General features: G+C 39.5%; 56 protein-coding genes and 2 pseudogenes (1 of these 58 running past the window's edge). 6 read left to right on the forward strand and 52 right to left on the reverse strand.

What is annotated here, in order from left to right:
- Positions 1-116 precede the first annotated feature (116 nt).
- Positions 117-719, reverse strand: a complete 603-nt coding sequence (locus DWZ44_RS15760) for a Type 1 glutamine amidotransferase-like domain-containing protein (protein ID WP_117805294.1) — start codon at positions 717-719, stop codon at positions 117-119.
- Between the two features lie 189 nt (positions 720-908).
- Here DWZ44_RS15760 and DWZ44_RS15765 point away from each other — a divergent pair, with 189 nt between their 5' ends.
- From DWZ44_RS15765 to DWZ44_RS15780, 4 genes and pseudogenes are all read left to right on the forward strand, one after another.
- Complete coding sequence (locus DWZ44_RS15765) at positions 909-1,076, forward strand: hypothetical protein (protein ID WP_242998373.1); 168 nt, start codon at positions 909-911, stop codon at positions 1,074-1,076.
- Positions 1,077-1,105: 29 nt separating this feature from the next.
- Positions 1,106-1,432: a hypothetical protein gene (locus DWZ44_RS15770; RefSeq protein WP_029471619.1), complete on the forward strand. Its 327-nt coding sequence runs from the start codon at positions 1,106-1,108 to the stop codon at positions 1,430-1,432.
- Between the two features lie 8 nt (positions 1,433-1,440).
- Positions 1,441-1,614: pseudogene (locus DWZ44_RS15775) on the forward strand (dUTP diphosphatase); the annotation flags it as partial.
- Between the two features lie 4 nt (positions 1,615-1,618).
- Entirely contained in the window at positions 1,619-1,897 is a 279-nt protein-coding gene (locus DWZ44_RS15780; RefSeq protein ID WP_092072478.1) for a helix-turn-helix domain-containing protein, read from the forward strand.
- A gap of 45 nt (positions 1,898-1,942) precedes the next feature.
- Here the strand turns inward: DWZ44_RS15780 and DWZ44_RS18500 are convergent, their stop codons facing one another.
- The 28 genes and pseudogenes from DWZ44_RS18500 to xerA all read right to left on the reverse strand — a co-directional run bounded on the left by DWZ44_RS18500 (position 1,943) and on the right by xerA (position 31,336).
- Positions 1,943-2,227, reverse strand: coding sequence for a hypothetical protein (locus DWZ44_RS18500; protein WP_199608707.1), 285 nt, complete (start codon positions 2,225-2,227; stop codon positions 1,943-1,945).
- Positions 2,228-2,904: 677 nt separating this feature from the next.
- Positions 2,905-9,015, reverse strand: a complete 6,111-nt coding sequence (locus DWZ44_RS15790) for a SpaA isopeptide-forming pilin-related protein (protein WP_243002122.1) — start codon at positions 9,013-9,015, stop codon at positions 2,905-2,907.
- Between the two features lie 33 nt (positions 9,016-9,048).
- Positions 9,049-10,497: an Rrf2 family transcriptional regulator gene (locus DWZ44_RS15795; protein WP_117805296.1), complete on the reverse strand. Its 1,449-nt coding sequence runs from the start codon at positions 10,495-10,497 to the stop codon at positions 9,049-9,051.
- 84 nt (positions 10,498-10,581) lie between these two features.
- A complete protein-coding gene (locus DWZ44_RS15800; protein WP_117805297.1) occupies positions 10,582-11,262 on the reverse strand; it encodes an FctA domain-containing protein in 681 nt (226 codons plus the stop codon).
- Entirely contained in the window at positions 11,259-12,179 is a 921-nt protein-coding gene (gene srtB, locus DWZ44_RS15805) for a class B sortase (protein ID WP_117805298.1), read from the reverse strand. The genes DWZ44_RS15800 and srtB (DWZ44_RS15805) overlap by 4 nt, the downstream gene beginning before the upstream one ends.
- A gap of 142 nt (positions 12,180-12,321) precedes the next feature.
- Entirely contained in the window at positions 12,322-13,467 is a 1,146-nt protein-coding gene (locus DWZ44_RS15810) for a DUF7601 domain-containing protein (RefSeq protein WP_117805299.1), read from the reverse strand.
- A gap of 59 nt (positions 13,468-13,526) precedes the next feature.
- Entirely contained in the window at positions 13,527-14,078 is a 552-nt protein-coding gene (lepB, locus tag DWZ44_RS15815; RefSeq protein WP_055169112.1) for a signal peptidase I, read from the reverse strand.
- A 195-nt stretch (positions 14,079-14,273) separates the two neighbouring features.
- Positions 14,274-15,926: a PucR family transcriptional regulator gene (locus DWZ44_RS15820; protein WP_117805300.1), complete on the reverse strand. Its 1,653-nt coding sequence runs from the start codon at positions 15,924-15,926 to the stop codon at positions 14,274-14,276.
- A gap of 202 nt (positions 15,927-16,128) precedes the next feature.
- Positions 16,129-16,518, reverse strand: a complete 390-nt coding sequence (locus DWZ44_RS19010; RefSeq protein ID WP_004842237.1) for a helix-turn-helix domain-containing protein — start codon at positions 16,516-16,518, stop codon at positions 16,129-16,131.
- A 364-nt stretch (positions 16,519-16,882) separates the two neighbouring features.
- Positions 16,883-17,767, reverse strand: coding sequence for a MerR family transcriptional regulator (locus DWZ44_RS15835; RefSeq protein ID WP_117714600.1), 885 nt, complete (start codon positions 17,765-17,767; stop codon positions 16,883-16,885).
- Positions 17,768-18,030: 263 nt separating this feature from the next.
- A pseudogene (locus tag DWZ44_RS15840) lies at positions 18,031-18,507 on the reverse strand (lysine--tRNA ligase); the annotation flags it as partial.
- A 322-nt stretch (positions 18,508-18,829) separates the two neighbouring features.
- Positions 18,830-20,059 (reverse strand): tyrosine-type recombinase/integrase, encoded by a 1,230-nt coding sequence (locus tag DWZ44_RS15845; protein ID WP_117805303.1) that lies wholly within the window; start codon positions 20,057-20,059, stop codon positions 18,830-18,832.
- 9 nt (positions 20,060-20,068) lie between these two features.
- Positions 20,069-20,350, reverse strand: a complete 282-nt coding sequence (locus DWZ44_RS15850) for an excisionase (protein ID WP_117805304.1) — start codon at positions 20,348-20,350, stop codon at positions 20,069-20,071.
- Positions 20,316-20,543: an excisionase gene (locus DWZ44_RS15855; RefSeq protein ID WP_002594705.1), complete on the reverse strand. Its 228-nt coding sequence runs from the start codon at positions 20,541-20,543 to the stop codon at positions 20,316-20,318. Before DWZ44_RS15855 ends, DWZ44_RS15850 begins: the two co-directional genes overlap by 35 nt.
- A gap of 99 nt (positions 20,544-20,642) precedes the next feature.
- Positions 20,643-20,849 (reverse strand): excisionase, encoded by a 207-nt coding sequence (locus DWZ44_RS15860; RefSeq protein ID WP_002594704.1) that lies wholly within the window; start codon positions 20,847-20,849, stop codon positions 20,643-20,645.
- Positions 20,836-21,402: a type II toxin-antitoxin system PemK/MazF family toxin gene (locus DWZ44_RS15865; protein WP_015530049.1), complete on the reverse strand. Its 567-nt coding sequence runs from the start codon at positions 21,400-21,402 to the stop codon at positions 20,836-20,838. The genes DWZ44_RS15860 and DWZ44_RS15865 overlap by 14 nt, the downstream gene beginning before the upstream one ends.
- Positions 21,403-21,507: 105 nt before the next feature.
- Complete coding sequence (locus DWZ44_RS15870) at positions 21,508-22,095, reverse strand: sigma-70 family RNA polymerase sigma factor (protein ID WP_117805305.1); 588 nt, start codon at positions 22,093-22,095, stop codon at positions 21,508-21,510.
- A 556-nt stretch (positions 22,096-22,651) separates the two neighbouring features.
- Positions 22,652-23,377, reverse strand: a complete 726-nt coding sequence (locus DWZ44_RS15880; protein ID WP_008789352.1) for an ImmA/IrrE family metallo-endopeptidase — start codon at positions 23,375-23,377, stop codon at positions 22,652-22,654.
- Between the two features lie 130 nt (positions 23,378-23,507).
- Entirely contained in the window at positions 23,508-24,083 is a 576-nt protein-coding gene (gene lexA / locus DWZ44_RS15885; protein ID WP_015530046.1) for a transcriptional repressor LexA, read from the reverse strand.
- A gap of 185 nt (positions 24,084-24,268) precedes the next feature.
- Positions 24,269-24,685, reverse strand: a complete 417-nt coding sequence (locus DWZ44_RS15890) for a YjdF family protein (RefSeq protein WP_117805306.1) — start codon at positions 24,683-24,685, stop codon at positions 24,269-24,271.
- Between the two features lie 187 nt (positions 24,686-24,872).
- Entirely contained in the window at positions 24,873-25,082 is a 210-nt protein-coding gene (locus tag DWZ44_RS15895) for a hypothetical protein (protein WP_117805307.1), read from the reverse strand.
- 1 nt (position 25,083) lies between these two features.
- Positions 25,084-26,184, reverse strand: coding sequence for a PDDEXK nuclease domain-containing protein (locus DWZ44_RS15900; protein WP_243002124.1), 1,101 nt, complete (start codon positions 26,182-26,184; stop codon positions 25,084-25,086).
- Between the two features lie 31 nt (positions 26,185-26,215).
- Positions 26,216-27,199, reverse strand: coding sequence for a helix-turn-helix transcriptional regulator (locus tag DWZ44_RS15905; RefSeq protein ID WP_117805309.1), 984 nt, complete (start codon positions 27,197-27,199; stop codon positions 26,216-26,218).
- A 38-nt stretch (positions 27,200-27,237) separates the two neighbouring features.
- Positions 27,238-27,558, reverse strand: coding sequence for a TfoX/Sxy family protein (locus DWZ44_RS15910; protein ID WP_117805310.1), 321 nt, complete (start codon positions 27,556-27,558; stop codon positions 27,238-27,240).
- 35 nt (positions 27,559-27,593) lie between these two features.
- Complete coding sequence (locus DWZ44_RS15915) at positions 27,594-28,226, reverse strand: GyrI-like domain-containing protein (protein ID WP_117805311.1); 633 nt, start codon at positions 28,224-28,226, stop codon at positions 27,594-27,596.
- Positions 28,227-28,268: 42 nt separating this feature from the next.
- A complete protein-coding gene (locus tag DWZ44_RS15920; protein ID WP_199608709.1) occupies positions 28,269-29,063 on the reverse strand; it encodes a hypothetical protein in 795 nt (264 codons plus the stop codon).
- Between the two features lie 38 nt (positions 29,064-29,101).
- Positions 29,102-30,340: a restriction endonuclease subunit S gene (locus DWZ44_RS15925; RefSeq protein WP_117805312.1), complete on the reverse strand. Its 1,239-nt coding sequence runs from the start codon at positions 30,338-30,340 to the stop codon at positions 29,102-29,104.
- Positions 30,341-30,352: 12 nt separating this feature from the next.
- Positions 30,353-31,336: a site-specific tyrosine recombinase/integron integrase gene (xerA, locus tag DWZ44_RS15930; protein ID WP_117805313.1), complete on the reverse strand. Its 984-nt coding sequence runs from the start codon at positions 31,334-31,336 to the stop codon at positions 30,353-30,355.
- A 93-nt stretch (positions 31,337-31,429) separates the two neighbouring features.
- On the opposite strand from xerA, the gene DWZ44_RS15935 reads away from it, so the two are divergent.
- Complete coding sequence (locus tag DWZ44_RS15935) at positions 31,430-32,017, forward strand: restriction endonuclease subunit S (protein ID WP_199608711.1); 588 nt, start codon at positions 31,430-31,432, stop codon at positions 32,015-32,017.
- Here the strand turns inward: DWZ44_RS15935 and DWZ44_RS15940 are convergent.
- The 6 genes from DWZ44_RS15940 to DWZ44_RS15965 form a co-directional block, all read right to left on the reverse strand.
- The gene (locus tag DWZ44_RS15940) at positions 31,996-32,568 is read right to left on the reverse strand and encodes a restriction endonuclease subunit S (protein ID WP_117805315.1); all 573 of its coding nucleotides are present in this window, start codon (positions 32,566-32,568) and stop codon (positions 31,996-31,998) included. The two genes, DWZ44_RS15935 and DWZ44_RS15940, sit on opposite strands and share 22 nt — an antisense overlap.
- Positions 32,561-34,195 carry an HsdM family class I SAM-dependent methyltransferase gene (locus tag DWZ44_RS15945; protein ID WP_199608713.1) on the reverse strand — a complete coding sequence of 545 codons (1,635 nt, stop codon included), beginning with the start codon at positions 34,193-34,195 and terminating at the stop codon, positions 32,561-32,563. Before DWZ44_RS15945 ends, DWZ44_RS15940 begins: the two co-directional genes overlap by 8 nt.
- 11 nt (positions 34,196-34,206) lie before the next feature.
- Entirely contained in the window at positions 34,207-37,392 is a 3,186-nt protein-coding gene (locus tag DWZ44_RS15950; protein WP_199608715.1) for a type I restriction endonuclease subunit R, read from the reverse strand.
- 17 nt (positions 37,393-37,409) lie between these two features.
- Positions 37,410-37,616 (reverse strand): helix-turn-helix domain-containing protein, encoded by a 207-nt coding sequence (locus DWZ44_RS15955; RefSeq protein ID WP_008789334.1) that lies wholly within the window; start codon positions 37,614-37,616, stop codon positions 37,410-37,412.
- Positions 37,617-37,803: 187 nt separating this feature from the next.
- A complete protein-coding gene (locus DWZ44_RS15960; protein ID WP_002594687.1) occupies positions 37,804-38,019 on the reverse strand; it encodes a hypothetical protein in 216 nt (71 codons plus the stop codon).
- Positions 38,020-38,174: 155 nt separating this feature from the next.
- Positions 38,175-38,510 (reverse strand): helix-turn-helix domain-containing protein, encoded by a 336-nt coding sequence (locus tag DWZ44_RS15965; RefSeq protein ID WP_002594686.1) that lies wholly within the window; start codon positions 38,508-38,510, stop codon positions 38,175-38,177.
- Positions 38,511-38,736: 226 nt separating this feature from the next.
- Between DWZ44_RS15965 and DWZ44_RS15970 the strand changes: the two genes are divergently transcribed.
- Complete coding sequence (locus tag DWZ44_RS15970) at positions 38,737-39,189, forward strand: hypothetical protein (protein ID WP_008118497.1); 453 nt, start codon at positions 38,737-38,739, stop codon at positions 39,187-39,189.
- 64 nt (positions 39,190-39,253) lie between these two features.
- Here DWZ44_RS15970 and DWZ44_RS15975 read toward each other — a convergent pair whose 3' ends face one another.
- The 17 genes from DWZ44_RS15975 to DWZ44_RS16055 form a co-directional block, all read right to left on the reverse strand.
- Positions 39,254-40,957 (reverse strand): lysozyme family protein, encoded by a 1,704-nt coding sequence (locus tag DWZ44_RS15975; RefSeq protein ID WP_117805316.1) that lies wholly within the window; start codon positions 40,955-40,957, stop codon positions 39,254-39,256.
- A 39-nt stretch (positions 40,958-40,996) separates the two neighbouring features.
- Entirely contained in the window at positions 40,997-41,764 is a 768-nt protein-coding gene (gene srtB, locus DWZ44_RS15980; RefSeq protein ID WP_117805317.1) for a class B sortase, read from the reverse strand.
- A gap of 6 nt (positions 41,765-41,770) precedes the next feature.
- On the reverse strand, positions 41,771-42,172 hold the full coding sequence (locus DWZ44_RS15985; RefSeq protein WP_002594682.1) for a DUF6075 family protein: 402 nt from the start codon (positions 42,170-42,172) through the stop codon (positions 41,771-41,773).
- A gap of 13 nt (positions 42,173-42,185) precedes the next feature.
- Positions 42,186-44,516 (reverse strand): VirB4-like conjugal transfer ATPase, CD1110 family, encoded by a 2,331-nt coding sequence (locus DWZ44_RS15990; RefSeq protein WP_002594681.1) that lies wholly within the window; start codon positions 44,514-44,516, stop codon positions 42,186-42,188.
- The gene (locus tag DWZ44_RS15995) at positions 44,509-44,874 is read right to left on the reverse strand and encodes a PrgI family protein (RefSeq protein ID WP_015530025.1); all 366 of its coding nucleotides are present in this window, start codon (positions 44,872-44,874) and stop codon (positions 44,509-44,511) included. The genes DWZ44_RS15990 and DWZ44_RS15995 overlap by 8 nt, the downstream gene beginning before the upstream one ends.
- Before the next feature lie 135 nt (positions 44,875-45,009).
- Positions 45,010-45,846, reverse strand: a complete 837-nt coding sequence (locus DWZ44_RS16000) for a hypothetical protein (RefSeq protein WP_002594677.1) — start codon at positions 45,844-45,846, stop codon at positions 45,010-45,012.
- A 73-nt stretch (positions 45,847-45,919) separates the two neighbouring features.
- Entirely contained in the window at positions 45,920-46,282 is a 363-nt protein-coding gene (locus DWZ44_RS16005; RefSeq protein ID WP_015512775.1) for a hypothetical protein, read from the reverse strand.
- A 19-nt stretch (positions 46,283-46,301) separates the two neighbouring features.
- Entirely contained in the window at positions 46,302-48,110 is a 1,809-nt protein-coding gene (locus DWZ44_RS16010; protein ID WP_117805318.1) for a VirD4-like conjugal transfer protein, CD1115 family, read from the reverse strand.
- The gene (locus DWZ44_RS16015) at positions 48,097-48,300 is read right to left on the reverse strand and encodes a hypothetical protein (protein ID WP_008789327.1); all 204 of its coding nucleotides are present in this window, start codon (positions 48,298-48,300) and stop codon (positions 48,097-48,099) included. Before DWZ44_RS16015 ends, DWZ44_RS16010 begins: the two co-directional genes overlap by 14 nt.
- A 12-nt stretch (positions 48,301-48,312) precedes the next feature.
- Positions 48,313-49,197, reverse strand: coding sequence for an LtrC-like protein (locus DWZ44_RS16020; RefSeq protein WP_117805319.1), 885 nt, complete (start codon positions 49,195-49,197; stop codon positions 48,313-48,315).
- Between the two features lie 6 nt (positions 49,198-49,203).
- The gene (locus DWZ44_RS16025; RefSeq protein ID WP_066517854.1) at positions 49,204-49,998 is read right to left on the reverse strand and encodes a PcfB family protein; all 795 of its coding nucleotides are present in this window, start codon (positions 49,996-49,998) and stop codon (positions 49,204-49,206) included.
- Positions 49,982-51,367 (reverse strand): relaxase/mobilization nuclease domain-containing protein, encoded by a 1,386-nt coding sequence (locus DWZ44_RS16030; protein ID WP_117805320.1) that lies wholly within the window; start codon positions 51,365-51,367, stop codon positions 49,982-49,984. Before DWZ44_RS16030 ends, DWZ44_RS16025 begins: the two co-directional genes overlap by 17 nt.
- Positions 51,358-51,699 carry a plasmid mobilization protein gene (locus tag DWZ44_RS16035; protein ID WP_002594670.1) on the reverse strand — a complete coding sequence of 114 codons (342 nt, stop codon included), beginning with the start codon at positions 51,697-51,699 and terminating at the stop codon, positions 51,358-51,360. The genes DWZ44_RS16030 and DWZ44_RS16035 overlap by 10 nt, the downstream gene beginning before the upstream one ends.
- Positions 51,662-51,820: a DUF3789 domain-containing protein gene (locus DWZ44_RS16040; protein ID WP_087203228.1), complete on the reverse strand. Its 159-nt coding sequence runs from the start codon at positions 51,818-51,820 to the stop codon at positions 51,662-51,664. The genes DWZ44_RS16035 and DWZ44_RS16040 overlap by 38 nt, the downstream gene beginning before the upstream one ends.
- Before the next feature lie 135 nt (positions 51,821-51,955).
- Positions 51,956-52,375, reverse strand: coding sequence for a DUF3846 domain-containing protein (locus DWZ44_RS16045; RefSeq protein WP_087203227.1), 420 nt, complete (start codon positions 52,373-52,375; stop codon positions 51,956-51,958).
- Positions 52,372-53,334, reverse strand: a complete 963-nt coding sequence (locus tag DWZ44_RS16050; RefSeq protein WP_055056983.1) for a DUF3991 and toprim domain-containing protein — start codon at positions 53,332-53,334, stop codon at positions 52,372-52,374. Before DWZ44_RS16050 ends, DWZ44_RS16045 begins: the two co-directional genes overlap by 4 nt.
- A 20-nt stretch (positions 53,335-53,354) precedes the next feature.
- Positions 53,355-57,671, reverse strand: partial view of a DEAD/DEAH box helicase family protein gene (locus DWZ44_RS16055; protein WP_117805321.1) — the 3' portion only. 2,946 nt of this gene lie beyond the right edge of the window; 4,317 of the gene's 7,263 nt are visible here — the last part of the coding sequence; its start codon lies beyond the right edge, outside the window; its stop codon occupies positions 53,355-53,357.

The raw sequence follows: 57,671 nt of genomic DNA on the forward strand, positions 1-57,671 counted from the left end.
GCTCCTATATAGTAGTTTATTAAAAACATACTATATAGGAGCTTTATTGTCAACAGTTTATATATCTTAATAGGTAAATTCCGTTTTTTTCAATTCTCCAAACTTGAATTTTCAAATTAGTCTTTGCAAATAACCTTTGAACCGTCACCGTCAATTACAATTCCCTGACAGTTGTTAATTGGGCATAGATTCAAATCCGAAAACTCAGTCATTATTTTCTCGGTAACTTTCTTAAATGGTGCTGTAAGATAATGCGGAAGAACATAGAAATCAATCAAATCAAGCCCTGCATCATCTTCTTGTGAGTAGTCCTCCGGCTTTTCATCCATTTGCTGGATATATTGGATGCTTGGAGCGCATATAATTGCGCCTGCCGACTCGCCGATCATCAATTTTCCATTTGCCAATTCCTTTTTCAGCAGCCCATCAGTTCCCGTTTTACGGAGCCGGTCCATAAGAAAAAAAGAATTTCCGCCGGTAAAATATATCACATCTGCATCTTCAAAAACAGACTGTATCGTTGAATAAGCCTCCGTTGAAATATCAATTTCAGTTACGATTGCTCCCAACTTTTTGAATAATTTTCGAGCCGAGCCGACATAACCGGTGTAGCCTTCACGCAGCGAAGCTGTTGGAATAAATGCGACTTTCTTATTTTCAATTTCTTCCTTTATCAGACTTCCTACACTTGAAAAATGCGAACATAAAAATAGTTTCATCAATATTCTCCTTTATAAATTCAGATTTTCTCAATTCTCCAAACTTCGATTTGCACTTCAAATCGTTTTCTTCATTCTATCACAGCATCTATTATTCTGTCATCAATCTTTCGAACCAAGTATCCATGACAATAATAAACTGGCTTGCCCCTTTCCACTCTTGCAGCATTTCATCCAGAGTTTTGTGTTTTGCAAAAAGAAAAACTGCAACAGCAGATAGCTTCCGAAGAAGAAGCAATAAGCAGCTTGAAAGAAAAATTAAAAGATCTGGATACTGCCGATCAGAATGTTGATGCCATTCTTCAGATGCAGATTCCAGAAGCAGCGAGATCAAAAACCAAAGATCTCGAACGATAACTATCACAAAACGAAGGAGGAACTATTACATGACACAAGAAGAATTTAATGTTGTATTTGAACTTCAAATGAGGAAATGTGCTGATATCCTAGCACATAAAAAGAAAGAATATACCGGTGACAATATTGACCGCCTCAGTGCATTCAAGATTGCTGCCGCTTTACAAAACTGCGATCCAAAAGCAGCACTGGCCGGTATGATGTCGAAACATGTCGTATCCCTTTACGATATGTGTTATTCCACTCTGTTACATTTTGACATGGAACAGTGGGATGAAAAGATCACAGACTGCATCAATTATCTGATTCTTTTAAAAGCTCTGGTAAAGGAGGAACAGGCCTATGGATCACATTGAAACAGCTATCTTACCGTGGTGAGATCCATGCCATTATCAGTAACGTGAGCACATCTTCTCAGACCATTCATAAAGACACACGCGTCGGTCAGCTGGTAATCACACCAGTCGTGATCGCAGACTTTGTCCTGGACCTTGGTGAAGGACGAGGAACTGGGGCATTTGGAAGTACAGGAGAATAATACTATGATTACATTTGGAAGAAAATTAAAACACTTAAGACAGAAAAATCATCTTACTCAGAAAGAACTTGGCATGGCTGTTGGCTTTCCCGACAGCTGTGCCGATGTCCGGATTGCTCAGTACGAAAGCGATGTCCGAACACCGAAAGAGGATCTTATGAAACTCTTCGCATCAACACTCGGTGTTCCGGTTGAACTCTTTACCGTACCGGTACTCTCAGAACCCAGAGAGTATGAGGCCGCGGAGTATTGGAGGTATGAACTTGGGGCAGAGTTGGGTTGATTTTTCCCCGCTAGCTAAAAAACGTCTGCGTAAAACGAATTTGTTTTATGCAGACATTTTCTCTAACTTTGATTTAGAAAATTTATACAGCAATGATTGCCGGAATGACAAGACAGAACCACGTCCTAATATTTCCTGAATATCCGTGGAAATAATATACTCTTCATTTAAAAGAGCTAATCTGAATTTATCTAAAATCATTTCCCGATTCTGGGAGTCACCAACATGATACACCTTCATTTTTTTGCAACTTGTTACTAAAAATTGCATCAGAAAATTTCTATTACCCTTATACATAATAATATTAGTTATATCTTCTTCCGGATTCATTGCTTCTTCTGTTAAAGCGACTGATCAGAGAATAGCTCAAATCACCAGTGAGCTGAGTACACAGAAAGTCATTCAAAAACACTGCGATTCTTACCGGCTCTGCCGTAAAGTGATTGAAGATTGCAAATCTGCAAAAAATCCAAAAGCTTACCGTACCAAGCATCAGGCAGAATACCAGCTCCACGATTCACTAAAAAAAGAGCTGCAAGATCAATGTCATTAAGTTAATCTAAAAATTAAAAAAAGCAGAATGCAAGTAGGTAAAATCTCACTTGTATTTTGCTTTTTTCATTTTGTTATCTGTTTTTTTGCACGGCAAACAGACAGATGGATTGTACATCTGTCTAGCCTCATATGTGATTTCTGTCCGTCGGACCAAGAGTTTGCTTACAGCTTCCTTCAGATTCTACCTTACGATAGACACCCTTGCTGTTCAGCTATACACTTCCTTGTCGCCTAGGCGTGTTCGGGACTTTCACCCGTTAGAGCGCGCCCATGGCGCACAAACTAAAATATCGCCAGCCATAGCATGGCTGACGATACAAAAATTTATTATTTTTTATTGTCCTCTTGACGGGGAGCATACCATTATTATAGTGGTTTATTTTTTTTATTCCAATGCAACAAACATGTAAAATGTCTGATGTATTTTTGCAAGTTTTGTTCCATAGCAGTGTTTATCTTATTTTCCGTCTTCTTCTGAAAAACAGAATCATGATAATACTTATGGCAAATAGTAACCATACATGCCTGCTTGTTTCCAGACGAACCCCTGTTTCCGGTATTAATTGTGTGTTTTCGTTTGTGATTTTTAACTCAATCACGTCTCCTCGTGCAGCCTCAATCCGCTGCTTCATGACAGCTGTATTTCCATTCGATGTTGCCTGCACTGGATTTGAATACTTATCATTCTCTTCTTTTTTAGAAATCGAAACAGCGTATTTTGATGTATCAACAGTTTCTGTTATTATGATATCCGAAGATATATCTACATTTTTTAATGTAACTTTATCTCCATGTTTCAAAGAAGTTCTAATTGTCTTGCTACGCAGCTTTTGACCATCTTCCCAATAGAGAATTTCCATATCAAATGGCTTCTTGCGGTTTCCAAGTGGACCAGTGACTTCCTTTGTAATCTCAACCGTCACCCCGCCTTTTTGCGGATGATTAACGATATGTCTGTCCGAAACAGCTCTCCAGGTATTTGTCATCGATGATTTCTCATATAGGAATAAAATATCGGATTCTACATCGACCATATATAAATTAAAGTTATCCTGATACTGTGTTTTGGTTTTATCTGCTTTGTCCTTTTTGTTTGGAGTAACAGATTCTACCATCCAGTATCGTCCGTTCTCAAAGTCCTCCGGTAATTGAAGCATTCCATTTTCATCTGTTTCTAAGGAACGATACGTCGTACACGTTTTTCCATCCTTTTTCAGAACGATATCGTCCTTGCTCTGTGTATTGTCATAATCTACTGTATATCCTGTATCATCTGCATATTCTTTCGTAACATCATCATACGGTACTTTATAGAACAGAAAACCTGCACCAGCAAGTCGGTTTCTTAGAAGATCATCCGTCTTTAAGAAACTTCGTTCAGCAAGATTGAAATGCAGATTCTGCACTTCCAGTTCCATCTTGGAAACATCCTTGAACTCATTCTCATCCTTCGGGAATAATTGTTGCCCATTTGAATCGAAATACTGAATCTCTGGATAAATAACTTCATAATATAGGAAACCATCACCGTATTCCGAAGAATAATGTGTCTTTCCTATCTCGATTTCTTCCACCTTATATTCCACCGGAATTCTGTCCTGGAATAGTGGAACATTGTCGACTGTGTGTTCCCATCCGTTCTCTTCATTCAGCAAGAATTCCTGTCCTGTAGAAATTCCATTCTGATACAATCTGATTTTCACCTGTTTTTCCGTCAGTGCATCATTTGGATTTTCCCATGTCTTTTTGATATGCAGAGTGCCTGTTTTAGCAAAATTTCGGATATTAAGACTGGTATCTCCCCGCTGAAGCAGAACAGATTTTCCGTCTATCTTACCATCAACTGGTGCCTTAACAGCCTCCTGATTTTCGTTAGCCTTCCTATCCACCAGTTTTGCATCAGTGATTTTGAATGCTCCATTGGCAATCTCAACTGTGATCTGTATATCTCCTGTGTCTACATATCCCGTCGGTAAGTTTGTCTCTCGCAACAAATACGTCTCAGTTGCTGTTCGATTCTGTTTGTTCTCATCTTGTAACGGAATATGAAGTTGTGCGATTCCGTATTTATCAGTTGTTACCGCTTCCTCCTCAACACCGTTCTTACTAACAGCAAAATTGATCTTCTCCATTCCTTGTCCGGTAGACTCATCAAATTTGTTCAGTGTGAGTATTCCCTCTTTCTGATAACGGTTCTCCAATTCAATAGTAAGAGTTTCACCACCGCGTCCAATTCCACGTCCTGTGAATTTAATTCCACTTTCTGGATATGCTTCCCATGAATTTACATTATCTCCTTCTTCATGAGAATTGCGAACATTGTACCAACCTGAAAATTTCACATTCGAATCTTTTGGCTTATAGTTGTACTCTTTTAATGTGTATTTCCAGAATGAGTCCGCCTTAACGATCCACGTACAGCTTGTATGTGTTTCATCTGTCCATGTACCTACAACTTCTATTGGAGCATCCTCCGCTTGCGGAGCTTCTGCATCCGGTTTCTGGCTATCTTCTGAAGGAAGCACAAGTTTCATATGCTCATGAAATGCAGGTGGCTGCGGTTTTCCATCTAAAAGCTTTTCATCCATATCTACCTGGATATAATAATCTTTCTTGACTTCCTCTATTGCTTCCGGCATTCCGACAAAATCTTTCTTTACTGTCAGGTAACCATTTTTTGCTACAATACGTCCGTCAATATGCCACCCATCGGACATTTCACTTTTGAAAGAATACCAATAAATGGTGAAGAATTCGGTATCTAATTTCGATGGCGGAATCTCCCTGTCTCCGATACGAATCATACGTCCGCTTTCACGAATTGTCTGGAATACCTCTTCATCGGAAGGAATTCTATCTATCTTGTAGATATAGTCTCCATTTCCAATATATCCCTCATCTGGTTTAGTTCCCTGCAAAAGTTCTTGCACTCTCTTATTTCCATCCGCATACTGTTCCCACGTAGATGGATTCTTATTTCCAAGAACTGGAACATCATGCAATATACTTGCCTTCACATTACAGTTTGCCACGGCAACCGCACTTGTATAATCGTCTACATTCGTGGTTGGTAATGCTACTGAACCATCTTCCGGCATCGCTGACTTACAGATATAAAACTGTACCTGTTTTCGATTTTGGTTACTCACCTTACGCCACGCTGCATAGAGGGTGATTGGCTGTCTTGCATTATTATTTATAAGATCAGAAATAGAATCCCCTGCACCGCATTCCTGCCACTTTCCGTCTTTGTTTCTGTAATCCCAATGATCGAATTCATACTGTTCCAACTCTTTGCTGTCATTATCTTCATGATCATAAACCAGAGGATATGGTGACTTAACGTTATGTTTTCCAGCTTCTATTTCATTCTCATAATCATCTGTGTGTCTTGTCTTATTCTCAACCTGAGGGGTCAACTTAGCTTCCTTAGGAAGTTTCTTCATATAACGAGTTGTATTATAGATAACCCTGACTGCCCCAGACTCCAGCGGTTTGTCTGCGATCACCTCATAAGATGAGTTAACATTCGGAATTTCAAATTTTACCTTATCATCTCCGGACGGTTCCGGAAGAACCTCATTTTCGTCCCTGTCATTAGATGTACAACTCCAGACAATCTCCTTGCCATAATACTCACCTTCTAAACTTGCCCTCTTTGGTACTTCCACAGTATATGCTTCCCCATGGCCTACATACTGTCTCTTAATCGCCTCTCTTTTGGTCAGGTTCAGTGGATCCAACACTTCAATCAGATGAAAACTTCCCTCTACACTGAAATGTCTTCCTGCCAGCCCAACCTGAGAAGAAAGTCCTGTCAAACGATCAAAATAATTTTCGATTCTGTCTGGATTCAGTGGGTTTGGCTGTGAGAAATAATAGACAGATACATCTTTCCCGTTTTTCAGGACAGGAATATACCATGTACCATCGTTGTCCTTATAAGGGTGCTGTACAAACACACGGCTGTCTGTCGCATAACCAAACAGAATCTTCTCTTTCTGATCTGCGCCGGGCTCCAGCTTGCTCGGAGTGAAACCAAACTCACTGTAAATTTTAGAAATCGTATCATCTGGTGTAGCTCGCAAATAATAACGACTGGCTCGGCCACTGTTTGCTTTGATTATGTAATGCTGCTCAGCATTAATATTTTTTATCAGCTTATAATGTCCATCGATAAATACATAAAAACTAATATTTGCTTCTTTTGTTGCTGCCGGTTTTTCTGTATTATCAGGAACAATCACATATGGACGTACTGCATCATCTGGCTTAATAGTAAAGCTCATGGTATGCTTTGCTTCATTTTTACTCCATGTAACTTCTGAAAGAGTACCATCTTCCTTTCTGCATTCCCAGTTTATATCCTGCGTTTGTTCTTCTACACGCGGCTTTGTACTAACTGTTCTTGTAAGTGTTGACTTTCTTGCAACAAAATCAATTGCCGGAAGATCACGCAAAGCTGTTTCGCTGTAAACCTGTCCATCTTCATCCTGTACTGTCACACTGTAAAAACCGTTATAGCTATCATTGTCGTGTTCGAATAAGGTCTTTGCACTCATGGTATCAATTTTTTCTCCATTTGGCAGGTAATACACATCCATCGGCTCTCCGGACTTTCCTATATAAATACATTCATGACCTTCTATCGTGTATTTCCCTGCATTATGGATTGTATCGTAATCTCTCTTGGAATAATAAAAACGCTCTTTTGCTTCATTTTGAATAGAACCATCGTAATGAAATTTTTCAAAATGCTTTTTTAACTCATCATTAGAAATATAATAATAAACTGTTCCCGGCTTTGTTGTAGTATCTTTTATAACAGGAATTTCTTCGTTTAGAACATTATATCTCTCATTATTTACAAAAGTATAGAATTTAATGTTCAAGGTTACTGGTGCAAAAGTGTTGCATGCAACCGTATATGGTTGCTCTATCTTTCCAATAGAAAAGGTTAGTTTATCGCCCTGTTTCACCGGAGAAATTGTTTTATTTTCATCCTCACTGGCACAAAGCCAGTCGCTTTCCTTCGTATCTCCAGGATCAACGGAAATTGTGACCGCAGAATCTTTCTTATAGTAACTCACAGTTCGATTTCCATCCGGATTGATCACTGTAACCGAATAGAAACTGTTCTTATTCTGCTTAATCTGGTCTGAATTATTATCCGGAATTTTTTCGCCATCAGATGCTCCTTTTGGCATATAATAAACGTCTGTTGGTACAGTTGCTTCCTGCTTGTCCAGGTTATAAGATACATATTGCTGTCCTTTATAAGTTACCACTGTCGCCTGTGCTAATGTCTTCTCACCACGGACTGTATATGGAAAATAATTTCCGGACTGTGTTTCCTCTGCATTCAAGCCGAACTCTCTATAAATCTCAGCAAGATCACTGACAGATAAATAGCATCTGCCCTGACGGTTCCATTTATACACCTTTTTCAGTGAATCAGCCGGCAGCTTTCGAACCTCATTGTCTGCATATATATAAAACTGAATGTCAAAGGCTGTCTGATCCGCTCTCTGGATCACATAAGACTGTGTGATCTTTCCGATTGTGAACCTCGTCTGGTTCCCTGATTCCCGTATACCATCTATCACCTTATCATCTGTTCCCATACAGGTCCATTCGATCTGGTCTGTCTGGTCCGACAATTGGGGATTAAAATCAGCCACAGCTTCTTCCACTACAGTTCCTGTTAATGCATAACGAATCCGATCCTGCCCTTCTCCCTTTACCTCTACGGAATAAAACGAGTTGTCCTTTTTTACAGAATCTTTTAAATTTAATGCAAGGCCTTTTCCATTTGGAAGGTAGTAAACATCTATCGCTTCCCCTTGTTTATTCTGTCCATAATTGTAAGAAACATATGTCTTTCCGGATTCTGTGTCTGTATAAACTTTTCCGTATTCTATCCCGCTTTTTCCCCGGTATGCAGATACAAACTTATTATTTGCATCCGGATTCTGATTCTCACCATTTTTCACAAATCCAAATTCTTCATATATCAGGAGCAGGTCCTCGATGGAAACACCATAGTAGGTAGTTCTTCCGTCTTTCCATGTTGCAATGCCGGTAATGTCATTATGCTGAAGCTTTACCTTGTTTCCATCAATAATGACATAAAAATCAATATCAAATCCTTCGGAAATCTCCTGAAGTTTCGGTGATTCCTCTTGTGCAATCTGCTCCTCGAAGGCTTTTTCTTCTTCTGAAAGCTCTCCCTGGGATGGAGTAATTTCTTCCTCCGGAATCTCTTCTAATGGCGGGGTGATTTCCTCTCCAGGAGTCTCTTCTAATGGCGGGGTGATTTCCTCTCCAGGAGTCTCTTCTGATGGCGAAGTATTTTCTTCTTTCGACGTCTCTTCCGACAATGATGTACTTTCCTCCGGAATAAAATCTTCTGTGCGCATTTCACCCTCTTGAGTACTATTTATATTTGGAATATTCTCTTCTTCCACTGAAACTGCCAAAACTGTCGTTCCTGCGCTATTCATGCACAAAACCAATAAAAGTGTCCAGGCTATCCATCTTAGCCATCTCTTTTTCCTCTTCACACAAATTCCTCCTAAAAACATATTTTCCTTTTCTCAACTATCTGCCTTTTTTATCCATTCCTTCTGCATTGCCGCTGCTATAAAGCACTGCAATAGTTTTTTTGAAAATACACCACATTCACCGTTGGCAATCATTCTTATGGCTTCTTCATGCTTTAATTTTCTTTTATAGGGGCGTACACTGACCAATGCATCATAAGCATCCACAAGGCCTACTACCTGAGCACAAAGTGGTATTTCATCACCTTTTAGTCCATCCGGGTAACCAGAACCATCATATCTTTCATGGTGATATCTGCATATTTCATAGCTATACTTATTAAGTTTTTCTGTCGTAGCTCCTCGTGGAAACCGCAATGTCATCTCTGCCCCTGTAAGAGGATGCTGCTTTACAATTTCCATCTCATCAGCTGTTAATTTACCGTTTTTGTTCAATATCTCTATCGGCACACGGATTTTTCCAATATCATGAATCGGAGACAGATGAGAGACATTTTCTATTTCTTCCTCTGTAATCCCATACTCCGGATAGTTTTTCTGTAGTTGAAGATACACTTGTTTTGTATAAAAACAGATATCATCCTGATGTTCTGTTTCTATAAGATTATTGTGATTCAACACTGCAGCCAGAAGCGAAACCATTTTCCAATACTGTTTTGTCTCATCCTGTGCTTTTTGTCTTAATTCCCGTTCCATATTTACAATTGTGTTAGGAATAACTTTTGCATTATGGAATGTAATAACAGCAGTTTTCTCATTTTCATCCACAAATCTTTTTACTTCCATCCAAACATAAGTCTCTGAGTTTTTCTCGCTTCTTCTTTGATAAACGATATCTTCTTCTGAACAGCCCTTTTTCAAATGCTCTGTCAACGAATCGCTTTTCAAAAATTCCTGCAGTTTTTCACAATCCTTTTCACATACATATTTTTCACAATATACTTTCAGAAAATCATCATATGTTCCTGCAGTTTTTACATCATCATAAATCCCCCTGTTATGAGAATAGATACATTCATAACTGTTTTCCGCTAAATTAACTTTCAGAATGATATAAAATCGCCCAAAATATTCATCTTTCCCAGGTCTGATAATATCAGAGATTTTCACATTTTCTAATCGGTTATTGTAAGTGTTCTGTAAGTCCAATAAGACTTGATGTACTTTACAGCAATCCGTATAGTTTCTGGAGCAAAATCCATCCTTTTCAAGACAGCGACTGATTGCCATTGTTGATTCCATACATGATATGACATCAAATAAAGAAATCTTTTCTGAATTTTTGGCAAGGGCATATCCTCCACTGATACCTTCAGAAGCTGAAATAATCTTCTCTTTTTTTAACTGCTTTGTGATTTTGGGAATATAGCTCTCCGGAATCTTTAATTCAGAAGCTAATTTTGCCGTTGTAACCCTGCGCTTTTTTATTGCCAAATAACAGACAATCCTGATTGCATAATCCGTTGTATTTGTAAGCTGCATAAGTGCTCACCTCTCTCTTTTTTCTTTGTCCCGTACATAAACTCATTGATTGAAACAGGAAGATTCAAATATGTTTTCCAATTCTTATGCCTCATTTTTCGCATCTTCCTTCCTGTTCTTCTGCTTCTCCATGAGTAATCCGCAAAGGCAGATAACTGAGCCAAAGAATAAGAACAAATAGCCTGCAACCGGACTATCATCACCTGTCTTTACCGGCGAACCATTATGAATAATATCCTTTGATCTTGGGGAAGATGGAACCGGGTTTTGATTTTTACCAGTTTGACCGGTATACGAGTTTTTGAATGAAACCTTCGATACTTTATCTCCATTTTCATTTTTGACCACTGTTACCGCCATCAGTTCATTATTGGAATCAAAGAATCCTTCAATCGTTACATCATAGGTTTTTGAATCATATGTATAATTTTCTTTATTCTCTGTTGCCTGGTACAGCTTGTAATGATATTCTCCTGCCTGTCCGACATTCATAATCAGCTCTGTAGAAGAATTGCCACTCATATTCCAGGTAAATGTTCTTCCATTGCTTCCCTCCGGCATTGGATTTTGTATCTGATCTGCTATTAAAACATAAGAGCCTGTTTTGTCAGCATCTACAGAATTGTTCGCTTCAAATATCTGTTCCACTGGTATTTTCACTGTTGTGTTTTTGCCAGCTGCCAGTACTGGTTTTTGAACACCCAGAAAGAATATCATGGACAGGAATATAACCATGGCTATTTTTGTCAAACGTGTTGTTCTCATGCTTCTCCCTCTCCTTCTTTCTTCTTGTTTCTTTTCTTTTCTATCTGTCTTGCTATCAGCATCAGTACAAGGACAATCAGGATAAACCATACAATAACTGGCACTTTTCCTACTGCATTTTTCAGTTCATCAATTCCTGTACCTACGTTTTTGGCTTTTTCTTTTTCCGGATATATCTGATCTGTTAAGCGTCCCATCAGGATATTTCTTCCATTTGTCATATCCGATGTACAGGTGGTCAGCAAAACCAGATGATCATCTTCCGTTATATTCATATCTCTTTTATATAAAACATTGTTCTCGATTTCCTGCAGATACTCCTGTTTCGCTTCTGGTGTGTCCAGACACACATTGAAAATCGTCTCATTATAAGCATCTACCTGTAACAATGCGTAGAATTCAATTCCATGATTTTTTCCATCAAAGAACAGATTTCCATATGGATGTTCGTTGAAATACTGTTCATTTGTAAATTCACCGATATCTCCAAACATCATGTGCTTTTCCATATGGTGACCATATATAATATTATCAAAATCCGAAAAATCCGGCTTATTTGCACAATGTAAAAAGATTGCTCCGCTTAAGGAATAGTTTCCTTCCGCATCTGTATTCATATAAGTATCATCATTGTCCGTCTGCACCAGTGGATAATTGATATTTGTGTCATTCACTCGTATCCATCCAATCACATCCGGATTGATTTTCTGTAATTCTTCAAAAGATTTTGTATTCTTTTCTGTCGGAATATATGCTTCATAGTTCTTTGCATCTGCTGTCTGGTATACCTGGTGGGAGTCCCACAGCATATAACCTGAGAGAAACATGGCTGCAAGAATCAGCGATAAGGCTGTGAAGTTTACAATATGGTCTAATCCTCTGATAATTCCTTTCAGCACTTTCTTCATCCGAAGCATATGTACAAGTTCCTTTCACCATTTCTGTTTCTTTTATATTTATCAAAACTGGTTCATCTGACCAATTTGCTCGCAAAATTAGCAAAAAGGGATGCGGCGGAGCAACGCCGCACACATCCCCTTTCCTGGTTGCTATATTTTATTATTTCTGTAATCTTCTGCGTTTGAATCCTACAAAAGCAATCAGTGCTACACCGCAAAGTGCAATCATCAGAACGTATGGAAGAGTGTTCATGATGATACCAGTTACAGGTACATCGTTGTATGTATTGGTTACATCAACGGTATTCTGTTTCCGACCTAATTTTTCCTTATTTACCACTGTAAGTTCTGTACTATATTTTGTAGCACTAACAGGAGTCAACTGAGTACCATTGATAGTAATCACTGCACTACCTTTATAGTTTTTAGCTGCAGACTCTTTTACAGTAATTATTGTTCCTACTGGAACACCAGTGAACTTCATGTTTTCATTTGCTTTCAACTTGAATGTGTATGTTCCGCCCTCAACAGATGTAACAGTATCTCCATTAGCAGCCTTGATTCCGCCAAGTGTGTTTGCATCTGTTCCATCCGGGAATGCAAATGTTGCTGTGAAAGCGAACTCATCGTCAGGAGTTGTTGTTGTACCATTTGCATTAACAATCTTTTTAGACACATTCAAAGAGCCAAACTTATTATAAGTCGGATCTGGATCTGTAGGATTTGTACCTGTACCAGCTTCCTGTACATAAGTGTTAGTAAAGTTGAAAGTATTAGTATCGGTATTTCCAATATCTACTTTACCAGTATCTGTCTGACCTTCATCATCTCTCACTTTATTTACAACGATATTAGAAATTTCTGTACCAGTTGCACCATCTGTAACATATACATCCATTGTATACTCAGCCCCTGACATGATCATTTTTTCATGATCACCGTTGACTACTGCTGGATCTGCTGTCTGTATCTCTTTTACAGTATACTCATACTTTCCTGCTTCTTGATATATCGGAAATGTAATCTGACCTCTCCTAGAAATTATTCCTGTTTCAGTATCGGTAAATGATATCTCCGGCATAGTAACCGCTGCATCTGTTGTAATTATACCAGTTCCTGTCTTGACCTGCTCTGCTGTAAAGCTAAACTTCTCAGCCTTTCCGGCCTCTGTCTTGTAGGTCTTAGTAATCCATGCCTCCGTTGTCTTGCCCGGATCAGCCGCAAATGTTGGCATTGCCATTCCCATCGTCATGGCACCAGCAGCAACAACTGCGAGCACTTTTTTGAACATTTTATTCATGCCCATAGTGATTCCTCCCTTGTAAATAATATTGTTTGTTTTTATTTGATTAACGAAGGAGGGGATTAGAGTCCTCTGGTTCGAATAACCGCAATCGCTTTTCCTTTGACGTCTTTAATATTGATGCAGCCATAGATTCTGCTGTCTGACGCCTCCGGTCTGTTATCACCCAGTACAAATATCTGACCTTCGCCAACAGTGATTGGAAAGTCAACTCCATTTTGAAACTGTGTGGTGTCAAAATAAATATCCTGTGAAATCTGCGTAGCGCCGTTAATCATCAAACCGTCTTTTGTTATATCTACGGTATCACCTGCGACTGCTACGACCCTGCCTGTGGTTGTTCTGCCATCTTTCTTAAATACTGCAATATCACCGGACACAAAACGCTTGTCCAGTCGATAATACATGACCAGATCACCATCTTTTATTGCTGGTTTCATAGATACGTCATTGATTCTCGCCATCCCGTACATAAATGTAAAAACAAGGATGACCGCCAAAATGATAAGAACAATCTTCAATAACAGCTGAAAGATATCTTCTCCCAGTGTCGTTTCCTGTCTGGGAAGCTGTTTCTCATTATTCTGTTCTTTCTCAACCTGTTTCTTTTTCATGATTCATTCCTGCTTCATATCAACTTAGATAATCAAGGTATCCTTTTATGTACTGGTTAAAGTATAGCACTTGTTTTTTGCAAAAATAATACAGAGAATAGGAAGATATTTTCACGTTTTGCTACAAAAAATTTGTAGTTATCGGTTTTTCGCAAAAAAAGAAACCATACCATAGAGATATAGTTTCTCTTTGAATTACAGTGTTTCTGCCATTTTGAATAAAACGATTCCATTTCTAACAGCCAGCATCTCAGCAGAATTCTTGAAATCAATGCCGGAAATATCTTTTATTTTTTTCAATCGCCCTGAAAGAGTACGATAATTTACATAGAGTTTTTCAGCTGCTTTATTCGCACTCTTATCACAGTCCAGATACGCCTGCAACGTTTCAATCAGTTCTCCATCATGTTCTTTATCATACCAATATAATTTCACAAGTGACTCTGGCACATATTCCATCAGTTCATCACGATTTTTGATTTTTTCAAAAATCTGGAAAAAACCGAGCTTAGAAAAATCGGCTACCGATATATTCTTATCACCATAGAGATATCTGAGCATATCCATATAGTCTATGATTTTCTTTGAATCCTTAAAAGATTTTTTCAAATCTCCATATCCATTAACAATACTTCCAATGCCAATCTGAAAATCCGTTGTCTTATTTCTGTGAAAAATCTGCTTCTGTACTGTCTGATATAATTTTTCCATTTCTTCCCGGAACCCTGCTTGTGTTTCCCCAGGCTTAATTTCATGAATACACACAATCTGATTCAGATTCCGGTAAATATGTTCATCCGGAAGTAATCTCTGAATCTCGCCTTCTATCACTCCGATTTCTTCTAATTCTTCTTTTGTATAATAATCTTCGCTATTGCTTGAAATCGTATGAAAACTTACCACACAATATTGATCTGTATCTTCCAATTTTAGCATTCTTGCAGCTTTACTCAATTCATCGCCCGTTAATAAACCATTAAGCAAGCTATATTCAATATCTCGTTGATATTTTTTTTCTATCTCATTTCGAGCATATGTTTCCATAAAACTATACTGTAAAGTAAAAACAGCATTTTCCAATGCCATATAGTCCAGTATTGTTAATGGCATATTCACTTCCGTGACTACCAAATAAACTTCTACCCGACCTAACACATGTATTTTTGTAATATATTGCGTATGCTCTTTTCTCTGTTTTTTGTATTCAAATCTGGTAACAATATCCGGTTTATATTTCTCAACATTTTTCTCAAATACAAAATCAGACAGATCCTGCGTTGTGGACGCACAGCAAGTTAAGTTACTATAATATAACGCTACCGGATTGCCAATCATAGAAGACAATAGAAACAAAATATTTTTAGTTGGATCTTCAAAATTCTCTCCATCCAATAACATGTTAGAAATATTGTCGTGTGTCAATTTGAAATAAATCAACCGTGCGATATTTTCATCATAGATCTGCAGAATAACATATTTTATAATACCCCAATAATACTCATCTTCCGAAATTTCTATCACTGGAATATTACGTTCCGAACAAAACTTTAATAAAATATCATAATAATTGACTTTCTGTACCATGTCCAGATGCTGCTTTATAATAAATCCACTGACCTGTTTCTTCTCCAGTTCATTCAAATGTTTCCGAAACTCTCTGTCCGTTTCTCCGAAATACACTTTCATATTTGTAAGAAGAAGCTCTCCTCCAGTCAGATATCTTTCCATATCTTCTATTTCGATAATTCGTATACCTTTAATTTCCTGATTCAGATTTTCTTTACATGTCACTAATCTCATATCAGGAAATTGTTTCGATTCTAATAATTGTTTTACCGTATAAGCCATTCAGCACCTCGTCAAATTCGTCTTTTGTTGTCTACTTTGGTTGTACCAGCATCTGATGTTGTGTTTTCAAAAGTGGCATAAGTATACAGTATAATTATACCCCCCCCCCAAAATTTTCTGTCAATTTCTTCATGCGTATAAAATGCATATTTTATATAGATTCAAATAAAAAAGACAGCTCGCATCTTTGTCGAACTGTCCATTACTTCTTCAGGCTGCGGATAAAAGTCATAAAAATTTCTCTTTCCTTCTCATCCAAGCCATCCCAAATCTCAAGTATTTCTTTTTGCTCTTTTGTCAGATCCAATCTGCTTTCATCATCTGAAAAAAATTGTGCGATTGTAATTTCAAAAGCATCACATATTTTTTCCAGATTAGCCATCGTCGGCATACTCTTCTGATTCAGCATATTTCCCAGAGCCGTCTGCGTTATTCCTGTAAGCTGAGCTAACCTATATTTTGTATATCCTCGCTTCCGGCATAGTTCCGCAATTCTTAACGGAATATACTCTTCCACACACAAGTATATACACCTCTCTTCTAGTCTATGATACCAATATTGTACCTGTTGACCAGAAGATTTATTAGACATTTATTTATTGATTATATACTCTTGTACGCAAGACTATTCAAGTAAAAAAATATAGCTGGACAGTCCACGATATTCAGTTGTTGCATATATTTATGATACTTTCTACGAGGAAATCTGTCAAATACATGTTGTTAAAAAATGATATTATAACTCAAAAAATCCTGATAGATAACTTTATCTATGCAGTTACCTATCAGGATGGGAATTTTATCTTACACCACGATCAGCTCCTCTCTCCGGCTTCTGTTGATATTGTCAGTATATATGAAGTTTTGGCTTTATCTTGTAGTTTGCGAATATCCGTATAAATAGAAAAAGCCCTTTGAGAAAAGGATTTCTCCTCTCCCAAAGGGTAGTTTAACTTTTACTTAGAATTATCTTTTTTAATAACTAAGTTATAATTGCTATCATAATACAGTCCAAGTTCTCTACACATTCTATCGTTCACATTATCTAACGCTTTCTTATATTCTGCATACGTTGGAGACAGAACCATTAAATTAGGAATGAATATATCGTTATATCCTTTATTTTGTAACTCTTTCTGCATTTTTCTCTGTGCAATAAATGCTGGATGGTATTTCATTATACCGTTTTTCATTTTAGCACCTTTCCATACTTTTTCTTTTAGTCTTTCATATTCACTTTCACTCATATCACGATAATAGGCTATCATCTCATCTGCGGTTCTGGTTTCTTGTGCAATCCCACCTATCATCTTCGCACCTATTCCCATAATAAAAGGAACTTTCAATGTCGTTTCATCGCAATATTCTAATATATTATGTAGTGCCTGCTTCTGTTCCAGAGTCTTCAACCTTACATTAAGAAATGGTTTGAAATGACTTTTAAAATAATCTCCCCATTCTTTTCCCGGTAGCAAAGACTCAATTGCATTTTCAACGGTTTGATAATCAAGTGCCTCATTTGCTTTGTCTGCGTCACCATCATCTATAAATTGCTTCAAAGCTTCAAGTTCTGAGTCTTTTAAAACTTTTTCCTGCACTTTTTCTTGATAAATACGAAGAAGAATACTTTTGTCGCCAGTTTCCAAAAGGCTCTGTATGTCTTTAATACTAATACCGAGTTTTCTATATACTGAAATCTTTTTTAAAGTTTCAACATCTTGTGCAGTATAGTTACGATAACCATTGTTATCTTTATCCACTGACAGCAATCCTTTTTCTTCATAATACTTAACTGCACGCTTTGTCATTCCAACCTCATTTATAATTTCATTTAATAACATCCGATGCACCTCCTTATGATTTATGTTGATAGTATAAGCGTATACGCTGCGTGCAGGTCAAGAGTTTTTCGTCTTTCTTCTAAAAATGGGCAATCCCGATTTCAGGACTGCCCATTCATTCTGCCAATTATGCGATTTTTTCTTGCTTGCACCGATTTCTGCATCAATTGATGTAAGTTTGATGTAAATCGCTGTTTTTTTAGTTTTTTATCAAATGAAGTACGTCCCGTCTATTCGGTAAAACGGTACATCTTTACATCATCTTAATAGAGCTTTGCACCTGCTGGAATATGGTCATCAACCATCAGAAGATGGAGCTTTTCTTCGCCTTCTTCTTCGTGGATAGCACTGAGGAGCATACCGCAAGAGTCAATGCCCATCATCGCTCTCGGTGGAAGATTTGTGATAGCGATAAGCGTCTTTCCAACCAGTTCTTCAGGCTCATAAAAGCTATGAATACCGCTTAAAATGGTTCTGTCTGTGCCTGTTCCGTCATCAAGAGTAAACTGTAACAGTTTCTTTGACTTCGGTACTGCAACACACTCTTTAACCTTTACTGCACGGAAATCTGACTTACTGAATGTATCAAAATCAACAAATTCCTCAAATAAAGGCTCTACCTTTACCTTAGAAAAATCAATCTTTTCAGACTCAGTTTTTACATTTTTTTCAGGTGCTTCAGAAGCTGTATTATTTACATCATTTTTCTTATTTACACCATCTAAGGACTTCATTGTCGGGAGCTTTTTTGTGGTTCTTTCATACTCGACCAAGCTGGTGTTAATACTATTAAATTCTCCATATTCCAATTATCCCCCATACTTCATATTTTTGCTCTACTTTGAGTCACTTTGCGGGCAAATGATGTAAAATATGATGTAAATGATGTAGGACGATAGTAGTATATGCAAGAGCATAGTCATATACAAGAAATTATAACTTCTCTTATTTACAATGTCAATCCACATCAAAGTAACGCAGCCTTATCTTTTCCTGCTTCAGAACAAGAAAAAAGAACACACAACACTCTGTATGTTCTCTCTCCGTATGTAAAGTCCAATATTATACTATGAAGTAGCTATCCAATCCTTTGAACTCTGCCGCTTTCATTTCCTTTGTAACATCAGCATAGATGTTCAGTGTGGTTGAAATGTCTGAATGTCCAAGTGCGTCTTGAATAACCTTTATATTTACTCCAGCTTCACACATTCTTGTTGTAAATGTATGTCTAAGCGAGTGACAGCTAAAATGAGGAAGTAACACATCAGGTTCATCACTGTGCAAGAACTGCTCATCATTGCAATCACGGATAATTCTTCGGATTGCTTTGTTGAGTGTGGCTTGGTGCTGTGCCTGACCAAAACGATTGATGAAAATAAAATCTGTATATCCGTCAATCGTGACCTCGCAATGAAGTCCTAAATCTTCCTGCTTCTGTTTCTCCTGTTCAAATGCTTCTCTCACAAAACCGAGCATTGGAACCTGCCTCATACTCGCCAGAGTCTTCGTTGTATTTACATTGAAATAACAGCCGCTTTTACTTCCCTCAGTCCTATGGTCATAATATACAAGAGTATGATTAACATCAATCATTCCACTTTCCATATCAATATCACACCATCTCAATCCAGTCACTTCTCCCACACGAAGTCCAGTTCCTATCATTACTGCAAAGACCGGATACCAGTGTTCATATACAGGGTGGGTTTTCAGGAAATTCAGAAATAGCTCCTGCTCCGGTTTCGTCAACGCTCTACGCTTTTCCGACTGAAAACAATGTGCTTTTTTCAATTCTCTCAACACATTATCTGACGGGTTATTTCTGATAAAGTCATCATCGACAGCAATCTGTAAAACCTGATGAAGAACCGTATGTATATTATCAATCGTTGAAGGCTTCAAATTTCTTTCATCAACAAGATAATTGTAGTATTTCTTAATATCCGATTTCTTCAGCGTTGATATTCTTTTACTTCCAATCACTGGTCGCACAAAAGTATTGTACATATATTTGTAATTTTCAAAGGTATTATTCTTCAGCCCTCTTTTCATATTTGCCCAAAGGTCAAATAATTCATCAATGGTTGTGTATCGTGCTTCGGTCTTAATACCATCACATTTATCTTTCTGAATACGCTTCTCTTTTTCTCTCAGGTCATCTAAAGTTCTTGCGTAAACAAATCTTCTTTTCATCTGGCTGTCCTGCCAGCTAAATTGATAAGTACCGTCTTTTCTCTGAACCTCTCCGGTTTTCAGAACAACCCTTGATTTATCTTTTCTTTTTGTCGCCATTGTATCCTCCTAAATTCTAAACTGCTTATCTATATATTTGTCCAGTCGTTCCCTCACAATATGGATTTTATTGCCTATCCATATTGCAAAGGGACAATCTGCTTGATTAGATAACTCACGCAACTTCGTTCTTCCTATACCGGAATATGCTGCGGCTTCTTCGATTGTCAGCCACTTTCTTTCCCATATCGGTTCTTCAGCATTGCTTATGAGTTTTTCCTGATATGTTCTTACTTCGGCAAGTAAGCGTTCATCATCATTCAAGGAAAGTAAGTTTTTCAATGTATTCATCAAAAATCCTCCTCTTAATCATTCGACGATTTCCTATATGAAGAACAAATGGGCATTCTTCTTGGCTTGTCAGTTTTCTCAGTCTTTCTCTACCTATACCAGAATATTCAACTGCTTCATCAATCGTCAAATTAGACTTATGCCATATCGGCACATCATATTTTTTTCGGATAATCTTTTCTGTATCTGCCATTACGGAAGCACCTCCTTGTTTTTTTCTGCCCTTATGATAATTAAAAAATGGCGATGAGCCTATTATGCGAACCGACCCATCGCACATTTTACAAATCAGCTATATCGAATACGCATTATCAAGATATTCGTCCAGTTTTCTTCTTTTAATCAGTCGCTTACTTCCATTCCAAAGAACAAAAGGGCAAAACTCCGAGTCGGACATTTCTCTTAATTTTCTTGAACCAATCCCACAATAAGCTGCGGCTTCTTCTACTGTAAGATTGGACTTCTTCCAGATAGGAATAATGATTTTATTTTCTGTCATTGCTCCCCCTCTTTTCTTTCTTTGACGAATATCTGTCGGTAACAACATAATCCCAACCATCCCCATCACATTTATCACATCTGTCTTTTCGCTTTGCAAATGGGTCAAGTCGCCTTACAATATAATCTGGATTGTGAATGTAATCATTCAGGCACTTCGGGCATAGGCAGCGAATATTTTCTTTTCCCTCCGGCTTGTAAACCCAAAGTCCAAAAGTCTTTTTCAAAGTTGCATTTATCTGTCTGAAAAGTTTATCGTCATCTACCGTACCTATGTATTCACGCAAATCCTCTCTATTAACTGTCCGTATCTGCTCCAGAAGAACCATTGACGGTTTCTTCAGTCCAAACTCCTCGCCGAGAATAATGTGCGATGGCAAATATCTTTTCTTGATTACACTTGTAACCGCTGCAACAATAATCGTCGGAGCATTCTGGTTATAATCGTCCGCCTGAACGACAAGCACCGGACGCTCTCCGCTTTGTACTGAACCACTGTTATCTCCAAAGTCATAGTAGAATAAATCCCCACGACAAATCATTTTTTCTTTCATATACATAACCTCACAAGAATCTAATTTTTAAAGTGTCATTCGTATCCGGAATGAAATAACCCCTTCACTCATTTGGACAAAGGGGTATGAAATGCACACCCAAAATCAGAGATTTTCATAAAATTTGATAAAGTTTTTCTTTGCCGCTGCAATAGACTTATCTACGGAGCTGTAATATACGCCCTCCTGCTTTGCAATCGCTCTGGAACTCAGACCGCAGCACACATTCTTCATAAGACGTTCCCTTTGAAGTGGCTGCAACATTGAAAGTGCTATTCTTGCTTTCCTGATTTCACACTGACGCAATTCTTCTCTTTCCAGTTCAAGCCTTTCTTCCTCTGCTTTTTCAAACGGGTCGTCAAACATAATGGCAAGTTCTTTATGGAACTGTGAGGACATTTCATCGTCATATCCATAGCAGTCAAGTGTGCGACTGCTTCTCTTTGCATACTTGTCCTCATTTCGGTTTGCATCGTCAATTACCTCTCCCTGTGCAATGGAAAGATGTACAAACGGAGAATATCTTTCTATAACAAGGGGATACTTCTCCCAAAGCTCTTTTACAGATAATTCCGTAATAATCGCCCATCTTTCATCTCCGGTATAACCGTTATATTCGTATTTAAGGTTTATCAGTTTACAATCCTTTGCAAATAATTCTTCTTGTTCTGTTAATGTAAGTTTGTTTGTCATTTTCGTAATCTCCTTTGAATTTTGAAAAATTGATAAGTTTCAAAATTCGGAGATTACGGGTACTCAGCTATCTGGCACTGCCATACGTTATAAAACATAAAAGTCCTTTCCCAAGTAAGGGAAAAGACCTAATACTGCACGAAGCATAATCGAATAAAACAGCAACAAAAAAAGCACCGTCGAATCTGGACAGCAAAGAATATTTCTATTCTTCACTTATCCGGCTTCGTACGGTGCTTGGTAGTTTAGCAAATAAATTGCTTATCTCCGCTTACTCGATTAGAAATCGTTTCGATATTTACTTATAATCTTCATCGCCTGCAATTCCTGCCATATCCATTCCTACGGATTCTTCGGAAGTAAGCGAGATTTAAGATGTGGACATTCTTGCATTTCTGACACTTCACACTCAAATGTCCGGTTGCGTCTGAAAAAACTCTCTGTATCCTAAACCCGCAAGTCGGGCAGAGAATATCACGCTCTTTCAGGCTTTCTGCTTCTACTCTTGACAGAAGCAACCTCTTTTGTATTTCAGGTGCTACCTGAGTCTGTAATCTCATTGCGAAACACCTCCCAGATTTAACTCATTGGAAATGTACTCAAGGATATTGTGATACTCAAATAGTCCCATATCTCTCAATCTGATAACCAAGGCTGTATAAGATACTCCGATATAAGCTGCCATTCTACGGATAACTGCTTTATCCTTTGACGTAATGGTATTATCGCCATAAACCTTTATCGGATTTGACTGATTATATTTCGCCAAGGCATTTTCAATAATTCTTCTCGGCATAAGAAGCGAAGCTCCCATTGTATCTGCCTGCCACTCAACAGACGCAAACATCTGAGCCAGTTCCTCTTTGGAATAACTACGCTCACTGTCATACTCTGCATGAAAGCGTCCTTCACTCGGCATTGCATACATCTTACTCAAGATATGATGTGACGCTTCGTGTGCCATTGTAAACCTGCGACGTCCCTGCTCCTTTTCGGCAAGAAGAAATTTATCAAGTACGATGGTATCTTTCGGGAAAACAAAGGGAATAATTTTTCCGTCCTGATGTACCAGCAGTGGTGTTGCTCCATCTGCCAGAAAACCAATCCTGCCTGCATCATCTTCTGCGAAAGAAGCGTATTCAATTCGTAACATAAGAAATTCTGTAATGAAATGTTCTATGTCGATGGATTGAATCACTCGATTGCTAAACTTATTAGCATAAGCTGTTATCAAGCCTTCGCTGATTTCTTCCAACTCGGCTCTTGACATATAAATACTCAAGTTGTGTCCACCTCCGACTCCACCTTGTCCGGCGGTGCAACTCCTCCGGCAAAGTTCTGTTGTATTTCCGCACTATCCAAATTGATTAGATAGCGAATTCCTTCAAGTGTTCTCATTCGTCTGTCCTCTGTTATAGTTCTTTGATGATGTGACAAGCCACACCCTGAATGCAGCACTCATCTACAATGATGTCTTTCATCTTCTTATTTTCCGGATGGAGGATGATTTTCTTATTCTCATCATCTCGGAAGTAGCGTTTCAATGTATTCTGATTATCCACAAGGGCAACTACTATGTCGCCCTCATTGGCTTCTACCTGCTTTTTGACAACCACAAGGTCGCCGTCATCAATCCCTGCTTCAATCATAGACTGACCACTTGCTCTTAATATGAAGAAATCTCCTTTGCCGAAAATAGCAGTAGGAAGTGATACATATTCTTCAATATTTTCTTCCTCATACTGAGGACTGCCACAAGGAATAGAACCCACAATCGGTGTCTGTGTCTGTTCGCCACTGTACTTACGGGTCACATTGGTACGAATCTCCTGCCCGTCGTACTCAATCATATTCTTCTCAGCCATCTCTACCAAGTATTTGTATGCTGTACCTCTGGCAATACCAACCGCTTCAGCAATCTTTGTAGTCGATGGGGATTGTCTGTTTTGCAGGTAATAATCCTCGATATACTTTTTTATCTCACTCATAAGTTCAGGACTCTTGCTTCTCATACCTGCACCTCGCTTTCTTTTCTATCGGAAGCACTCTGCTTTCGATAGTTTTATTATACCTGATACGAAAAATTTTTCAAGTAGGTTTTTCGCAAAAGAAAAGAGGTGTCGCAATTTGCTAACACCTCAATCATTTGCTACTTCCAAAAGAGATAGGGGCATTATCTGCCCCTATGCTTTTCCTTTCGTTTCTGTTGTTTCAAGTCATATCTGCGTTGCTTTTCTGCTTCTCGTTTCTCTTTACTGATTGTTTTCCTCATCAGTTTATGTTCTTCTCGTTGCAGTTGCAAGGCTTGTTGCGACTTTGTTCCAATACCACACTCAACGGTCTGCTTTCGTGCTTCCCTTTGTATTCGTTTTGGATTTGTCGTTTCCTTTCTGACCGTCACATCAACAGCCGGACTGAATTTGAGCTGACTGTAATATTTCAGAACAAATTCCAATATTTCATAATCTTTTGGTTCTGCTCCAAATGTAATCTTGCATACAGATAATTTTTCATCTTCTATATGCTCAAATACACCAACCCAAAATGGGTCATCAAAATACACTGTCAGTTTTCCGATACTTTCGTCCATAACGAAACCCTCCTAAAATGTATTTTGCAAGAACGGACAACCCGGAGGGCAGGTTACTTACCTGAATGTTTTTCAGACGGCTGGGCTACCTACCAGCTCTAACACATCATACGATGTGCATTGCGTTTTTATCCTGCAATTATATAAAGTGCATTACCACACAATATATCTATTTATTATTTTGTAGTTATAAATCAATCTTATTAAAGATAACAGTTTGTCCTTTCATAGATATTTTCTCGACCTTATACCCATATTCCGTAAGCTCCTTTTTATACTTCAAAAAAGAATGGTCGATTGGTATTCCTGCAATCTGTTTAATTTGCTCAAATGTCATCTTTAAAGATGAATTACCATTATCTCTCACATATTCCCATAGCGAATTATATTTGCTCATTCTATTCGTTTTCCTTTTCTTCATTGTCCTGCTGCTGAAGATAGAACATTGCCTTTTGAGTTTCAATCTCCGCTTTCAGTTCTTCTTTTGTCGGCAGGTATAATTTGTACTTGGAAGCAAATAATTGTTCATTGCCGTGCATAACAGAATAACGGGCAATATCATCATCCGTATCGGAACAAAGAACAATACCGATTGTTGGGTTATCGCCTTCACTGCGTTTCAGTTCGTCATACATACGGATATACATGTCCATCTGTCCTACATCTTGATGTGTTATCTTCTCTGTTTTCAGGTCGATAAGGACAAAGCATTTCAATATGTAATTGTAAAACACAAGGTCAATATAATAGTCCTGCTTCTCCGTATGAATATGCTGCTGTCTTGCCACAAAAGCATATCCCTTTCCAAGCTCCATCAAGAATTTCTGCAAATTGGAAAGAATACTTTTCTCAAGGTCACTCTCTGTAAAATCTGTATTCTGCGAAAATCCTAAGAACTCCGCAACTACCGGATTTTTGATAAACTCCAACTTATCATTTTGATACGATGCAGTCAGTTCCTTCATTTCACTTTCTACAAGCTCTTTTTTCTGAGTTTTGAGCATACGGTAATAATACTGAGAAGAAATATTCCTTTGCAAAGTACGGACACTCCAAGTCTGTTCTGCGGCTTCTTTCTCATACCAATCACGAGCTTCCTTATCTTCTACCTGAAGCAAAATACGATAATGAGTCCACGAAAGTATTGCTCCAGATTGTTGCCTCACTGAGGCAACAATCTCTGGAAACATCTTGTAAAACTTTAAGCAACGATAAAGAGTACCTTTGTCATATCCCTTGCCATAACGATTTGTCAATTCTTTTGACAGTTTCTTTATAATCTGAAGTCCATATTCAGAACGTTCCTGTCCGCCAAGTTCTTCTTCCGCAATTCGGTATCCTAAAAGCCAGTTCCTTTGAACAAGTGCAATATTGACCGCCTGATATGCAGCTTTTTGTGAGGACTCAATAATCCCACACATATCATTTAAGATGTCATCGGTTTTAACAAAATTATCCATAAAACTATTTTGACCGGTTTTTTCTAATTTATTCTCCATAGCCATCGCTCCTTTGGATTCCATTTTTTAATTATTCGCTTTCCTGCATATCCTCATCGGCTTTTGCAATCATCTGTCCGTACTGTTCTTTCACACTCTCCGGTGCAAGTATCTGTACCTTGCCATTAAAGCCAAACACCCAACCGAAAAAGGTAGGACTGGCTGATACTTCGGTCTGTACTCTGAAAGAAGTCATATCATACGCAAGGGTTGTCACATCTTCTCCGAAACGGTCAACCATTGTTTTCATCAGGCTGTTATCACACCGTAAATCCACAAGAACTTTTTCGCCTGAGAACATAAAGAACACTTCTTTTGTGAAATTTTCAATATCAAAATCATCAGGCATTGGGATAATGTCCTTATCCAATATCTCAGGTTTTAAAGCAATACGGTCTACCCTGAAATTGATAACCTTGCTTTTCTTCTCAGAATATCCGATAACATAATAATAGTCCCCACACCAGAGAAGTTTATACGGACTGAGCTTATACACTTCGCCCTTGTTCTTCAGAACCTTTTTCTTTAATCCGGTATAATCGTAATACTGGAAAGAAATCTGTTTACATGCGTTGATGGCATCGTTTATAGCGTCAATGATATAATATATCTGCTCATTATCCGGCTTAATGCGATTGACCACATAGTTATTACGCTTCAGCTTTGCCACCTGCCCCGGACTGGTCATCGTATGTATCTTCTCAATCAGAGTTTCGCTTTTCTTCTTTGTAATGAACTTCGATGACTCCACTGCATCTATCAGCAGTTTCAGTTCCGGCAGTTCAAACTTGCGGCTGGCTACAAAGTATTTGCTCTGCGTAGAATGGATAGTAACAATGTCCATGCCAAACTCCTGAAGTGCAGCAATGTCTTTCGTAACAGTAGTTCTATGTGCAGATATTCCGTATTCATCATTCAATATATTGATTAACTGTGTTGTGGAAAGAGGATTTTCTTCATCGGTTCTTTCCAGTAAAATCTTTTGTAAATATAAAATCCTTGGCTTTGTTTCCATAATTTTTATATACCTATCGCTCCATCAATAGTATCTGTCTACTTTTTCTTTTTAGGCTTAGGTGCTGGTAATTCATCGTACATTGCATTAAATAGTCCTGTTAAAAATTTCTTATTATCCACATCTTCTACAAGCAGCATTTCCTTTGCCCCATCATACGGCAATTCATAAGTAGCTGTCGGCATATATGAAATTGCTGATTTTATCGGTTTTACAAGTAATCTGTCATCATAAATTCCGCCGACAATTTTACCACGATAATAAATAATATATTCGCCCATCATCGCACGGTAAGTAATCTTGTCCAATTCTGCCAACTGCTCTAATACAAATTCCAGATATTCTTTACTTGATGCCATTAGTTGTCCTCTGACCTAATTTCATTTTACTCAATTTATGCTTTCTTTATCGGGTGTCTTATTACCGTTTTGCATTTCTCCGGTGCAACTTTTCTTGGGTCTGATAAATAAATTTCGTGATGGCGTCGCTCATCAGTAAAATCATTTACATAACCGTTTTCTTCAAGATATTTATCCATCATTGCCACGGTTGCAGGTTCATCATCAAAAGCTCCTATATGCATTATCTGTACGCACAAACCTTCGTCAATACTCAAGAACTCTGCACCAGAGAAATCCATCTTTTTCTTTTTTGAAGCAGTTTCTACCGCCCAATCAAAATCTTTCTTTGTAATAAAATCAGGCAGACGAATAACAGAAATCCAGTTGAAAGCTGATTTATCGGTATAATCTATACTTTCAACATTGTCCTGCCACCAAAAGCCCTCAAGCGGTGGTACAACATATTCAAAAAATCCTTCTATTTTGTAATCCGTCTTATAGCTCATCTTGAGAGTATATGCAACAGCATACAAAACACCAATAGCAGTTTTATATTCTCCGCCTTCTTCATTAGGATTTCCTTTACCTCTTACCGCTATATAATTTGCCTTTGGAATTGTCACAATCTGCGGCTTATTCTTCGGCATATAGAACTCTTTATATTCTTTCTTAAAATCAAATGCCATTCGTTTATCCTCTCTGAAAAATCATTTTACTTACCTTATAATTTATAAAACACAATTTGTATATATTTCAAATAAAGCTAAAAGGAATAAATCTTCCATTGTTTCTATAACTTCTCCATCGTATCCTCCCGGAGAACCGTATGATTTATCAATGTTTTTATTTTTATTCCCATAGATTGCTGCAAACTCTGCTATAACAGTAACCAACTGGCACGCCTCTATTTCTTTGCAACTTCCAAAACTATATTCCACCGACAACTGCTGAATTGGTGTTTCCTTTTTGTCATTGCTGTTAAACGCATTAGCCAAAACATCTGTAATATGATTTTGATATTCAAACTCTTGATGTGGAATTGGTTTATCAGCATAGTATTCTAAGCTACGAGTAAAATACTTCCCTCCATCGTAAAAAACACTTTTATCATCAGGGAAGCGTTTATTTAGCACACTTTTTATTGCAACCAAACACTTTTCATAAATATTGTACTCACTGACTCGTAAATCCAAATCACAATATTCCAAAATTCTATTTTGAACCTCTTTAGTACAACAGCAAAATTCTCTATACATCTCTCTATTGTAATAAAACAAATCATTATACATCGTGGCTATTGCACATAACGGAATAAGCCCTCTGTCCTTATAATATTTAGAAATGAATGATACTGCTTGTGCTTTTACACTTTCTTGATGACGTTGCTCATCACGCTTGTCCTGCCTTTTTTCAAACCTCTCCATACGGTTGCTTTGTCTTATTTGCAGGACTGCAATAATAACCGTGACTATTAAAGCAACTCCCGCACAAATAATACTTATCCAATCTGAAACACTCATCATATAGGTTCTCCTTCTACTGTAAACGATAATTTATCGTATCAGTCGCTGATGGTCGCCTGACCGTTCATTAGCATAGGTAGCAACCAGTCACGAAGTTTAACAAGTTCTTGATTTTCGCAAACATTTTTACTTATTTGTGCATATATAGCTTGAGTAGTTTCGTGATAAGCACGTAAAACTGTATCTTCAGGAATAATAATGTGAACGCCTGCTAAATCATCATTGTTTACAGCTTCTTGAGTCGCTCCGTGAGCAAGCATATCTTTATGAATTTCAAAATATGCATTTGAAACATAAGAAGCAATATATTCAAAACTGATTTCGTTGCATTGTAATCCGCAAAATCCTGTTGAAAGAATAGAACTTGAAATAATAGGTTGCATTTCTTTGTTTAGGTAAAGATGTTTAATACTATTTTTCATTTTAGCAAACCATACAGAATTTATACTTGGTTGCATATTAGCACGACTTTCTCTACCGTCGTAATCAACAATAGTTCCTGTTGAAATAGAAGTACCTTTAACATCGGCTGTTGCTAAGTATGTTTTTGTATTAAAGATTTCGACTCCGGGTTTTATTATGGAAGATAAACAGTTTGAAATTACAGATTGAACTTTCCAATTTTCAGGAATATTACGCTTCAAAGTATCATTCCAAACCATTTTCCCACCGGAAGTCTGATAAGGATTGCCGTCGTTATCAGGAAAATCAAATTGGGTAAACCAATAATCATATAAAAGCATAAGTTGCTGCTCTAAATTATCGTTTATATGCTCATTCACTGTGATTTTCTTATCAATAACTCGCAAAACCGAAGAAATACCCTTTTGTGTTTTCATATCTGGCAAATCTATGACTAACTGTTTTAATGTTTCGCCCGGTAAATGCTTTATTGTTGTTTCAGTAAAATGACGTCTAAGCAGGTCATTTCTACCTGATAAGAGAAACCAATAATACAAATATTCTACATCCACTAATTCGGTATTTGGTCTTATTCTGTGTAGTGCTTTCTGTATCTTCATATTTGGAAGTTCATCTCTCCAAATTGCACATCTCCCCGGTTCTCCACCTTCACACATTATCAAGTCCCCATATTTTATACCGTATCGTTCTTCTTCGTCTTTTTCAAATCGCATTAAAGAAAGCTTCTCTAAGTCAAAAGAACCCCATCTGACATTTATATTTGCAAGATATGGTTGATATTCGCCTTTATTCTTTTTAGCATCCAACATTTTTCCCAAGCAAGATTCTGTAATTTCATCCATTCTATATTTCATAATCTGCCTCCGTCAGCCTATATATTTCCTGTGTGCAATTTTTACATTGCTTTGTTTTACCATTGCGTACTGCAAGGTCGTGTCTATCTTCCTATGCCCTAAGAGCTGTTGCAGTTGCTCAATGGGCATTCCTTTGTCTATCGCCATAGTTGCAAGGGTACGCCTGAACTTGTGTGGGTGTACCTTGTGCAACCCTAATTGCTTTCCAAATTCTCTGAGTCTTGTTTCTATACCGCCGATTTTCAACCTTTCGTGCGGTGCTTTCAGCGATACAAATAGTGCCGGGTTATCGTCGGTTCTGCTGTTCAAGTAATTTTGCAAATGTATCTTTGTTCTTGCGTCAAAATAGACCACTCGTTCCTTGTTTCCTTTACCGAACACGATGCATTCACGCTCGTTAAAATCAATATCATTTATGTTGAGCAATACCATTTCGCCGACACGCATACCCGTTGAAGCCAACATATCAATCATCGCCAAATCTCTCGGCTCGGTGCAGTTATCTCTCATAAGCTCCAATGCTTCATCGGAGTATGTTTCTTTAATGTTCGTGCCGATTTTGACCTTGTGTATTCGCCTGACAGGACTTTTCAGTATATAATCCTCGTCCTCAAGCCACGAAAAGAAGCTTGAAAGAATGCGGCGGATATTATCAATCGTAACCTTGCTTGATTTTTTCTTTTCCTGATACTTGGTCAGGTATCGTCTTATGTCGTCAGTTTCAATATGCTTTACGCTTTTGCCGACAGTCGCAATCATCATCTCGATAGTTGTTTTGTAGTATTTAAGAGATTTCTCGGAACAGCCCTCAATTCGCTTTGCCGCTAAGAACAGTTCCATATAGTTCTGCTCCGAGATTTCTTTTTCACTTTCAATTTTTGTTACCTCATAATCAAAAAGTGTATGTTGCAATACCTCTTGCAAGCGTTCTGTCTGTGCGTTATTCAAGAAAGGTAACATAGCCTGAACAACATCTGTAATTAAATTTTGTTTCATTAGTCAATTCTCCTTTTATTTAACTTAGAGAACGACTACGGAGTGGGTAGTCCCCTGATTTAACTCTCGCCACCCACAAGAGTTATGGGATGTATGTTAAACGATAATTTATCAGCAATGGCTTATGATATTTATATGCATAATTTTTTCTCAAAAAAGCCTAATGCTAAACTAAAAGACATTTTGACCGAAGCTGAAAAGTCAGCTATTCAGGTCGGAGAAGCAAAAACATCAAATGGCGAATATCCATTCTTTACAAGCGGTGCAACTATTTTGAAATGGAACGAACCATTTGTTGACGGTAGAAATTGCTTTTTAAATACCGGCGGTAACGCTGATGTTAAATTTTATGTTGGTAAAGCCGCCTATTCAACAGATACTTGGAGCATTTCTGCAAAATCAGAAATGTCGGATTATCTCTACCTAATGTTATTTTCAATCAAGCCTGAACTTGACCAAAAATTCTTCCAAGGAACGGGGTTGAAGCATTTGCAAAAGCCTTTACTTAAAGACAGACCTATCTATGTTCCTGAAAAGCTGGAATTAGAAGCATTTAACCGTCAAGTAATGCCGATGTTTGATATTATTTCTGAGAACACAAGAGAAAATCAACAGCTAACATCTCTTAGAGATTGGCTTTTACCTATGTTGATGAACGGTCAGGCTACCATCAGTGATTGATGTGGTAAATTATCGTTTACCGCACTATTTAAAGCAATTTTCTCATCAAGGCTATTTAAAACTTGAACAATTCTTCTTTGTTCTTCAAGCAATGGATAAGCTATTGGAACATCAGATAAAATATCTGTATTCAAATTAGGCATATTTGTACCTACTGCGTGTGTAACAAGCCATTTTCTAGTTTCTTCTCTATTGAGAAAAAAAGATATAAATTCTGGTTCTACTTCTGATGTTGTTATTCGCACTCGTAAACAACCTGTCCCACATAAAACACCATTATCCTTTTCCTTTATAAAAGCGTGTTTTTCTACATCTCCTCGGCGAGCATATAATATGTCGTTAATTATGGTTTTATATCTTTCAAGTCTTATTGCATCTTCATTAGACACATAATTGATAGATGCATAATTTACTTTCCTATTATCTATGTCTTGTGGCATAACTACTGGGATTCCTTGTTCCACATAATCCGATTGATGTAACTGACTTCCAAATGGTCCCGTAATAATCTCTGATATTTTCCCAAGTGTTGTATATGTCCATTTATTCATATTTTACCTTCTTTAACTGCTCCATAATTTCTGTTTTCAGTTTATCGCCCTCTGCAAAATATTCCTGTAACTTCTCTGCATAAACACTCATACGAGCATTAAATTCGTCCTGTGATAATTCAACATATTCAATTTTCACATCAAAATACTGTCCTGCTGAAAGTGAATATTTCTTTTCTTTGATTTCATCATAGGTAACAGCAACTGAAAAATCATCAACAGCTTCTTTATTAAGGAATGTATCAACAATTTTATCAATCTCAAAATCACGAAGTCTGCGTTTCTGATTATTACCGTCCTTATATTCTTCTCCCAGTTTTGAAGCATCTATCAGTACAACCTTGTCTGTTTTTCTTGAATTATCGAAAAATAATACTGATACATTCGTTCCGGTATTAGCAAATACATTTGACGGCATACTAATACAGCCATAAACAATATGTTCGTCTACAATATGTTGTAGTATTTTCTTTTCTACACCCGACTTTGCAGTTATAAATCCGGTAGGAACTACAATCGCACCTTTTCCGGTTGATTTCAATGAATTAAGAACGTGCTGAATGAACAACGTATAAATTGCCATACTCTCTTTCTTCTTGGCTGGTACTTTCGGAACTCCCGCCCAAAAACGAACAGGCATTGCTGCTATACGTTCTCTTGTATCTGAGAAATCCATCTTAAAAGGCGGATTTGAGACTACATAATCAAAAGTTCTTAATTCCTGTCCATTATCACTCTTATGATATGGAGCAATCAGCGTATCTCCTTGAATTGCGTGGTCAAGAGAAGATACCAAGCTGTTTAGGATAAGATTAAGTTTTAACATTTTATTACTTCGCTGTGAAATATCCTGAGCAAAAATCGTACACTTATCTTCTCCAATTTTGTGAGCAAGAGCCATCAAAAGTGTTCCTGTTCCAGCAGAGGGGTCATAACACTCAATGCTATGTAAATCAGTTGCATTACCAACAAGCAATCTTGCCATAATCGTTGCAATAGCGTGAGGAGTATAATACTCTGCATACTTACCACCGCCTGCGGTATTGTAGTCCTTTATCAGATATTCAAATATATCTGCAAAGAAATCATAATGCTTCTCAAATGCTTCTTCAAAAGAAAAGTTTACCAACTTGTCAACCAAAGCACGGGCAAAAGGTGCTCTTGCTGTATCGTCCGTTACATACTGTGTCAGCTTTTCAAAAAGCGGTATTTTTGTATTCTGAGCAGTCTGAGTTGAAAATATATCAATATTCTTATCTGCTATATCTGTCATCGTGCTGTCAAAGATTAAATCAAAATCGCCCTTTGCCTGCTGATTCCATAAGTTGGCAATAAGATGTTCCGGATTAAGTAATGGAATATCTGACGGTAAACTATCAAAAATATCCAAGCGGTCATCTTCTGACATTTCTGCATAAGCAAGTTCCCATTTTTCAGCATTTTTAAGAACCGGACTTACTTTTTTTACTTCATATCCGAACTTATCATTAAGGAACTTATAAAGGAAAACCTGTGTGATAATTTTATATTCGTTACCATCGTTTCCCATACCATAGGTCTGACAAGTTGCTTTTAAGGCATCTATCAACTCTATGGTTTTTTCTTTTATCGTCTTTATTTCTTCCATTGTGTTCTCCTTTATGCCACTGAATAAGTCTGGTTATACTGGTCAAGATACTGTTTTGTAATCCTGCTCTGTATAAATACTCTATCCTCACGAGCACTCGCTATTCCCAACTTATCAATGCCTGCTTTTATTTGTGTCATAACCGTTCTCTCAAAATATGCGTCTTTCTTCAATATGTCATTTCTGTCATACACTTTCTGGTCAATATCAGACTTAATAGAAAGCAAAACACTCATAATAGACATATCATACTCTGAAACAATCGGCTGTTTATTTGCTGCTTTTCGAGCAAGATTTTCTTCCCTGATTCTTTTATGAACCCTTGCGAATTTCGCATCGCCATTATATTTCCTCAGCAGAACCGTGTTTTTCTTCTGCAATTCATCCAGCTTTTTCAGAATATCTTCCAGTTCTTTTCCTTGCTCCTCAATCTCAGATACACTCTTAGGTTCAAAACCGTGTTGCTTGAAGCGAAGCAAAAATGCTTCCTGCAAAGTAATAAACTCAGGGTCATCAGGGTCGATATTCTGTGTAAAAGCACGAACAGTCTTTTTATACTTTTCTGTTACTGCGTCTTTACCACCGACAATTTTTAATTCTTCTTCACTGATTTTGCTGAAATTAAATGTAATATCCTCCATTGCTTCATTGACAAGCAATTTCGTGGTATCATCACTTGCAAAAAGTTCTTTCTGATTTATGTTATCAATATGATGTTGCACCTCTGAAATCAATGAAGGCAACTTTGTTAATTCCATTTTTGCAAATGTTTCCTTCAATTCATCATCGCCAAAGGTTCTTACCAAATTACAACAGTCACGAGCAGCAATAAGAATTTTTTTAAGTTTAAGCAATTCCTGCTTATCCTCAATCGTAGATATTTCCGAACTAAATTCTTCTGCATTATCTGTGGTGTAGTTAAAAAGAACCTGCTGCACTTCCTGCATTTGTTTAATGAGTTCTGCCGGGTCTTCAATAACCTGTTTGAATGTATCTGTTTCATTTCCCGCACCAACTTCATTCGGGTCATTAAAACGGTTCAGCTCTTTGAGGTATGCTTCATTTGTTTCCTCAAAATTCCTTTTTATATTTGCAAAATCAATGACATAACCATAATGGTTTTCTTTATACGGTCTGTTGACTCTTGTAATTGCCTGCAACAAATTATGGTCTTTCAATTTTCGACCAAAATACAGGCGTTTCAATCTTGGTGCATCAAATCCGGTAAGAAGCATATTGAAAACGATAAGAATATCAACTGTCATATTATTTTTGAAGTCATCAATAATCTTATCTCTTGTATCTTTGTCATCACTATCGTGAAGTATAAGTCCAGCTCGCAAATGACTTTTCATAGAAGCGTCTTTATTAAGTTCTGCTTGAATTTCATCAAAATACGCAAACAGCTTCCTTGCCTGCTCACTTGTTTCACAAATGACCATGCCGCCGAGCGTATTATCTCCCTGAATTTGTCTAAATCTCTTTAGGTCAGAAATAATATATCTAAGCAACTCTTTGACATAGTTATCGTGTTCAACAATCTGACTTTTCTTTACGTCTTTCTTTTCTACCAAAGTTTCAAGTTTTTCGTAAATCTCAGAAAGTCGCTCTTTATACTGAGTTTCTATGTCCTCACGGATAATTTTCAGCGTATATCCATCTAAAATTGATTTGTCATAATAGTATGTATGAATATAATTACCAAAAACTCTCCAAGATTCTCTTTCTTCTTTCAAAAGCGGTGTTCCTGTCAACGCAATCTTTATTGCATTTTTATCTGCATCAAGAAGATTAGCCAAGAATGAGCCTTCTGGTTTATACCCTCTATGTGCTTCATCAATAATAAACACCCTCTGCAAATTCGTTGCATACGCAGGAAGGTCAACTTTTGACCTATCTTCAGCAAAACGCTGTATATTTACTACTGTAATTTCAGGTTTTCCCGTATTTCCCTCTTGTGCTTGATTGTTACGGAACTGCTCCATAAGTTCAGCACGGGAACTTGCCGTTTTCACAACCAATCCACGAGCTTCAAATTCTTCTGAAGCCTGTTTCAGCAAATCAAGGCGGTCAACAATGAAATAAAACTTTGCAACTTTATTTTGTTTGCTGAAATAGTCAGAAAGAACATAAGTAAGATAATACGAAAGGGCGGTCTTTCCACTACCTTGAGTATGCCATATAACACCTGAATTAACACCTTCATCAATCTTACTTCTTACTGTTAAGGCAGCAAACATCTGTTGATAACGCATTATATGTTTCTGCTCAATAAACTCTATCTTGCCATTTATTTCTTTATGAAAACGAACATAGGCAATTCCATATTTTAATATAAATAACAATCTTTCAGGACTGCACATAGATGTCAGTACTCGATTGGTCGGTGTATAGGTATCTAAATTTGTTTGATATTCCGGAGAAGTATGAATAACCTGACAATTAAAGTCAGTCAATATCTTCTTTTCAACAATCGGGTCAATATCCTTATATGGGAAATCTGCATTATAAGGTGCAATATCCAAATTTGTAGGATTTTCTTCTCTGAAACAGTTGAACGGTGCAGACTGTTTTGCCGTCGTACAATAGAATGCCCCCTGAACCGGAACAATACCACCCATAGTGTCATATTCCATATTATTAGAGAAAATCATCAACTGTGTAATATTCAAAAATCTCCTAAATTTTTTATTAGGAAATCTCTTTTGGTTCATTCTCTTGCTTTCTGCAACCATACCGCCGTGATTATTCGGCTTCTTTACTTCAACAAATACAAGTGGAAGTCCATTTACAAACAATGTAATATCAGGTCTAAATTCATCTTGGTCACGCTTACAAGTGAACTCGGCGGTAAAATGATATGTATTATTCTTTGGATTTTCAAAATCCACCAATCTAACAGGCGAAACAGACGATAAACGCTCGTAAAAACTGCGTCCTATATCATCATTATCTAATTCCTGCCTAATAGTTTTCAATGTCTGTTCCGCTTCTCCTGCGTGGGTAGGATTAAGCCGTGCGAACTGCTCCTTGAAAACGTTAATTAAGATATTGGTATCAGGGTCATATACTATGCCTGCCATATCTTCAGTTATTTTCCCGAAATAGGTATAACCAAGGCGTGTCAAATGAACCATTGCTGGCATTTGAACACGGGTAGCTTCGTTAAACATATTTTTCTTACCACTTGCCGCCATCTTCAGACCTCCTCATATCATTCGTCTAATATGACTTCACATACATCGCCAATATCACAATGAAATACTTTGCAAATTCTCATAAGCACATCAAGGGATACTGTTTCATTCTTATTTAATTTTGTTGCAACAGACGATGAAATCTCCGCAGCACGCATTAAATCTTGTCTTTTCATTTGATTATCAATCATAAGTTTTTGAAGTTTGTTGTAGCTTATTCTCATCTGTAACGCTCCTTCGTATTCTCCGTTCCTTTTGGTTACAGTTACTCATTTGACATTATACTATGAATAATCTATTTTTTCAAGATATAGGGATTTATTCGCAACTCCTATCCGACAAGGTGTCACTTTTTACAAACACCTAATACGACTCTTTTAAAGAATAATAAAAAAGAGATGCCGAAGCACCTCAATTATACATTCTATTATTAACATTCAATGCAATCATTGCTATGACCTTTTCTATAGGCGGCTCTTTTCCGTCCGGTGCAACTGCTTTCCAAAAAGCGATTGCTTCCGGTTCAGCACTTTTCATTGCTTCCCGAATGGCAAACTGCATTTCCTCTTTTACTGCTTTTTCGGTTGTTCCATTTTCTTTTGCTATTTGTCTGAAAATGTCGTTCACTTCTACTTCCTCCTATCTCTATTAGTATGTATCTATCACTGACAGTTGTTGTTATAGCATATTTGCTCTGTCGAAGTCCCGAAAAATTTGTCGATAGCTGAAATTTTTTATACTGAAAAAAAGAAAGCTCGTCGATTAGGACGAACTTCTGTGTTTTATGGAAGTATTTGCTTTGACTGCTTCACAAGTGTATCTATGACTTCATAAATTCTGTTTCTATCTTCAGGAGCAAGTTTTTCAAGCTTCTCATTCAGCATAGAGTTCTTGACCGTATATCCCGTTTCCAGAACATCTGTAAGAACCATATCTGATGATACACCTAAAGCATTTACTATTTTTATGAAAGTTTCGAGTGACGGAATTTTCTCTCCACGCTCAACCATACCAATATAATTTGTTGTCAAATCTGTTTTCTCAGCCAAATCTTCTTGGCGTAATTTCCTCGCAAGTCGGAACTTTCTTATATTCTTGCCGATTGTATCGAGCTTCATCACATCACCTCCCTTAGTGTGTTTCCATAACTAATAGTATAGGTTAAGTCGATTTCAAATCACACGCACCCAAAGGAAGTTAAACCAACTATTAGTGATGATCCCCAACTATTTTTATGTTATACTACAAAAGTAGTAATTCACGATTGTTAATGGCGAAAGACAAATCACAACCCAAGAGCCAAGTTAAACAATCTCCATAGAAGAAACTTAGGGGTAAAAAGGAATGGACGAACAAAAGATAATATTCAGTAATCGGTTTGAAAAAGAGAAATTTGAGGATTACAAAACAGATTTGGGAACTGGCAACACAATCACTCCTGACTTTACGGAAGCTGATGATTTTTTGAAATTCATACAGAAGAACCGCAGAAGTGTTCCAAGTAAAGAGCGAATTGCTGACAAGGATAAATTTATCAAAACCGTTTACGAACTATCCAATAGCTTTGAAATTGACGCTGACCTGATAGAATTTGCCGAGGGATATATCGCCAACATCTATGTAGATTATGCCTGCTACACTGGATATATCAAGAAGCTGTTAGCAATTCTTTTTATCCTTGCCGATGATATTTCCTTTTTAGACGGCAGTAAAGAAAATGCCGATATGCTTTTCAGCTTCACTTATCACACACACCATATTTTCCTGAATAACAGAGAAACAACTGATTTCTCATAATGTACCCGATGGCTACTCAACTGAGCAGCCATCTTTTCAATTTTCCAGACACCGTCTGGAATTTTTAATATGCCGGAATACCGTATCCATAGATATTGCTGCTTCCGACTGCGTACTGTCTTTGCTTGCAGGCGTCGCCTGAGTTGCCCTCTACGGTATAAACTGTGCCATTCTCACACTTCTCTACGATACCAACGTGGTCTGTTGTACCGTCGCCTTCCCAATCAAAGAAGATAATATCTCCTACCTTTGGTTCATAAGTGCGGTCTTGCCATTTTCCATTTGACTTAAACCAGTTTGCACCATCCACGCAACCTGCAAATTTCGGAACAAGTCCGCTTTCAATATACCCGCATTTGTCAGCACACCAAGATACGAAGCAGGCACACCATTCCACTCGACTATTAAAGCCGTACCAGCTCCAGTAAGGTTGTCCGCCCTGATTGCCTAGCTGTGTCAAGGCAACCTCAACAATCGCCTGATTACCTCCGGCAGTAAAGGCTCGCCCATACGGATAGTATCTCAGAACGTGAGCCGGATATTGGGTATCTCCATAACTGTCCCAACCAAGCCTTTGTGCCTGCTGAGTGGAAAACTCCACTGCATTGGCATAAGAATAACCGCCATACTTTGTTTTTGCCCAAGAAATATACCCATTACCGAAGTTGTAGCCTTGCAAGGCAAGTTTGATATGCTCCATATCTATCGGACTTTCCACTTCTGCCGAAGTAAGAGCCGCTTTCAATTCCTGAACTCCACACTGGATAGAATATTCAGGGTCTTTAATTCCATTAGGTTCGTGCGGATACCTTGTATTGAAACTTCCCTCTGCTGCCTGCATAGGGTCAAGTCCTCTGCCACCGCTTTCCTGCATCATAACCGCCTTGATAAGTTCCACATACTCAGGAATGCCGTACTCTTTGGCATACTTCTGTATGATGGGTTCATAGGCTTCTACCTCTGCACTTACCGGAGTATAGGAATTACTGTCACTTCCTCCTCCAAACATTGCTACGGCAGCACCAAACAGCACGACAATCATAATAATCAGAACCGCTATCCAACCGCCTGCGGCGATTGCTGCTACAAGTGCTTTTGTCCCTGCAATAATCGCTTTGACTGTCGCAACAGTAGCTTTCGCTGTGGCTTTAACGGTATCTGCTGTGGCTTTCGCCGCTTTCTTTGCCGTCTGAGCCGCTTTCTGTGTTGCTTTGGCTGTTGTTTTTGCTGTTTTCTGTGCTAAAATGGCAGCTTCTTTGGTGGTCTTAATAGAAGTCTTTGCCGTTTGTTCTGCGGTCTTGACCGACCTTTGAACAGTATTGGTTGCACCTTTCGATACGGTCTTGACTGTCGTATTTCCTGCCGACCTTGCAGACTGTTTAATTGTTTTCTCCGTACGCTCCAGAGTTCGGATGCTCTGTTTTCCGACAGGATTGACCGATTGTTTCTGAAGCTGTTTCTCTGCACGCTTGGTCTTGAAATTCTCAATTCCCGTTTTGGCTTTCTGATAATTCTGCCTTGTTTCACGCACACCCCATCTGCCGACTTTATCCGCACGGTATGCAGTTTCGTGAACAGCCCTATCCGTTGCCGCTTCGATTTTATCGGAAGCATATTCCTCTGCGGAATTTTCCGAAGCATTGGTGGAATGTTCTGCCTTATCTTTCGTCATCACATAGGCTTTCTTCATTCGCTCCGTGGCAACTGCTGCCTTATTTATGGTCTTGATTGTACCTTTGCTTGTATCTCTTGTTTTTATATCAGCCATCGGTTTCCTCCTTTCTCGAAAAATAATAGAGAGTGGGGGTTAATCCACTCTCTTAGCGACAACAACAAGCCTGCCATTGTTTCTTGAATATTCACAAGTAGAAAGAGAAATCAGCTTGTCGCCATACTCTGCCGATACTCCGGTATCATACAAAGAAAGTTCCTTGCACTTAGCAACATACGCATCAAACTCTGCCGCATTTTCTGCGTCCGTAAACTCATAATACTTAAAGCTGTCGGAGCTGTTTGTATAAACAACCGTCTTAAAGACTGCAATCACTTCATACTGGTGTCTGTCCGTCAGTGTATCAAAAGTAATAGCCTTATGTTCTTCCCAAAAGCTCTTGTTTCTGTACTTCATCAGTCCCGTAAACATCGAACCGTCATTCATATGGTGTCCGTATATAATGATGTTGTCTGATGGTTTCTGCACATCACAATTTTCCTGCACATACGGGCAGCCATAAGCAGAATAGGTCTTATCAAACTTGTGCTTCAGGTAGAAGTTCGGCTCATTTACAGACTGCACTACCGGATAGTTGATATTGGTATCCTCAACCTTTATCCACCCCACCATATCCTCATTCTGCCGATAGAGTTCAAGATATTCTGCAAGATAGTCCTTATCTTCCGAAAACGTCACGCCCTCATTTTCCTTTGGCGGCTCGTCCTCCACAATCTCCGCAAGGTTATCATAGACTTCACTCTGCTTGGCAGAATCAATGTGATTGCGGATAATAAAGAAGGTGCTTACAGATAACACTACTGTAAGCACCACCGCAATAATAATATAGATTTTTCTGCTCATTTTCTCTTACCTTTCCATATCGTTTCTCTTAGGCGGGGTCAAATCCCTGCAATACTCCGGATACCTCAATTTGATACCCTCCATAAAATACGGAGCATATCCACAACAGAACAGTTCCTCCGGTGTATAGAGGTTTTCCCTGCCTTCTTCTGTGAATCCATTCCAGAGATTAAAGGCAAGGTGGCAGACCTTGACTGTGCCACTTGTCTGCCAACCGCCGTGCATACCTTCCGGTATGATGCAGTCCCTCTTGAAATCAAACATCTTTCCGATGTTCATTCTCGTTTCTTCTGAAATACCCATCACATAGAAAAATGCTCTGTGATAGCAGTCGTTGACTTTGCACTTATCCAGATTTTCCAATACAAAATCTCTGTGTGCAGCATTGCGAAATTGAATTTTAGACATTGTAAATCCCTCCTTACGCTTCGCCTGGCTTAGTCGTCATCAGTTTATAAAGTTTCGTGTTCTTAGGGAATTTGTTTGCAAACGGTACAAGCGAACTTCCCACCTTGATAAGTCCGTGTCCTGCTTCCACATTCGTGATATAGGACATCTGAAGGTCGGAAATATTCAGAAGTTTTGCAAGCTCAAGCCTGTCTGTGGAAGCCTGATTCAGCATAATAATGAACTCTGAGTTTGCAAGCATTGTTCTTGCTGTGTGGCTCTGCAAAAGGTCATCGACGTTCTGGGTTATTCCACTTGCGTATGCACCGTATTTTCTCACACGCTTCCACAAGGTAAAGAGGAAGTTTGCAGAGTATTCGTGCTGGAACAGAAGATAAATTTCATCAATGAAGATAAAGGTGTTCTTACCCTTTGCACGGTTCTGTGTGATACGGTTCAGAATAGAGTCAAGGACAACAAGCATACCAATCGGCATAAGCTGTTTACCCAAGTCAAGAATGTCATAGCAGATAAGGCGGTTATTGGTATCCACATTCGTCTGCTTTGCAAAAGTGTTCAGAGAACCATGCGTAAAAAGCTCAATAGCAAGTGCCAGTTCCTTTGCTTCCGGTTCGTCCTGCTGCAAAAGTTCTGCCCTGAAATCCTGCAAGGTCGGTATATGTCCCTGATAGTCATTCTGCTGATAACTGCGGTACACACTTGCCGTGCAACGGTCAATGATAGACTTCTGCTTTGCTCCGAGATTTGTTCCGCCGATAAGCTGTTCACAAAGGGACATAATGAACTCGGATTTCAGAATGACAGGGTTTGCACCGTCGCCGTAATCCTTATTCATATCCATTGCATTGATGTGATTGTCGGAAGTAGCAGAAATATTGATGACCTCTCCGCCCATCGCATTGACAAGCTGTGAATACTCTCGCTCAGGGTCGATGATAATAATATCTGCGTCTGAAGAAAGAACCTGATTGATGATTTCTCCCTTTGCTGCAAACGACTTACCACCACCGGATACACCGAGAATAAAGGAGTTACCATTCAAAAGCTGCTTACGGTCTGCGATAATCATATTTTTGCTGATAACATTCTGACCGTAATAGATACCGTTTTCGTGGAAAATATCCTGCACCCTGAATGGGATAAATACCGAAAGACTCTCTGTGGTAAGTGTTCTGAAAGCGTCAATCTTTCTTGTTCCAAACGGCATTACCGTGTTGAGTCCATCTACCTGCTGAAATCTCAGTGTTGCAAACTGGCAAAGATGTTTTCTTGCTGTGGTAAGCAATGCTTCCGTATCATTCTCAAGCTGTTCCTTACTGTCTGCTGTAATAACCATCGTGATAACGGCGAACATCATTCTCTGGTCACGGGTTGTAAGGTCATCGAGGAACTCTTTCATTTCTTTCTTCTGCTGCTCCATATCATACGGAACAGTTGCAGAGAAGTTATTATTTGCATTCTGTCTACGCTGCCAGTTCGTAATATTGGTTTCCACGCCAAGCAGACGGTTCTCTGCTTCCTTTACTGCTTCATCAGTCGGAACGGGAACAATATCAATGGACATCATCAGATTTCTGTTCATATCCGTAAGTTCCGCTACCATACTGTCTTTGATATAGGACGCATACTCACGCAAAAAAAGAACTCTTCCATAACGGTTTCCCATCTTGAAATAGTCCTTTTCAAATTCCATTGTGTCAGGGCAGATATAATCCTTAAAATCGTGTCCCTTTTTTCTTGTTTCCTTAATATCAAAGTGGAAAGAGCTTTCCTCTCCCACACGATAAAAGTCGTGGAAAATACGAAGTCTCTCGTCTGTTTCCAGTTCCACGCACTTACTTCCAAGTCTGCCGAAGTGAGCAATCAAATCTGCACCGACACGGGCAAAATAAGTTCTTGCGTCCTCTACACTCTTTTTATTGATGGAAATGGTAATATACTTATCCTGAACAATGGAGTTTGCACCCGTTGCCTTATCAAGAAGCATTTTGTTATATTCCTCTCGATACTCGTCCAGATTATCTCCGGTTGTCGGAATAAGGATTGTCTGTTCAAAATCCAGTCTGTTGAGCCGACGGTTATTGATTGTGATTTTTGTCGTTGCACCACTGTCAAGAGAGTTCAGAAGTTCGGAATATTCAAGGAACATCGCTTCCTTATCCTCACGGCTTGCCACCGCATAGTTAATGTCCGTAAAACGATAAGTCTTTGAATACTTATCCTTTCCCACTTTGAAAATGCCATCATCAAAGATAGCCACTACGGGAATCACGTCCTGCACACCTTTCGGTACAACAAATTTTTCTTTATCCTGCTTAAACAAATTTGTAAGAGTCTTAATCATTTGACTTCAATACCTCCTTCTGCTTCTGTTCAATGCTTGGCTTCATCAGTTCGTAATAAACATTGGTGGAGTGAAATACCAGCTTCTTCGGCATCAAAAACTCCGACTTTATCCACGCATAGATTGCTTTCTCTGCGGTCATACCGTTGTACTTCACAAAGCCAAGTGCCGCAAACGGGGCAGCACCCAAAATGCACACCCACGATACGGTTTCCGTGCCAACATACGGTCTGAGCAAGAAATACAGTCCTACTGCAACGCCACAAGCGAGAACAGAAAAAATGAACTGTCTGAACGACAGTCCAAAAAACATTGACTCTGTATAATTTCTGATTTCTCGGTTAATTTTTACTTCCATATCTGTTTCCTTTCCTGCGGTTTCGGTCGTTCTCCCTCACGCATTTATCATTCAGGCAAAAGACTTTGCCTTTCCGTTTACCGCCATAGTAAACACATTTCTTACAATCTCTTTGGTTCATCTCAAAATCTCTCCTTAAAGTCCCATCATCTCTCGGATAATACGGTCAGACATTTTCACTGCACCGACAAGAACGAGCATATTAAATACCAATTCCCCGATATATGCCCACACCTGCGTAACTGCTGCTGCGTCAGGATTCACTACTGGTGGCGATGAAGCAAATACGGAGAAAATAATACAAGCAAGTACGATGACTGCCCCTTCAAGCAGAACTGCACAATAGCTCTTGATAAAACTCTTGCCGACATTCTGTGTCGGTTCTCCTGCAAATGTGGAAAGCGGTATCGGTGCAAGTGCTGTGTACATATAAAGTTTGAAAAATCTTCCGTACACCGTCATTATCAGAATGAACGACAGCACCGTGATAAATAATCCTCCGATAAGCGTTACCGCCCACAAAGGGATACTCTCAAAAAATCCGCAATCCTCTATGGTCGTTACCATCTCTGCGGGCAAGGTCGTCTGTTCCGGAGTTCCAAATCCGGCAGCATTCATAATGGTTGAAATCGTACCCTGCACAATATTAAATAGTGCAAGCATAAGCTCCATTCCGTATGTGATGACACCTTTCGCCAGTGCAAAACGGACAAAGAGTTTCAGTGCGTGTTCCGGTTTCTTCACATCTGTAAAACTTCCGCAGGTCTTTACCATACCTATCACAAAAAACAATACAAGCAAGGCAAGCCCGATAGCCTGAACTGCACCGTTGATGTCAACGATAACCTTCCAGATATTCCCGCCCTTAAAGTTCTGCGGTGTAGTTGTGATGAGTGTCCATATTTCCGACAGTTTTTCATTCCAAGTTTCAAGGGCATTTTCAAGATTTTGAACTACCCAGTTATCACTCATTCAAAGCACCTCCTTACAATTAAGGGGTGTCCCTTAACTTGGCACACCCCTCGATAACTGTGTAACTCTTATCTTAGCCTGTGATAAGAGTAAGGATTTCTTTCGCAAAAGTGATAATGACACCGCCCGCAAGAGTCAGGAAGCCATTGGCTCTCTGAGAAGGGTCGTGAGATTTGAGTGAAAGACCGACCTGCACGATACCAAAGCCAAGCAAAATCATACCGATGGCACGGATAAGTCCGAAGATAAAGTCGGACAGATTATTGACTACGGTAAGCGGGTCATTCGCTGCAAATGCAGTCGTTGTCATTCCAAGTGCCAACGCACCGACAATGACCATTGTGCAGTAAGCACGGAAGCCTTTCTTAACCTTTCCGGTCATAGGCAGTTTCTTTGTTTCCTGAATGTCAGTTGCTTTTTTCTTAAAAATAGTCATAGTTGAATACCTCCAAAATTTAATTTGTTTGATTGTTTATGAACAGAGCTTCCATCTCCTCATCGGAAAGAAGTTCCCAGTTCGTTTCTTCCATTTCCTTTTCAGGAAGTGTTGCAGGGTCAATGTCCCAAATGGCAATCGAAGCAATATCTTTTGTAACTTCTCCGTGCTTATAAGGACTTGCCTTTCCGTCTGTGGTAAGTACCACATTCGGGTGTTTCATAATGTCATATTTGAAATCCATAATGGGTCTTTCCCCACGGATGAATAAAATAGCGTACTGATTATCGAGCATACGCACCTCATCAGGGGTAAGTAACTCTCTGCCGCTAATCTGATAGTTGGTGGAATAATTACCGCTTCTTCCGGTACTCTTTCCGAACGTGTTGGTATCAATGGTTTCCTTGCCCAACAGCTCCGACACATATTTATGGGTTGACTGCTCATTTCCACCAAGGTAAAGAAATTCATCGCAGTTACCCACAATGCTCTCCCACTGTTTTTCAAACAAGGCTTTAAGCTGTGCCAAGTTCTGTAAGATGATGCTTACAGATACCCCACGGGAACGCATAACCGACAGTATCTTGTCGAAGTCGTCCGGCAGTGAAACATTGGCAAATTCGTCCATCATAAAATGAACAGGCATCGGCAAACAGCCGCCGTGGATATGGTCGGCTGCATAAAACAACTGCTGAAAGAGCTGTGTGTAAAGAATGGATACCAAGAAGTTGAAACTGGAGTCGTTATCCGGTATCAGTGCAAACAGAGCCACCTTTTTCTCTCCGAGTGACTGCAAATCCAGTTCATCGGCAGAAGTAAGAGCAGCAAGACTCTCCAAGTTGAACTTTTCAAGCCTTGCTGCAAGGGTTATCTGTATGGATTTTAATGTTTTGGAAGAACCAGAATGATAAGAGTGGTAATACTTCAAAGCAATGTGGTCAGGATTATCTATCATCAAATCTGAAAACAGATTATCAAGCGGAGAAGGACTTGGGTCGTCCTCGTCCTCAATCGCCCCGGCTCTGAGCATTTCCATTACCATTGCAAAATTCTGTTCTTCCGGCGGTGCTTCATAATGCAGATAAAATACAAGTGCAAGCAGAAGCATTGACGCTGCCGTATCCCAAAATGGGTCATTGCTCTGTGAACCTTTCGGAGTGGTACTCTTAAAAAGATTGGTTACGAGCTTCTGCACATCATTGTCATTCTGCAAATAAACAAAAGGATTGTAACAATGGCTTTTCTCCATTGAAATCAAATCAAGCACACGCACTTCGTAACCTTTCTTCTCAAGAAGATGTCCCGTATCTCGCAGGATTTCCCCTTTCGGGTCTAATATCACATAGCTGTTTCTTGCAGCGTTCATAATATTAGGCTTTGCATAAAATCTTGTCTTACCTGCACCGGAGCCACCGCACACAAGCGTATTCAGATTTCGTCTGTGCTTCTTGGCATTAAGTCCAATGCACACATTCTGAGTCATCAGCTTATTTTCTGATAGTGGCTTTTGTCGGTACTTTTTATCAATGGCTCTGACATTGCCCCATTTGGCAGAACCGTGTTCTTCTCGTCTGCGGTAATTCTTTCTTGTCGAAAAGTAAATCCCGATACCCATTCCATAGCATAAAAGCAAAATGAGGACAGTTTTTAAGCTGTCCCCACATAATTTTATGGAAAATGGATTATCAAAAAGTGTCGCAAGATTGGCTGCTATCTCCGGCAATCCTCCGCTTATGGAAGGTGCAATCAGAAGTGACAGCCATATAACCGGAACGATACCGACAATGGATAAAATAATGGCAGTCTGCCTGTCATTATCTCGCTTCATCTGAGCGTTTCCTTTCAATCACTTTGAACTTTTTCAATGGGGCATTTCCGACTTTTACAAGCAGGTCGTCTACTGCGTCTGCCGACTTACCTTCCTCCATCAACTTTGTTTTCTCATCGTTTAAGGAGCGAATGACAACACCGTGTTCATAATCGTCCAAAGCAATGTGGTAGAGTTTTTCTTTTTCCATATCTGCCCTCCGTTATCTCTCATAGTCCTTTGAACGCTCCTGCTTCTTGCGGAACATTTCATCAGAGATATGACTGTGAATTTCTGCCATTGCATTTCGTGTCTTGGAAAGCTCCGCACGGATTTCTTTCGGCTCTTTGGAAGCCAGTCCCTCCGGAATACGGTTAATTGCAAAATTCTGTGTATCTACGCCATACTTCTTGCAAATCATATATCCGATACACACTGCCTGAAAGCCCATATCCCTGCGGCTGTAACTTTCGCTGTTGATGGAAAGCTGTGCGTGTCCAAGTTCCTGAGCGACACACTGAGCAACTGCTACGCTGTCGCCCACATTACGTTTCACATACAAGGTCTGCTTTTCATTATTATAGAAAGCTGCCATATTCGGATACGGAAGTTCATCGGTTGCCGCAACCTCCACCGGAGATACATCAAGCATTGCCGTGATAAGTGCTTTCGGGTCACGGTTTGCTGATACTGCCGGAGCTTTTCTTCCATTTGTCTGCGTAACATCAAATACCTTTTTGACATTGTAGGAAATACCCGGAGAACCATCTGCTCTTGTGTATTCCACTGGTTCAAGGATAGAAATACTCTTTGCCCCTTTGGTAATCTTCACATTGTCCTTACCCCAATCATCAAAATCTTTAAGCTGTGTCGCCTGCGGATACTGACTGTAAATAAGGAGAGCATTTGCTGCGGAATATCTGTCCATTCGACTCTGCGTATCAAGAAAGTTCTTGAACTTCTCAGGGTCACTCACAATCTCACGGGCAGCATCATCAATCATCTGATAGACTTTTTCTTTTTCTGCTCGCTTCTTTTCTGCATACTCCTCTTTGGATAATCTTGGCTGATTACCGCCAGCCTTTGCGGGTTTGAAATCATTTGTCATAGTGAATTACCTCTCTTTTGTTTTGGGTTTCTTCTTCGGCTGACGGTGTACCGTCTGACCGTTTTTCTGCTGCGGATTCTTGCCGCCTTTCTTAACCTCCGGCTCTTTACGCTCTGCTTCTTTTTGCTGTTTTGCCTGTGCCTTGTAACGGTCAAGTTTCTCTTTGACCGATGGCTTTTCCACTGGCTTTGCAACACCCTTATCAGATTGCGTTTCTACCGGCTCTGAGTTTTGCCTTGACAGAGGGCTTTTGTCTGTTTTGGCGACTGAGGGGTTTGCGTTTGCTCGCTCCTCTTTCTGCATTGGATTTCTGACCGCTTCTTCCATAATGATTTCACTCTTGGATTTAGTCGGCTTTTCTTTCTCAACCGCTTCACGGTCTGCGATAGCCTTCTCTGCTTCACTGACAATCGAAGCCTTATCCACCTTGCCAAGTTCAAATCTTTCAACGATACGCTGAATTTTAGAAGCGTCCTCTGCTCTTGCAATAATATCTACCGGAGCGTTCTCTCCCTTTGTGTTCTTATCTCTGAGGACACAATAAAGAACGCCATAGCGTTTTGCCTGTTCGGTAAACTTCTTCAAATCCTTTTGCGGAATGGAAAAGACTTTCAGCTCCTTGCCTGACTTAATCATATTGGTAAGCCTTGCTTTGCCCTTCGTCTTTTGTTCCTGCTTCAGAACCGATACCAAAAGCAATGCGATATTCTTCGCCGCCGAACCGCTTAATCTTGCAGCAACTTCAAAGCCTTCAAGCGAAAGCCTAACGACCTGCTCTGCTGCGTCACCACCGTTGTTCATAGCGTGATTTCTCCTTTCTCTGCTGTTTTTGTTCCTCTGTTTCGATATGCTCAAGGTTTTCTTCCATAACCTTTGACCTCTCCGCAATATCCTCGCAGAGTTTTACTTCCCGTCGGAGTTTTTTCAATTCTCCATTGATAGAAGCGATTTCATCTTTTGCCGCCTGAAGCTGACCATCATCAATATTTGTTCTTATCTTTTTTCGGAGATGTGTTCTTCCGGCAATCAGATTTTTCATCTGCTCCTCTAAGGAAGTCTTATATGAAAAAAGCTGTTCGTCCGTGGAAATATTTTCTCGTCCGAGCAGCCTTACTTCATCAGTAATCTTATCGAGCTTCATCAAATCATCTTTCAAAAGATAATGAAGCCTTGCGTTATTCTGTTTCTTATACTTTGGCAGATAACCGAGTCTGTAACAGTAATACAGATACAGCCCATAAAGTCCGCCTTTCTTTTTCAGCTTCTGCCCTCTGGTCTGCATACGGTACTGTCTTGGTTTATAAGTCGCCCTCTGGAACGGCTCAATCTCTGCCCATCTGTCACGATTTTCTTTGATACGCTCTACAATCCGGTCATTGGTATAATCTGCTCCGAGATTTTTCAGTCGTATCGGTTTATCGTATCCCTTTGGAATGACCGTCCAGTATTTTCGGCTTGGACTTAGGTTATAGGCATATCCCATTTCCTTGAGAGCAAACTGAAATTCTTTCAGGGTCTTGCTATGGTCGATAGCATAATCAATGGCTTCTTTTGCAACCGAATAGCGTGTCGGCATACCTGCCTTTTCTTTCATCGTCAGATAATCCGACTGCTTACTGCGGTTCGGATTCGGGTCATAGTAAAGTCCGTACTTCTCACAAATTCTGTCTGCAACTTTTCGGAATTTGAACCACGCTTTTTCCTCTCCCCACAAATGTTTGCCATCGACAAAAGAAATAGAGTTGATGACAAAATGGCAATGCAGGTGCTTTGTGTTCAGGTGGGTTGTCACAACGACCTGAAATCTTTTACCCCACACTTCATTTGCAAATTCCATTCCGATTTTCTGTGCCATCTCAGGAGATATATCTGTTTCCTTGAAACTCAAATATCCGTGATAGGCTTGGATACCATCTGTCTTTTGGTACTGTTCCTTAACCGTTATGAACTGGTCACGGGCAATCGCCACATTACAGTTGATACCCTCAACATAAAATTCTCGCTCTGTTTTTTCTTCATCCTTTGCATAAGCAATAACATCAGCAAGAGCCTGATACTGTTTCGGTGAAAACTCCCTTTTGATATTTGCAGAAGTCTTTTCGGGATTGGTTGCATAGTCAATGACCTGACCGAGCCTTTCTGTTACCGACCACAACTTTGTTACTGCCATTTCATTTCGCTCTGATTTGGACGAAGATATGTCCTCTCAATCTCTGACTGGAACTTATTCCACTTTGCAGCTTCATTCTTCAGCATAGGTGCGTCAATGAAACCAAGTGTATTCGCTTTGGCAGCAAGCTGATTGATGTTATTACCGATAGAGGAAAGTTCCCTCATCACATCATAGAAACGGTCATCGGGTTTCTCTTTCGGTTCGTAACCTCTGATAAGTAAACGGATAAGTCCTGCTTCGGAAAGACAAGCCTTCTTTGCCTTTGCTGCCAAATCCTGTGCTTCCTTGCGGTTAAAGCGTACAATCTTCTGAATGTTTCTCTTTCTCATAATCGGTATCTTCCTTTCTCTTTACTCTGCAATCTTTGTTAATCTGGAATAAGCACATCATCGTAACGCCAAGACAACTGCCGAGCAGTGTTCCGGCGGCAATAAGTAATAACTCTCTCAAATCAAGTTCTCCTTTCTCACGGGGTATTAGGGGCAACCCCTAACGAGCCTTTTACCGTTTGGGAAACTGTGTTTATCCAAATGGTCTGCTCGCTAAGAATAAACATCTCCTCCGGGTTGCCCCGTTCTCAGTCTACTATCTCTCATAATCCTTTGATTTCGGCTTAAAAGGTTCAGCCACGATATTGCCGCCCACTTCCTTAGAAAAGCGTTCGGGATACTTGAACTGTTCCTTGTATTTCTTCATCATATCGTCCGGCAAGCTCTGAAAACTCTCACTCTCAGGCGGTGCATAACAGATAAAGAATTTGCCGCAGATAATATCTACCATCTCTTTCTTATCATTGTCCTGCACATAAACTGCACGGTTAAGCGGAAGTCCTCTCATCTTTCCTTCCTCATTACAGATGATTGCAACGTCATCGTCATAGGGCATATATTCCTCAATATTCCCGCCGACAACCTCCTGCATTGCTTCCAGACTGTCGTCGATTACAATTTCCTTCGGGTACTTTTCCGGTTCTACCAAGAGAACTTTAATCTTAGAATCATTCATCGTTCTTCATTCCTTTCGTGTGTTTTTTTATTGTAAATTCCCATCCGCATACAAAGAAAATCGTTGAAGTCCTTACCTGCTTTTGGTGGCTCATCAACGATTTCATACTTATCCGGCAGAATAGTTTTTAAGGTCTGTGCTGCCTTTCTGCCCGCTATATCATTGTCAAAATGGATACGGATTTTCCTGACAGATGGGTTACTGCCAAGATACTTTTCCAGTGCAATCGGCACTTTACTGTCCTCAATTTTCTTTGCCGGAGAATACACCCCGGACAGCGAAACAAAGCTCATTTCTTTCCAATCCTGCCCATTCAACTTCGCAAGCGTGGCATAGGATAACAGGTCTATGGCACACTCAAAGAGGTGTACTTCCTCCAAGTTTTCCTTACCAAGCCGAAAAGAATAATCTTTTTTACTGCCACTGCAATCGCCCATAATCCTACGCTTATTCGTGGAACGGTAGGCTGCATATTTCGGCTCTTTCTTCTCGTCATAGCCTACAAACACAACATTGTGATACGGCAGGCTCTCAAAGATAAGGTCATTAGAGATACAGTAATTGATGATTTCAAAATCTATTCCTCTCCCGAAAAGATACTCTGTAATCACTCTGTTGGAAGCACATTTTTCAGGGAGAAGAAGCGGTTTATTTTCCTCTTTTGGCTGTGGCTTTTCATAGACCGGAGCCTGAATCGCTGTGTGTCCGATAATGGTTTCCACCGCTTCAAGGAAGCTGTAACCTTTGACCTTAATCAGATAATCCAAAGCACTCCTGCCACCGATACCTCTCGACCACCATATCCATTTCCCGTTTGAAATCTTCAAACTATCGTGGGTTCTGGTGCAATAGGTGTTACCTGAAAACTTAACCAGTTCATACGGTTCATAATTTCTCAGGTAGGTTAATAAGTCCATCTGTTTCGCCTGAATGATTAACTCAGGTGCGATAAATGGCATATCGACCACCGCCTTCCTGTTTATCTCTCATACGATTTCTCCTTTCTGCCGCCGACTGCTTCGCCCTCATCAGGCTCTCCGCCGACAATCTCATTTTCCTTTTTATCCATATTGAGCAGGATATTCAGCTCATCAAGTCGGGCAGTTTTTGCCCTCACTTCTTCCTCCTTTGCAAACGGCTTTTCGATTTCCTGCTTCGCTGTTTCAAACTGCTTTTCCGTATTTTCAAGACTGTTTTTCGTATCAGCAAGTGTTTCTTCGAAGCGTTCAATGCCGTTATCTATTCTCACGATATTACCGTGAGCATCGTCGCCAAGCGGTATATCTCTGCTCGTTTCGCCTTTCAGTTTCACAACATAATTACGCTGCACCGTATCAAAATACAGTTCCATTTGAAAGCCACGGTACTCGCCAAGTGGTATCGCATCGGGACTGTTCATTGACTTGCAGGCATTGATGATTGCCTGACCTGCTTCGGCTTTTTCGGAATAAGAAACACCCGATACCATCATTCCAAGCGGCTGCTCGTCTATCGGTTTCGGGTGTAATTTTGCTGTTTCAACATCTTTTGTAAGTCCCTCTACACGGGATTTCAAGTAAGCAATCTGTTGTGGGTAGAACTTGATGACCTTATCCTCCAGTCCGTATTTCTCCGATAAGAAATTGGATTTTAACATCTTTAGCTTCTGCACCTGAATGTCTAAGTCCATCTTTTCTTTGATATATGGATTACCTGTTGCAAGCATTTTTATCTCTGCATAGGACAGTGCGGTTTCATCAATATCCTCTGCCGACCTGACCGGAGATTTGCTCGTCATAATCTGACTTGCGAACTTCTGCTTACCTTCCACAAGCTGATAGAGGTATGCATCAAAGGTCTGCTCTGTTACATAGCGGTAAATATCTACCTGCGGATTTTCATTGCCCTGACGGACAATTCTACCGGAACGCTGCTCCAAATCTGAAGGTCGCCACGGACAATCCACATCGTGAAGTGCGATAAGTTTGTCTTGCACATTCGTTCCTGCTCCCATCTTCTGAGTAGAGCCAAGAAGCACCCTGACTTCTCCCTTGCGGGTCTTTTGGAACAGTTCTTTTTTCTTCATATCCGTGTCGGCTTCGTGTATAAATTTTACTTCACTTTCAGGAATACCTCTCTCAATCAGCTTTTTCCTAATGTCGTTATAGACGGAAAATGTTCCGTCATTCTTCGGCGTGGAAAGGTCACAGAACACAAGCTGTGCCGATTTCTTGTCGGCATTTTCTTTCCATATCCGATAGATGTTATCGACGCAGGCATTGATTTTACTGCCCTCAAAATCAGGCAGCATATCATTTAGCATACGCTGGTCAAGAGCCAGTTTTCTTCCATCATTCGTGATTTTCAGCATATTATCTACGCTTGAATCCACACCGCCGCCACGCACCTGCTCGGCTCTCTCTGCAAGGGAAGCAACCATTTCCTTCTGCATTTCCGACGGCTTTACTGCAATGTTATGGTACTTTGCTTCCGGTACTGGCAGGTTCAACATATCTGCTGTTTTAATGTCCGCTATCTCCTTGAACATCGCCATTAGTTCAGGCAGGTTATAGAATTTTGCGAACCTTGTCTTTGCTCTGTATCCCGTTCCTTCCGGTGTAAGTTCCACTGCCGTAATGGTTTCTCCGAAAGTGGAAGCCCAGGCATCAAAGTGCTGCAACCCATTTTTCACAAGCGTGTTGTACTGCAAATATCGCTGTATCGTATAGAGTTCCACCATACTGTTTGAGATAGGTGTACCCGTTGCAAATACGGTTCCTCGTCCTCCGGTAATCTCGTCAAGGTAACGACACTTCATAAAGAGGTCGGAAGATTTCTGTGCTTCCGTCTGTGCGATACCTCCCACATTACGCATTTTTGTATAAAGATAAAGGTTCTTGTAATAATGGCTTTCATCAACAAAAAGCCTGTCTACACCAAGTTCCTCAAAGGTTACAACATCATCTTTTTTCGTCTGGTCATTGAGTTTATCAAGTTTCTGCTTGATGGATTTTTTTGACTTTTCAAACTGTTTTATGGAGAAGTTTTCCCCTCGGTTTCGCTTGAGTTCTGCAATTCCTCCGGTTATCTCCTCAAGCTGTTGTTCAAGAATTGCCCTCTGTCTTTCAATGGACATCGGGATTTTTTCAAACTGTGAATGCCCGATGATAACTGCGTCATAATCTCCGGTTGCAATCCTGCCGCAGAACTTTTTACGGTTCTTGGTTTCAAAATCTTTCTTCGTGGCAACAAGGATATTCGCCGCCGGATAGAGCTGCAAATACTCTGCCGCCCATTGTTCGGTCAAGTGATTTGGTACAACAAACAGTGACTTGTTACAAAGCCCAAGCCTTTTCGACTCCTGTGCTGCCGCTACCATTTCAAAAGTTTTTCCTGCTCCGACTGCGTGTGCAAGAAGCGTATTTCCTCCGTAAAGGATGTGGGCAACTGCATTTTTCTGATGTTCCCTGAGTTCGATTTCAGGGTTCATACCATTGAAAATAATATGGCTTCCATCATACTCACGGGGTCTGACGCTGTTGAACTTCTCATTATAGAACTTGCAAAGCCTTTCCCTTCGTTCAGGGTCAGACCATATCCAGTCCTGAAATTCCTGCTTAATCATTTCCTGCTTCGACTGAGCAATCGCAGTTTCCTTTTTATTCAGGACAGCCTTTTTCCTACCCTCATCATCTTCGATATAATCAAAGATACGCACATCTTTTAAGTTCAGCGTTTCCTCGATAATCTTATAGGCATTGATGCGGGAAGTTCCGTAAGTGTTATATGCCCTTACATTTCCTTTGTCGTAAGATTTACCCTCAATGTTCCACTCACTCGTAAAAGGAGAGAAGTGAACTTTGATATTCCACTGTGCATATCGTGGTGTTTCAAGCAAATGAAAGATAAACTCCTGCACATCGTCCGGCGGCAGCCAAGTTGCACCAAGTCGTACGGAAATTTCACTTGCAGTCAGGTCTTTCGGCTGCACCTTTTGAAGTGCTTCCACATTGACCTTATAATCTTCCGGATAGAGTTCTGCCGAGTTCTTTGCAATCCTCAGCTTCTCCCTGACATTACCCGAAAGATATTCATCAGCCATCAGATACTTCGGTTCGTAAGAGTTTCCATACTCATAAAGCGGATTTAGGAAGATAACACCCTTCAAATCCTCAAAGATTTCATTCTCCGATTTACCGGAAAGCTCCATCATATAGTCCATATCAATCGTGGCTTTTTCTCCAAGCGATACCGCCAACGCTTCGCTTGCCGTATCAACAGAAGTAACCGGAGTATGCGGCTTAATTGTCCTTTTAGAAAACATATCAGCCTTACGTTCCAGTTCTCCGTCCTCTCCGATTATCTCCAATGCGGAAAGCAGAGAGAATGAACTGTCCTGCGAAAAAGCAGAAGTATTTGCACGGCTGTTAATGAGTCCGTACTTACCTGAAAAGGTATCATAAAGTCTGTTTAATCTCTCCTGCTCCGCTTTGATTTCGCTGTCAGGGTAATCTTCTGTCTGCAATTCAATCAGCGTTCTGACGGAATTTCTAATAGCAATCATACCCTTAATTCGGTTCTCTGCGGTTGCCGATACCTCCACCGGAGTCATACGGGAATTTTCACGATAGTAGATTTTATCGTCCACCACCGTATAGGAAAAGTTTCTCACTGTCGGGTCTGCCGGAATAGAATTATCTTCCTCCTCCAGTTCTTCCTCGGCTTCATATTCCGTGATTTCCCCGTGAATATTTGCGACTGCTTCATCAAGCTGTGCTGCAAGGTCTGCATTTTCATACGGTACACAAGTTGCTTCCATACCGAAACGCCCCGATACCATTTTCATTTCTCCAAGTATCATTTCGGGGTGCTGCACAAAATAAGAGTTCATCTTAATTCCGTTCTCATCGGTATCAAGATGAACCCAATCCGGCTCAATATCTATCAGTCTGTCACGCTTTTGCAGGATAAGAATATCCGAAACGACTTCCGTTCCTGCATTACCCTTAAAGGTATTATTCGGCAATCGAATTGCTCCAAGAAGCTCTGCTCTCTGTGCAATATACTTTCGTACTGCCGAGTTTTCCTTATCCATTGTGCCTTTGCTCGTTACAAGAGCCATCACACCGCCGGGTCTTAACTTATCAAGGGACTTTGCAAAAAAGTAATCGTGTATCAGGAACTTATACTTGTCATATCTTTTATCCGATACCTTAAAATCTCCAAAAGGCACATTACCAACCACTCCATCAAAAAAGCTGTCCGGCAAATTGGTTTCTTCAAATCCTTGTGCCGCAATGGTTGTTTTCTGATAAAG

Origin of the sequence: Blautia sp. AF32-4BH (genome assembly GCF_003460565.1) — a bacterium.
Lineage (GTDB): Bacteria > Bacillota > Clostridia > Lachnospirales > Lachnospiraceae > Fusicatenibacter > Fusicatenibacter saccharivorans.

Excerpts from the sequence above, each read along its gene's own strand:
- DWZ44_RS15770 (WP_029471619.1), top strand. The coding sequence starts at position 1,106 with ATGACACAAGAAGAATTTAATGTTGTATTTGAACTTCAAATGAGGAAA.
- DWZ44_RS16000 (WP_002594677.1), bottom strand. The coding sequence starts at position 45,846 with ATGAGTGATAACTGGGTAGTTCAAAATCTTGAAAATGCCCTTGAAACT.
- DWZ44_RS18500 (WP_199608707.1), bottom strand. The coding sequence starts at position 2,227 with ATGAATCCGGAAGAAGATATAACTAATATTATTATGTATAAGGGTAAT.
- DWZ44_RS16020 (WP_117805319.1), bottom strand. The coding sequence starts at position 49,197 with ATGACAAATGATTTCAAACCCGCAAAGGCTGGCGGTAATCAGCCAAGA.
- DWZ44_RS15780 (WP_092072478.1), top strand. The coding sequence starts at position 1,619 with ATGATTACATTTGGAAGAAAATTAAAACACTTAAGACAGAAAAATCAT.
- DWZ44_RS15940 (WP_117805315.1), bottom strand. The coding sequence starts at position 32,568 with ATGAATAAATGGACATATACAACACTTGGGAAAATATCAGAGATTATT.
- DWZ44_RS15985 (WP_002594682.1), bottom strand. The coding sequence starts at position 42,172 with ATGTCTAAAATTCAATTTCGCAATGCTGCACACAGAGATTTTGTATTG.
- DWZ44_RS15955 (WP_008789334.1), bottom strand. The coding sequence starts at position 37,616 with ATGAGAATAAGCTACAACAAACTTCAAAAACTTATGATTGATAATCAA.
- DWZ44_RS15920 (WP_199608709.1), bottom strand. The coding sequence starts at position 29,063 with ATGATGAGTGTTTCAGATTGGATAAGTATTATTTGTGCGGGAGTTGCT.
- lepB (WP_055169112.1), bottom strand. The coding sequence starts at position 14,078 with ATGAAAAAGAAACAGGTTGAGAAAGAACAGAATAATGAGAAACAGCTT.
- DWZ44_RS15795 (WP_117805296.1), bottom strand. The coding sequence starts at position 10,497 with ATGCAGCTTACAAATACAACGGATTATGCAATCAGGATTGTCTGTTAT.
- lexA (WP_015530046.1), bottom strand. The coding sequence starts at position 24,083 with ATGAGTGAGATAAAAAAGTATATCGAGGATTATTACCTGCAAAACAGA.
- DWZ44_RS15895 (WP_117805307.1), bottom strand. The coding sequence starts at position 25,082 with ATGAGCAAATATAATTCGCTATGGGAATATGTGAGAGATAATGGTAAT.
- DWZ44_RS15950 (WP_199608715.1), bottom strand. The coding sequence starts at position 37,392 with ATGGCGGCAAGTGGTAAGAAAAATATGTTTAACGAAGCTACCCGTGTT.
- DWZ44_RS15945 (WP_199608713.1), bottom strand. The coding sequence starts at position 34,195 with ATGGAAGAAATAAAGACGATAAAAGAAAAAACCATAGAGTTGATAGAT.
- DWZ44_RS15810 (WP_117805299.1), bottom strand. The coding sequence starts at position 13,467 with ATGGGCATGAATAAAATGTTCAAAAAAGTGCTCGCAGTTGTTGCTGCT.
- DWZ44_RS15900 (WP_243002124.1), bottom strand. The coding sequence starts at position 26,184 with ATGGAGAATAAATTAGAAAAAACCGGTCAAAATAGTTTTATGGATAAT.
- srtB (WP_117805317.1), bottom strand. The coding sequence starts at position 41,764 with ATGAGCAGAAAAATCTATATTATTATTGCGGTGGTGCTTACAGTAGTG.
- DWZ44_RS15845 (WP_117805303.1), bottom strand. The coding sequence starts at position 20,059 with ATGGCGACAAAAAGAAAAGATAAATCAAGGGTTGTTCTGAAAACCGGA.
- DWZ44_RS15760 (WP_117805294.1), bottom strand. The coding sequence starts at position 719 with ATGAAACTATTTTTATGTTCGCATTTTTCAAGTGTAGGAAGTCTGATA.
- DWZ44_RS15995 (WP_015530025.1), bottom strand. The coding sequence starts at position 44,874 with ATGGAAGTAAAAATTAACCGAGAAATCAGAAATTATACAGAGTCAATG.
- DWZ44_RS15835 (WP_117714600.1), bottom strand. The coding sequence starts at position 17,767 with ATGTTATTAAATGAAATTATAAATGAGGTTGGAATGACAAAGCGTGCA.
- srtB (WP_117805298.1), bottom strand. The coding sequence starts at position 12,179 with ATGCTTCGGATGAAGAAAGTGCTGAAAGGAATTATCAGAGGATTAGAC.
- DWZ44_RS15925 (WP_117805312.1), bottom strand. The coding sequence starts at position 30,340 with ATGAAATATAGAATGGATGAAATTACAGAATCTTGCTTGGGAAAAATG.
- DWZ44_RS15800 (WP_117805297.1), bottom strand. The coding sequence starts at position 11,262 with ATGAGAACAACACGTTTGACAAAAATAGCCATGGTTATATTCCTGTCC.
- DWZ44_RS15860 (WP_002594704.1), bottom strand. The coding sequence starts at position 20,849 with ATGACAGAAAATAAAATCATTATTCCTATCTGGAAGAAGTCCAATCTT.
- DWZ44_RS16050 (WP_055056983.1), bottom strand. The coding sequence starts at position 53,334 with ATGCCATTTATCGCACCTGAGTTAATCATTCAGGCGAAACAGATGGAC.
- DWZ44_RS15870 (WP_117805305.1), bottom strand. The coding sequence starts at position 22,095 with ATGACAAACAAACTTACATTAACAGAACAAGAAGAATTATTTGCAAAG.
- DWZ44_RS15865 (WP_015530049.1), bottom strand. The coding sequence starts at position 21,402 with ATGAAAGAAAAAATGATTTGTCGTGGGGATTTATTCTACTATGACTTT.
- DWZ44_RS15990 (WP_002594681.1), bottom strand. The coding sequence starts at position 44,516 with ATGATTAAGACTCTTACAAATTTGTTTAAGCAGGATAAAGAAAAATTT.
- DWZ44_RS15910 (WP_117805310.1), bottom strand. The coding sequence starts at position 27,558 with ATGGCATCAAGTAAAGAATATCTGGAATTTGTATTAGAGCAGTTGGCA.
- DWZ44_RS16010 (WP_117805318.1), bottom strand. The coding sequence starts at position 48,110 with ATGAAGCGAGATAATGACAGGCAGACTGCCATTATTTTATCCATTGTC.
- DWZ44_RS16035 (WP_002594670.1), bottom strand. The coding sequence starts at position 51,699 with ATGAGAAAGAGAAACATTCAGAAGATTGTACGCTTTAACCGCAAGGAA.
- DWZ44_RS15935 (WP_199608711.1), top strand. The coding sequence starts at position 31,430 with ATGTTAAACGATAATTTATCAGCAATGGCTTATGATATTTATATGCAT.
- DWZ44_RS16030 (WP_117805320.1), bottom strand. The coding sequence starts at position 51,367 with ATGGCAGTAACAAAGTTGTGGTCGGTAACAGAAAGGCTCGGTCAGGTC.
- DWZ44_RS15970 (WP_008118497.1), top strand. The coding sequence starts at position 38,737 with ATGGACGAACAAAAGATAATATTCAGTAATCGGTTTGAAAAAGAGAAA.
- DWZ44_RS16005 (WP_015512775.1), bottom strand. The coding sequence starts at position 46,282 with ATGACTATTTTTAAGAAAAAAGCAACTGACATTCAGGAAACAAAGAAA.
- DWZ44_RS15820 (WP_117805300.1), bottom strand. The coding sequence starts at position 15,926 with ATGGCTTATACGGTAAAACAATTATTAGAATCGAAACAATTTCCTGAT.
- DWZ44_RS15975 (WP_117805316.1), bottom strand. The coding sequence starts at position 40,957 with ATGGCTGATATAAAAACAAGAGATACAAGCAAAGGTACAATCAAGACC.
- DWZ44_RS16015 (WP_008789327.1), bottom strand. The coding sequence starts at position 48,300 with ATGGAAAAAGAAAAACTCTACCACATTGCTTTGGACGATTATGAACAC.
- DWZ44_RS19010 (WP_004842237.1), bottom strand. The coding sequence starts at position 16,518 with ATGTCTAATAAATCTTCTGGTCAACAGGTACAATATTGGTATCATAGA.
- DWZ44_RS15965 (WP_002594686.1), bottom strand. The coding sequence starts at position 38,510 with ATGAAGCTCGATACAATCGGCAAGAATATAAGAAAGTTCCGACTTGCG.
- xerA (WP_117805313.1), bottom strand. The coding sequence starts at position 31,336 with ATGAAACAAAATTTAATTACAGATGTTGTTCAGGCTATGTTACCTTTC.
- DWZ44_RS15905 (WP_117805309.1), bottom strand. The coding sequence starts at position 27,199 with ATGGAAACAAAGCCAAGGATTTTATATTTACAAAAGATTTTACTGGAA.
- DWZ44_RS15850 (WP_117805304.1), bottom strand. The coding sequence starts at position 20,350 with ATGAATACATTGAAAAACTTACTTTCCTTGAATGATGATGAACGCTTA.
- DWZ44_RS15890 (WP_117805306.1), bottom strand. The coding sequence starts at position 24,685 with ATGGACGAAAGTATCGGAAAACTGACAGTGTATTTTGATGACCCATTT.
- DWZ44_RS16045 (WP_087203227.1), bottom strand. The coding sequence starts at position 52,375 with ATGAATGATTCTAAGATTAAAGTTCTCTTGGTAGAACCGGAAAAGTAC.
- DWZ44_RS15855 (WP_002594705.1), bottom strand. The coding sequence starts at position 20,543 with ATGGCAGATACAGAAAAGATTATCCGAAAAAAATATGATGTGCCGATA.
- DWZ44_RS15915 (WP_117805311.1), bottom strand. The coding sequence starts at position 28,226 with ATGGCATTTGATTTTAAGAAAGAATATAAAGAGTTCTATATGCCGAAG.
- DWZ44_RS16025 (WP_066517854.1), bottom strand. The coding sequence starts at position 49,998 with ATGAACAACGGTGGTGACGCAGCAGAGCAGGTCGTTAGGCTTTCGCTT.